This window comes from Paenibacillus ehimensis NBRC 15659, from assembly GCF_004000785.1.
In the GTDB taxonomy this organism is placed as follows: Bacteria; Bacillota; Bacilli; order Paenibacillales; family NBRC-103111; genus Paenibacillus_G; species Paenibacillus_G ehimensis.
Map to the genome: position 1 here is coordinate 1 of NZ_BILX01000061.1, position 40,810 is coordinate 40,810.

General features: G+C 53.4%; 44 protein-coding genes, 6 tRNA genes and 1 pseudogene. 9 read left to right on the top strand and 42 right to left on the bottom strand.

Annotated features, from left to right (window positions below; all coding sequences use genetic code 11):
• From PEH01S_RS25700 to PEH01S_RS25710, 3 genes and pseudogenes are all read right to left on the bottom strand, one after another.
• Window positions 1-690: pseudogene (locus PEH01S_RS25700) on the bottom strand (hypothetical protein); the annotation flags it as partial.
• 15 nt (window positions 691-705) lie between these two features.
• Entirely contained in the window at window positions 706-1,680 is a 975-nt protein-coding gene (locus PEH01S_RS25705) for an AAA family ATPase (protein ID WP_127488858.1), read from the bottom strand.
• Between the two features lie 91 nt (window positions 1,681-1,771).
• The gene (locus tag PEH01S_RS25710) at window positions 1,772-3,199 is read right to left on the bottom strand and encodes a polysaccharide deacetylase (protein WP_127488860.1); all 1,428 of its coding nucleotides are present in this window, start codon (window positions 3,197-3,199) and stop codon (window positions 1,772-1,774) included.
• A gap of 196 nt (window positions 3,200-3,395) precedes the next feature.
• On the opposite strand from PEH01S_RS25710, the gene PEH01S_RS25715 reads away from it, so the two are divergent.
• On the top strand, window positions 3,396-4,388 hold the full coding sequence (locus PEH01S_RS25715; RefSeq protein WP_246063065.1) for an ABC transporter substrate-binding protein: 993 nt from the start codon (window positions 3,396-3,398) through the stop codon (window positions 4,386-4,388).
• 10 nt (window positions 4,389-4,398) lie between these two features.
• On the opposite strand, the gene PEH01S_RS25720 is transcribed toward PEH01S_RS25715, so the two are convergent.
• The 6 genes from PEH01S_RS25720 to PEH01S_RS25750 form a co-directional block, all read right to left on the bottom strand.
• Window positions 4,399-5,484 carry a lactonase family protein gene (locus PEH01S_RS25720; RefSeq protein ID WP_025852973.1) on the bottom strand — a complete coding sequence of 362 codons (1,086 nt, stop codon included), beginning with the start codon at window positions 5,482-5,484 and terminating at the stop codon, window positions 4,399-4,401.
• A 166-nt stretch (window positions 5,485-5,650) separates the two neighbouring features.
• On the bottom strand, window positions 5,651-6,139 hold the full coding sequence (gene bcp, locus PEH01S_RS25725) for a thioredoxin-dependent thiol peroxidase (protein WP_025852971.1): 489 nt from the start codon (window positions 6,137-6,139) through the stop codon (window positions 5,651-5,653).
• A gap of 183 nt (window positions 6,140-6,322) precedes the next feature.
• Window positions 6,323-6,991 carry a hypothetical protein gene (locus tag PEH01S_RS25730; protein ID WP_127488864.1) on the bottom strand — a complete coding sequence of 223 codons (669 nt, stop codon included), beginning with the start codon at window positions 6,989-6,991 and terminating at the stop codon, window positions 6,323-6,325.
• A 702-nt stretch (window positions 6,992-7,693) separates the two neighbouring features.
• Window positions 7,694-8,479 carry an ABC transporter permease gene (locus tag PEH01S_RS25740; protein ID WP_025852968.1) on the bottom strand — a complete coding sequence of 262 codons (786 nt, stop codon included), beginning with the start codon at window positions 8,477-8,479 and terminating at the stop codon, window positions 7,694-7,696.
• Window positions 8,480-8,485: 6 nt separating this feature from the next.
• A complete protein-coding gene (locus PEH01S_RS25745) occupies window positions 8,486-9,280 on the bottom strand; it encodes an ABC transporter permease (RefSeq protein ID WP_127488866.1) in 795 nt (264 codons plus the stop codon).
• Window positions 9,273-10,325: an ABC transporter ATP-binding protein gene (locus PEH01S_RS25750; protein ID WP_025852965.1), complete on the bottom strand. Its 1,053-nt coding sequence runs from the start codon at window positions 10,323-10,325 to the stop codon at window positions 9,273-9,275. The genes PEH01S_RS25745 and PEH01S_RS25750 overlap by 8 nt, the downstream gene beginning before the upstream one ends.
• 191 nt (window positions 10,326-10,516) lie before the next feature.
• Here PEH01S_RS25750 and PEH01S_RS25755 point away from each other — a divergent pair, with 191 nt between their 5' ends.
• From PEH01S_RS25755 to PEH01S_RS25770, 4 genes are all read left to right on the top strand, one after another.
• A complete protein-coding gene (locus PEH01S_RS25755; RefSeq protein ID WP_127488869.1) occupies window positions 10,517-11,554 on the top strand; it encodes an LCP family protein in 1,038 nt (345 codons plus the stop codon).
• A 69-nt stretch (window positions 11,555-11,623) separates the two neighbouring features.
• Window positions 11,624-12,433, top strand: a complete 810-nt coding sequence (locus tag PEH01S_RS25760) for a PhzF family phenazine biosynthesis protein (protein ID WP_127488873.1) — start codon at window positions 11,624-11,626, stop codon at window positions 12,431-12,433.
• Between the two features lie 84 nt (window positions 12,434-12,517).
• Window positions 12,518-13,873: a glutamate-1-semialdehyde 2,1-aminomutase gene (locus PEH01S_RS25765; RefSeq protein ID WP_127488875.1), complete on the top strand. Its 1,356-nt coding sequence runs from the start codon at window positions 12,518-12,520 to the stop codon at window positions 13,871-13,873.
• 504 nt (window positions 13,874-14,377) lie between these two features.
• A complete protein-coding gene (locus tag PEH01S_RS25770; protein ID WP_246063066.1) occupies window positions 14,378-18,928 on the top strand; it encodes a glutamate synthase-related protein in 4,551 nt (1,516 codons plus the stop codon).
• A 123-nt stretch (window positions 18,929-19,051) separates the two neighbouring features.
• On the opposite strand, the gene PEH01S_RS25775 is transcribed toward PEH01S_RS25770, so the two are convergent.
• The 21 genes from PEH01S_RS25775 to PEH01S_RS25875 all read right to left on the bottom strand — a co-directional run bounded on the left by PEH01S_RS25775 (window position 19,052) and on the right by PEH01S_RS25875 (window position 34,855).
• Window positions 19,052-19,714 (bottom strand): bifunctional 2-keto-4-hydroxyglutarate aldolase/2-keto-3-deoxy-6-phosphogluconate aldolase, encoded by a 663-nt coding sequence (locus PEH01S_RS25775; RefSeq protein WP_025852959.1) that lies wholly within the window; start codon window positions 19,712-19,714, stop codon window positions 19,052-19,054.
• A gap of 64 nt (window positions 19,715-19,778) precedes the next feature.
• On the bottom strand, window positions 19,779-20,762 hold the full coding sequence (locus tag PEH01S_RS25780) for a sugar kinase (RefSeq protein ID WP_127488879.1): 984 nt from the start codon (window positions 20,760-20,762) through the stop codon (window positions 19,779-19,781).
• Window positions 20,763-21,518, bottom strand: a complete 756-nt coding sequence (gene kduD / locus PEH01S_RS25785; protein WP_127488881.1) for a 2-dehydro-3-deoxy-D-gluconate 5-dehydrogenase KduD — start codon at window positions 21,516-21,518, stop codon at window positions 20,763-20,765. It lies immediately after the preceding gene.
• A gap of 230 nt (window positions 21,519-21,748) precedes the next feature.
• Window positions 21,749-22,210, bottom strand: a complete 462-nt coding sequence (locus PEH01S_RS25790) for a GreA/GreB family elongation factor (protein ID WP_127488883.1) — start codon at window positions 22,208-22,210, stop codon at window positions 21,749-21,751.
• A gap of 961 nt (window positions 22,211-23,171) precedes the next feature.
• Entirely contained in the window at window positions 23,172-23,639 is a 468-nt protein-coding gene (locus tag PEH01S_RS25795) for a phBC6A51 family helix-turn-helix protein (RefSeq protein ID WP_127488885.1), read from the bottom strand.
• Window positions 23,640-23,642: 3 nt separating this feature from the next.
• Window positions 23,643-24,215, bottom strand: coding sequence for a hypothetical protein (locus tag PEH01S_RS25800; protein ID WP_127488887.1), 573 nt, complete (start codon window positions 24,213-24,215; stop codon window positions 23,643-23,645).
• A gap of 16 nt (window positions 24,216-24,231) precedes the next feature.
• Window positions 24,232-24,576, bottom strand: a complete 345-nt coding sequence (locus PEH01S_RS25805; protein WP_127488890.1) for a DUF2577 family protein — start codon at window positions 24,574-24,576, stop codon at window positions 24,232-24,234.
• The gene (locus PEH01S_RS25810) at window positions 24,577-26,703 is read right to left on the bottom strand and encodes a phage tail tape measure protein (protein WP_127488892.1); all 2,127 of its coding nucleotides are present in this window, start codon (window positions 26,701-26,703) and stop codon (window positions 24,577-24,579) included. It lies immediately after the preceding gene.
• Complete coding sequence (locus PEH01S_RS25815) at window positions 26,696-26,998, bottom strand: hypothetical protein (protein WP_127488895.1); 303 nt, start codon at window positions 26,996-26,998, stop codon at window positions 26,696-26,698. The genes PEH01S_RS25810 and PEH01S_RS25815 overlap by 8 nt, the downstream gene beginning before the upstream one ends.
• 51 nt (window positions 26,999-27,049) lie before the next feature.
• Window positions 27,050-27,322, bottom strand: a complete 273-nt coding sequence (locus PEH01S_RS25820) for a hypothetical protein (RefSeq protein ID WP_127488897.1) — start codon at window positions 27,320-27,322, stop codon at window positions 27,050-27,052.
• Complete coding sequence (locus tag PEH01S_RS25825) at window positions 27,319-27,981, bottom strand: hypothetical protein (protein ID WP_127488899.1); 663 nt, start codon at window positions 27,979-27,981, stop codon at window positions 27,319-27,321. Before PEH01S_RS25825 ends, PEH01S_RS25820 begins: the two co-directional genes overlap by 4 nt.
• Window positions 27,982-27,996: 15 nt before the next feature.
• Entirely contained in the window at window positions 27,997-28,479 is a 483-nt protein-coding gene (locus tag PEH01S_RS25830; RefSeq protein WP_127488901.1) for a hypothetical protein, read from the bottom strand.
• Window positions 28,480-28,508: 29 nt separating this feature from the next.
• The gene (locus tag PEH01S_RS25835; protein ID WP_127488903.1) at window positions 28,509-28,805 is read right to left on the bottom strand and encodes a hypothetical protein; all 297 of its coding nucleotides are present in this window, start codon (window positions 28,803-28,805) and stop codon (window positions 28,509-28,511) included.
• 12 nt (window positions 28,806-28,817) lie between these two features.
• Complete coding sequence (locus PEH01S_RS25840; RefSeq protein ID WP_127488905.1) at window positions 28,818-29,702, bottom strand: hypothetical protein; 885 nt, start codon at window positions 29,700-29,702, stop codon at window positions 28,818-28,820.
• 20 nt (window positions 29,703-29,722) lie between these two features.
• Window positions 29,723-30,085, bottom strand: a complete 363-nt coding sequence (locus PEH01S_RS25845; protein ID WP_246063067.1) for a cold-shock protein — start codon at window positions 30,083-30,085, stop codon at window positions 29,723-29,725.
• On the bottom strand, window positions 30,082-30,270 hold the full coding sequence (locus PEH01S_RS25850) for a hypothetical protein (RefSeq protein ID WP_127488907.1): 189 nt from the start codon (window positions 30,268-30,270) through the stop codon (window positions 30,082-30,084). The genes PEH01S_RS25845 and PEH01S_RS25850 overlap by 4 nt, the downstream gene beginning before the upstream one ends.
• Entirely contained in the window at window positions 30,248-30,646 is a 399-nt protein-coding gene (locus PEH01S_RS25855) for a hypothetical protein (protein WP_127488909.1), read from the bottom strand. Before PEH01S_RS25855 ends, PEH01S_RS25850 begins: the two co-directional genes overlap by 23 nt.
• 246 nt (window positions 30,647-30,892) lie before the next feature.
• A complete protein-coding gene (locus PEH01S_RS25860; RefSeq protein WP_127488911.1) occupies window positions 30,893-31,141 on the bottom strand; it encodes a helix-turn-helix domain-containing protein in 249 nt (82 codons plus the stop codon).
• 92 nt (window positions 31,142-31,233) lie between these two features.
• A complete protein-coding gene (locus tag PEH01S_RS25865) occupies window positions 31,234-32,061 on the bottom strand; it encodes a hypothetical protein (protein WP_127488913.1) in 828 nt (275 codons plus the stop codon).
• A gap of 19 nt (window positions 32,062-32,080) precedes the next feature.
• Window positions 32,081-33,283 (bottom strand): hypothetical protein, encoded by a 1,203-nt coding sequence (locus PEH01S_RS25870; RefSeq protein ID WP_127488915.1) that lies wholly within the window; start codon window positions 33,281-33,283, stop codon window positions 32,081-32,083.
• A 1,104-nt stretch (window positions 33,284-34,387) separates the two neighbouring features.
• On the bottom strand, window positions 34,388-34,855 hold the full coding sequence (locus PEH01S_RS25875) for a hypothetical protein (RefSeq protein ID WP_127488917.1): 468 nt from the start codon (window positions 34,853-34,855) through the stop codon (window positions 34,388-34,390).
• A 163-nt stretch (window positions 34,856-35,018) separates the two neighbouring features.
• Here PEH01S_RS25875 and PEH01S_RS25880 point away from each other — a divergent pair, with 163 nt between their 5' ends.
• Window positions 35,019-35,369 carry a helix-turn-helix domain-containing protein gene (locus PEH01S_RS25880; protein WP_127488919.1) on the top strand — a complete coding sequence of 117 codons (351 nt, stop codon included), beginning with the start codon at window positions 35,019-35,021 and terminating at the stop codon, window positions 35,367-35,369.
• A 462-nt stretch (window positions 35,370-35,831) separates the two neighbouring features.
• Here the strand turns inward: PEH01S_RS25880 and PEH01S_RS25885 are convergent, their stop codons facing one another.
• The 4 genes from PEH01S_RS25885 to PEH01S_RS25900 form a co-directional block, all read right to left on the bottom strand.
• The gene (locus tag PEH01S_RS25885) at window positions 35,832-36,071 is read right to left on the bottom strand and encodes a hypothetical protein (protein WP_127488921.1); all 240 of its coding nucleotides are present in this window, start codon (window positions 36,069-36,071) and stop codon (window positions 35,832-35,834) included.
• 251 nt (window positions 36,072-36,322) lie between these two features.
• Window positions 36,323-36,703, bottom strand: coding sequence for a hypothetical protein (locus PEH01S_RS25890; RefSeq protein WP_127488923.1), 381 nt, complete (start codon window positions 36,701-36,703; stop codon window positions 36,323-36,325).
• A complete protein-coding gene (locus PEH01S_RS25895; RefSeq protein ID WP_127488925.1) occupies window positions 36,697-36,888 on the bottom strand; it encodes a hypothetical protein in 192 nt (63 codons plus the stop codon). The genes PEH01S_RS25890 and PEH01S_RS25895 overlap by 7 nt, the downstream gene beginning before the upstream one ends.
• 129 nt (window positions 36,889-37,017) lie before the next feature.
• On the bottom strand, window positions 37,018-37,248 hold the full coding sequence (locus PEH01S_RS25900) for a hypothetical protein (protein ID WP_127488927.1): 231 nt from the start codon (window positions 37,246-37,248) through the stop codon (window positions 37,018-37,020).
• 167 nt (window positions 37,249-37,415) lie between these two features.
• On the opposite strand from PEH01S_RS25900, the gene PEH01S_RS25905 reads away from it, so the two are divergent.
• On the top strand, window positions 37,416-37,664 hold the full coding sequence (locus tag PEH01S_RS25905; RefSeq protein ID WP_127488929.1) for a helix-turn-helix domain-containing protein: 249 nt from the start codon (window positions 37,416-37,418) through the stop codon (window positions 37,662-37,664).
• Between the two features lie 57 nt (window positions 37,665-37,721).
• Here the strand turns inward: PEH01S_RS25905 and PEH01S_RS25910 are convergent, their stop codons facing one another.
• On the bottom strand, window positions 37,722-37,922 hold the full coding sequence (locus PEH01S_RS25910) for a hypothetical protein (RefSeq protein ID WP_127488932.1): 201 nt from the start codon (window positions 37,920-37,922) through the stop codon (window positions 37,722-37,724).
• Window positions 37,923-38,138: 216 nt separating this feature from the next.
• Between PEH01S_RS25910 and PEH01S_RS25915 the strand changes: the two genes are divergently transcribed.
• Both PEH01S_RS25915 and PEH01S_RS34790 read left to right on the top strand, forming a co-directional pair.
• Window positions 38,139-38,663 (top strand): DUF2321 domain-containing protein, encoded by a 525-nt coding sequence (locus tag PEH01S_RS25915; RefSeq protein ID WP_127488934.1) that lies wholly within the window; start codon window positions 38,139-38,141, stop codon window positions 38,661-38,663.
• Between the two features lie 41 nt (window positions 38,664-38,704).
• Window positions 38,705-38,875, top strand: a complete 171-nt coding sequence (locus PEH01S_RS34790; RefSeq protein ID WP_164828045.1) for a hypothetical protein — start codon at window positions 38,705-38,707, stop codon at window positions 38,873-38,875.
• Between the two features lie 139 nt (window positions 38,876-39,014).
• On the opposite strand, the gene PEH01S_RS25920 is transcribed toward PEH01S_RS34790, so the two are convergent.
• The 7 genes from PEH01S_RS25920 to PEH01S_RS25950 all read right to left on the bottom strand — a co-directional run bounded on the left by PEH01S_RS25920 (window position 39,015) and on the right by PEH01S_RS25950 (window position 40,789).
• A complete protein-coding gene (locus tag PEH01S_RS25920; protein WP_127488936.1) occupies window positions 39,015-40,067 on the bottom strand; it encodes a tyrosine-type recombinase/integrase in 1,053 nt (350 codons plus the stop codon).
• A gap of 167 nt (window positions 40,068-40,234) precedes the next feature.
• Window positions 40,235-40,308 (bottom strand) — tRNA-Arg (locus PEH01S_RS25925).
• A gap of 7 nt (window positions 40,309-40,315) precedes the next feature.
• Window positions 40,316-40,389, bottom strand: a tRNA-Gly gene (locus PEH01S_RS25930).
• 14 nt (window positions 40,390-40,403) lie between these two features.
• Window positions 40,404-40,480: transfer RNA gene (locus PEH01S_RS25935), tRNA-Pro, on the bottom strand.
• A gap of 7 nt (window positions 40,481-40,487) precedes the next feature.
• Window positions 40,488-40,567, bottom strand: a tRNA-Leu gene (locus PEH01S_RS25940).
• 10 nt (window positions 40,568-40,577) lie between these two features.
• Window positions 40,578-40,652, bottom strand: a tRNA-Gly gene (locus PEH01S_RS25945).
• Window positions 40,653-40,714: 62 nt separating this feature from the next.
• Window positions 40,715-40,789: transfer RNA gene (locus PEH01S_RS25950), tRNA-Gly, on the bottom strand.
• Window positions 40,790-40,810 lie beyond the last annotated feature (21 nt).

A 40,810-nucleotide genomic window follows, 5' to 3' on the forward strand; every position in this document is an offset into this window, starting at 1 on the left:
CCGGCGAAGCGGACCCCCCGGCGCGTAAGGCCGCGTGCCGCTAACCTGCGGCACGGCGTCCGAACCCGGCGGCCGCCGGGAAGCCGCGCGCGTCCCTTCCGGGCCCGCGCCCGGCAGCGGCACCGCCATGGCCGAACCTCCGGGCAGCGCCCACAGCTGCCCGCCGCCTGGGCTTTCGCGCTTCGCCCGCACAAGCCCGAAGGCGTCCACGGCGCTCACGATCAGCGCCTCCTGCCGGTACACGCCGCGGGCAAGCCCCTGCATCGTGCAATGTATGACAGCGTCGCGCCAGTGGCCGGCCGCAGCCGCTCCCCGCCGGACGATCCGCTCGCCGGTGCCCTCGTGCACCCAGCGCTCCTCCACCCGCAGTCGCCCTCCGAACAGCGGCAGCCAAGCCGCCGACAAGCGGTAAGCCATCGTAACCGGTTCTCCGCTATAGACGAACCGGTCTACGCCCGGATCGCTTCGGGGAAGCCACGCAGAAGCGGACGATAAGGCCTCCATTCCGGCAAGCATTCTTTCTACCCGCAGCACGCGTCCGGCCGCAGCGCGAAATACCCCGAGATAAACAACGAAAAAAGCCCAGACATAAACTAAAAACCAGGCCGTCCGGCCGCCCCAGCCGAACGCCCACCATCCGAGAAGCGCCCCGCATCCCCCAAGCCATCCGACCGTTATTAAGCTCCGCATGCTTGCCGCCTTTCTTCAGCCTGCGGCATGCCGACGGACCGGCAGCGGCGCGCCCGCAACGACCGAAGCGACAAGCGCTTCCGCCTGACGGCCGGACAGCAGCGCAGACGGCGCTAACGTCAATCGGTGCGCCAGTACGGGAACGGCAAGCTCTTTCACGTCGTCCGGGATGACATAGCTGCGGCCCTTCAGGAACGCTTGTGCCTGGGAGGCGCGCATCAAGGCGACCGAAGCCCGCGGACTGGCGCCGAGCGAGACGTCGGGATGCGTGCGGGTTGCCGTCGTCAACTGGACGATGTATTGCTTGATCGTATCGTCGACATGAACGGCGCGGGCTTCTTTTTGAAGGGAAACGAATTCCTCCTGCAGGACGACCGTACGAATTTGAGCGAGCGGAAACGGCTCTTCCATCCGGTTCAGCATCTCCACCTCGTCAAGCGGGTCGGGATAACCGAGACGAAGCTTTACCATAAACCGGTCAAGCTGGGCTTCGGGCAGCGAGAACGTGCCTTCGAAGTCGACGGGATTTTGCGTCGCCAGAATAAAAAACGGCTCCGGCAGCGGATAAGTCGTTCCATCGACCGTCACCCGCTTCTCCTCCATCGCCTCCAGCATGGCGGCCTGCGTCCGCGGCGATGCGCGGTTCAGCTCGTCGGCCAATACGATGTGGGCAAGCAGGGGCCCGGGACGGAATTCGAATTCGCCGCTGCGCTGATTGTACACCGAAACCCCGGTCAGATCGGACGGCAGCAAATCCGGAGTGCACTGAATCCGCTTGAAGCTGCTGTCGATTGTTCTCGCCAGCGCGCGTACCAGCATCGTTTTGCCTACGCCGGGGACGTCCTCCAGCAGCACGTGCCCGCCGCAAAGCAGCGCTACAAGCAGCTTCTCGATGACCTCCCGTTTGCCTACGATGACCTTCTCCACCTGATATACGATCCGCTCTAGCACCGCCTGCGGCGAATCGGTCAGATTTACAGATTTCGTCATCCTGAAAACCTCCTGACCTGAATCATGTGATGCAAGTTTTCCAATCTTGCATTCTAGCATTCAGTATGTCCGGTTTTCATAGCTTTTAGACTTAAGCGAGAGGCTTTCTCATATGCATCCAACCGGTCCGGTACCCGCCGTAGACCGCCGCCTGCACCTCCGCTGTCCCCCGTTCCTGCGGAATCGCGCCGGACAGCATCCGGTCGCCAAGCAGCTCCAGCGTTTGACGGAGCGGCACATACAGCGTCCCGTTCGCAAGCTCCATCTCAGGAAACGGGTAAATGCGCGCCTTTGCTTCGGCAGCCCACTCGGCGGCAGGACGCCGTACCCTCAGCTCCTGCCGGGCCAAGTCATATACGGCCGTAATCGCTCCATAGCGGACGACAACCGTACGGCGCTCGGCGTTCCACTCTACGGTTCCGCCCATCTCCGTGATCAATCGCCTCAGAGGCACCATGCAGCTCCCGGCCCGAAAGCGAAATTGCTCCTTCGTTAAAGCAAGCGTACGGTCGCCCAAAAGCACATTCAAACGGTCCGGCCCTCCTTTTGAACCGGCTTCCGTATAAGCGATGGCCGCGAGCGAAACAGGCTGCGTCTGCGGAGCGTTATCCTTAGCCGGAACAACCTGCGCAGACCAAAGTCTTCTATGTTCTTGCGCAGCGGCAAGCAGGTGGTCGAACGATTCGCGATTTACCGTTCTGGTCCATTTCGGTTTGCCGCCGGAAAATTGAACGGGCTTCACCTCCGGGGTTAACGAAGCAAAAGCGTAGCCTTTCTCTTTAAATAGCTTGATGATCCGGGGAAGCGCTTTTACCGTTTCGTCATGCCCTGAACCGTCGTGCATCAGCACAATGACCTCTTTCCCGAACGGCCCTTTTTCCACCGTACGGACAATCCGGTCCGCCGTCATCCCGGGGCGCCTCGCATCTTCGCTGTCGATGGACCAATCGTAAATCTCGTAACCCGCCTGCCCCAAATAATAGAAATAAAAAGCGTCAAAATTGCCGGACGTCCCACCCGGAGCACGGATAAAACGCGGCCTGACGCCCGTCGTCTCCAGCAATATATTTTCCGTCTTCTGAACCTGCTCCCAAAATGCGCGAAAGTCGGAATACAGCTCCCGGTAGACGTGATTATACGTATGGTTGCCGAGGGCGTGGCCTTCCTCGACGATCCGCTTTGCGATGTTCGGGCGCTCCTGCACCTGCTCGCCCAGCACGAAGAACGTGGCCCGGACGCCCTCCTCCCGCAAAATGTCCAGCACCTTCGGGGTCAGCTTGCTCGGCCCGTCGTCGAAGGTCAGGTACACCGTCGGCTTCTCCGCCGGGGTATAGTTGTTTTCGATTGCGATACGTTTGCCCGATTTCAGCTGCGCAAATAAAGCTTCCTCTCCTTCATGACCGGGCGCCGCCCCTGCCGTGTGCGTCAAGACCGTAAGCCACAGGATCGTGAGGCAAAGCATCGATGTCCAAACGGTGCTTATCATGCGGAACGAATTAGCTTGCGGCCTGCACTTCATGAGAGATCCCTCCGTATAGTTCTATGAAATTGGTATTGATAGAATATATGGATGGTTTTTCTCTTTTATGCCGGAGCGCTGCCCTGAAAAGATTCGCGGGACGACCATGAAGAAAGCATTGACAAGGGGAATGGAACGAGGTAGAATTTTTCACGATAATGATAATCATTTTCATCTAAAGAGAGGGGTATCATCTTTGTTTACATCCTTGCGTTCAAAATGGAAATCCGCTGCCGCGCTCTTGGCCTGCGCAACCGCCTTGGGTGCGGCGCTGAGCGGCTGCGGCGCGGCTAAAACCCCAGCCCCGACGAATGATACGACCCAGAAGCAGCCGGCTTCGGCAGCCGTATCGGAACTAACGATCAATCACGCGATGGGCTCATCCAAAGTTCCGGCTCAACCAAAGCGGATCGTCGTCCTGACCAACGAAGGAACGGAAGCCGTGCTTGCTCTTGGCTTTAAACCGGTGGGGGCGGTCAAATCTTGGTCCGGCACCCCGTGGTACGACCACTTGAAGAAAGATATGGAAGGCGTCGAAGTCGTCGGAGACGAGAACCAGCCGAACCTCGAGGCGATTGCCAAGCTGAAGCCCGACCTGATTCTCGGCAACAAGCTGCGTCAGGAAAAAGTTTACTCGCAGCTTGCCGCCATCGCGCCGACGGTGTTCTCGGAGCGCCTGCAATCCGACTGGCAGAAAAACTTCCGGGTATATGCCGAAGCCGTTAACAAAAAAGCCGAAGGCGAGCAGCTTTTGCAGCAATATGACAAACGCATCGCCGACATGAAGGCCAAAGCGGGAGACAAGCTCAATACGAAGGTATCTCTTGTTCGCTTTATTCCCGGAAAAGCCCGGCTTTATATGAAGGATACGTTTGCAGGGCTGGCGCTCAGCAAAATCGGCTTCCAACGTCCGGCCGCACAGGAGAAGGATGAGTTTGCGGTCGAAATCAACAAGGAACGCCTCCCGGATATGGACGGAGACATTTTGTTCTACTACGTGTGGGATAACGATAAAAAAGAAGCGAGCGCCGTCGAGAAAGACTGGACCGGCGACCCGCTTTGGAAAAATTTAAACGTCGTGAAGAACAACAAAGTGATTAAAGTGAGCGACGATATTTGGAACTCCTCCGGCGGGATCATTGCCGCCAATAAGATGCTGGACGAAGTGGACCAATATCTGCTGAAATAACTCTGCCGCCTTACTCGAAAAATTGGATGCACACCGGTTTCGGTATGCGGAGCTCATGACCTGTGGGCTCCAGCCGGCCGGTGTTTTCATTTACAGCTAGCGTGACAATGGAGTCCGAATATTGGTTGGCGGCCAGCACGAATTTCCCGTCCGGCGTAACGGCAAAATTTCTCGGCCACGCCCCGCCGGTCGGCTCGTGCTGGATCAGCGTCAGCTTGCCGCTGTTCCGGTCGATGCGGTAGACGGCTATGCTGTCATGCCCGCGGTTGGAGCCGTACAAGTAATCCCCCGACTTCCCGATGTGGATGTCGGCGCAGTAGCTCTCCCCTGCAAATCCTTCCGGCAGCGCGGACACCGTCTGGATTTCCCGAAGCGTTCCGTCCTCTTGTCCGTAAGCGAACGCCGTAATCGTAGAATCCAGCTCGTTAATTACATACGCATAAGGAAGATCAGGGTGAAACGCCATATGTCGCGGGCCTGCCCCGGCATGCACCTTGACTTCGCCATGTAGAACAAGCGCCGGCTTTTCTCCGTTTTCTTGCATGTTGTAGATCATGATTTTGTCCGTTCCGAGATCTGCGACATAAATGCGGGAATCTTTCAGAACGGTACAATGCGCATGAGCCGCTTCCTGCCTGTCGCTGCGTACACTCTGTCCCTCATGCCGCTTACGGTCTGCCAACGGACCGATGGTGCCGTCTTCCTCGATCGGATACAAGCTCACGCTGCCGCTTGTATAATTGGCTACGACGAGCCGCTTTCCTTCACGGTCCGTTACCAAATGGCACGGCGAAGCGCCGAAGGAAGGCTGTTTGCCGATATAGCGCAAAGCCCCGGTTTCCTTTTCCACGGTATAAGAAGCCACTTCCCCGCCTTCCTTGCCTGCCTCGTCCTGCAGCTCGCTTACCGCAAACAGCCTGCCGCGCTCGGTATCTACCGTCAAGAAGGAAGGCATCTCGACCTCCGCATAAGCGCCGATGGCAGACAGCTTCCCGGTTGACTTATCCATGCTCAGCACATATAAAGAATCGTCTCCGCCGCCATTATAAGTTCCTACATAAACGATCCGACTGGACTGTTTTTCATACCGCTGCATTCACGACCGCTCCCCTACTGGAAATTTATTGCTAGGGTTAGTTTTTCGCCATCTCTCGCATTCATTCCTGCTTCGACGTTTTACCTTTGTTGACAAAAACCTGCTCAACTTGATGGCGAAGAAAAAAAGCCGGGCTGCGTTTCTCCCGGCTTTAGATGAGTGGCTACTATAAGGTCCCTACTCCGGCCTGTGCGGCCTTGACGGCTTCCAGCACCTGCTCGACATGGCCCTTGATCCGGACGCCGCGCCATTCCCGGACAAGCTTGCCTTGCGGATCGACGATAAATGTCGAGCGTACGACACCCATATATTCGCGTCCGTACATCTTTTTCATCTGCCAAACGCCGAACAACTCGCATACCGTGTGATCGGGATCGGAGAGCAGCAAAAACGGCAGCTCGTACTTGGCGGCGAACTTGGCATGGGACTTCAGGTCGTCCGGGCTAATCCCGATGACTTCGGTGTTCAAGGTCTCGAATTGTCCGTTGTAATCGCGGAATTGACAGGACTCCTCCGTACATGTCGGCGTCATATCCTTGGGGTAGAAATAAAGAACGACATATTTGCCCCGAAACTGCGAAAGCGTTACGGATTCCCCGCTTCCGGCAGTCAGAGTGAAATCCGGAACGGGTTGTCCGGGTTGAAGCTGCGGCATCGTATTCATCTCCTCGCATCCGTTGTTAATATGTTCTATGTACATGCAATTATACGAAACTCATCCGTCGCAAAACAACCTGACCTCCTCCTTTCCAGAAATTCTCTGGCTAGCCGGTCATTTTTAATTGTCGGGAAATGAAGAAACCGCCCTCGTTAAGGGCGGCTTGGCTATAGAAGTTTCTTACTTCTTATTGATGAATGCTTTCAGGGACTCGTTCAACTCATCCTTCAGGCCAGCAATGACTTGATCTTCGCTAAGGCCTTTTTCTTTGGCGATATCGGCAATCGTTTTGCCATTGTTAAAATAGGTGCTCAACTCATCTTCAGAGATACCAAGGACTTTAGCTACGGACTCTTCATCGACTTGAGCTTTCAGCTTAAGCTTTTTGGCGTATGTGCCTTGCAGTTTGTCTTTATAGCCACCTTTGCTGACAGCGGCGGTAACCGTATCTGTAGCTTCTTGTTTCAATTGTTTCGCTTCATCTGCAGTGATGACCTTTTGGCTAAGGGCATTGTCCACTCTTTCCATCATTGGATTGAGCAATCTGCTAAGCAATTCCGCATGATTGACCCCACGGAGATTGGCCACTTCTGCGATCGTTTTGCCTTTTTGGAGTTCGTCCTTCAAATCTTCCACACTCATATCAACAATACCAGATGCTTGAACGACAATAGCATTCAAACCAAGATTTACACGTTTGTGCAGAGGGATGGAAGCATCCGGAACGACCGTGTATGTAATATCGTCATCCGCAAACGCCTTAGGAGCCGTTGCCAATCCGCCGATTCCGCCAAACAATACAGCTGCTGCTACCGTACCTGCCATAACTTTCCCAGTCCATTTTTTCATGATTCTCTCCACCCTATCCTTTTTTTTATATTTCGAACATACGCTTGAACATTTGTTTTGAACAAACGTTTTGAACATATGTTCAATTCCCTATGATTGGTATTCTACCACTGGATAAACCTCCCTGTCAACTCGCTCAAAATCATCAAGTATGTCTATTTTTTGAACGAACCAGTTCGTGGTAAGGGATTTATTGCTAGTATAGGAGCGAAATATGAACTCAACGTTACGCCAAGCTTAAAGGAAAATGAAAGAAAGCTTAAAAAAACCTTAAAATAAAGAGGCTTAATTTTTCGAAATTTTGGCCAACATGGGGACCGGCCCAGTCCACTAGACGTTTCTCACAATACTATGGAGTAAATCCAATTCGAAAGGAGCCGCTTTGCATGTACGATTACGATTGCTATCCTCAATGCCCGACCAAAACAGTATATGATCCTCCTATCCGGATATACCGGGATTATTACCACCCCCAAATCGTGCAGGTCATCCACCCGGTTGAAATCGTCAACCGCCATCATTGCGTCCCTTGTCCCCAGCATATTTACTCATATTCCGAGAGAGACGAATGGCCCAAGAGCAAAGGGTATAAAAGATAACGTTCTTCCCGATACGTCCGGATACGCCAAAGAGGAGCTTGCCTATCGGCAGCTCCTCCGAGGTCGTTATGCTGTTTATTTTAAGTACATATGCCTCAGCCCTCTACGAGCCCGCTCCGCGGTACCGTTTCACCCCGTAATTCCATACCGTCAGCCCGAAGGTCAGGAAGACGATTCCGACCAGCGGAGTAAGCAAGGCGAACGTTCCCCAATTCTCCCGGTCGAGAAAATAGGCGGCCGGATAAAAACCGACGAAGCCGAACGGCAGCACCCATGTCAGCATGATGTTCAGAAGACGGTTATAGATGGTCATCGGGTACCGCCCGTAGTTTTGCAGGTTCCAGAGCAGCGGCAAAATGCCGGTGGGCGAATCCGAGAAAAACGATAGCGATGTAAAGAAAATGTACACGCCCCCGTAAATCATGATCGAACCAAGTACCAGCACAAGCAGAATGAGCGGATCGTACCACATCAGCCCGAGATCAAGCTGTGTCCAGGAGTAGATCATGATGATCAAGCCGACCAGTGCGCTGAATAGCGAGGACGGGTCCATATTTTCCAGCATCAGCTGCACCAGATTATGCGCCGGACGGGTCAAGATCCGGTCCATTTCGCCTTTGACGATGTATCGCTCGGTGAATCCCCAGAGATTAAAAAACGTAATAAACAAGCCGTAAGGCACCATAAAATAGCCATAAATGAACAAAATCTGCTGCTCGTTCCATTCGCCGATCGCCGCGGTATGCTGGAACACGACAAGGATGAAAAACAAATTCAGTCCGTTAAACAACAGATCGGACAGCACCTCGATCCAGAAGTCGGAACGGTAGGTGAGCCGCGTTTTCATGTAATTTTTCAAATAATCGACAAACAAACCTGCATAAAACATGCGCCATCACCCTCCCTGAACGAACAGCCGTGTCCGCGCGCTCCGCCAAAGTACATAAAGCGGTACAATCAACAGCACGAACCAGATGATCTGCACGGCAAATACGTTGTAAACGGCGCTGCCGGCGACTTTGCCGGTAAAGACGGAGCCAGGCAGATACGTGATCGCCGGAAACGGCAGCAGATTCATCAGCTCTTGTGCCCAGCCCGGGAAGAACGACATCGGCACGACCAATCCGGAGAACAAATCGACGGTTACCCGTTTCATCCGCATCATGCCTTCGTTGTTTTCAAGGAAAAAAGCGAACAGTCCGGTAATAATATTGATTTGCGTATTGATCAGGAAGCTGAAGAACAGCATGGCGAGAAAAATAAGCCAGGTCAACGCGTCGGTCGGCAGCTGCACCGGGAACAAGAACGAAACGATTACTATGCCCGGCACGGAAAACAGCAGGAACCGGAACAGGCCTTCGCCGAGACCCTGCATCATTTTGACGACGATGTAATTGTACGGGCGGATGAACTGGATCGCCACACTGCCGTCTTTGATTTCATTTGCGATTTCCCGGTCCAGATTGTTGAAATAAAAAGCCCGCGCCATCCACGATACGGCCACATAGGTCGTCATCTGCGTTACGGTCATCCCGCCGAGCAGCTCTTTCGTCCCGTAAATCGCCTTCCAAAGAAAATAATAGGCTCCAATATTAAGAGCATAAATAATAATTCCGCTGTAATAATTAACACGGTAAGCGAGCATCATCAGGAAGCGGATGCGGATAATGTCAAGATAAGCGCTAACCATGCAGCGTCACTTCCTGTCCTTCGCGCAGCTCCTTTTTCGCTTCCGCCGATCCGGATTTGTAAATTTCCCGTACGATGTCGTCCGTGTTCGTCTCGAGGATTTTAATGTCCTCGATCGTCAGCATGCCAACGACCCGGCTGAGCACCTCGGAGACGCTTGCCGCCTGCTGCGGGATCCATACTTTGGCCGTCAGCTCATTGTCAAGCGACCAGTCTACTTGAAGTCCGCCCGTCAGCTCCCGCAAACGAAGCAGCGATACCGGCTCCGAGAATCGGAGAATGACTTCTTTGCCTTTGCCCCAACGTTCCTTCAGCTCCTCAAGTCCTCCGTCGTAGATGATCCGGCCGTCGTCGAGCATAATGACCCGGGAGCACAGCGCTTCGATATCCTGCAGATCGTGGGTTGTCAGCAGAATCGTCGTGCCGTACCGTTTGTTCATGGACTTTAGAAACTCTCGTATTTCCGTCTTAACCATAATATCCAGACCGATCGTAGGCTCGTCCAGAAACAAAATTGCCGGATTGTGAATGAGCGACGCCGCCAGCTCGCAGCGCATCCGCTGGCCCAGACTCAGCTTGCGCACAGGCCGGTTCAACAGCTCGCCAAGCTGCAGCCGTTCCACCAGCTCATCCATGCGGCTGCGGTAATCCGCATCCGGGACACGGTACACTTTTTTGAGCAGCTGAAACGATTCGATCACGCCGATATCCCACCAAAGCTGGCTGCGCTGGCCGAACACGACGCCGATATTCCGGACGAATTTCTCCCTCTCCTTATAAGGAACGAAGCCGCCGACGCGAATATCGCCGGAGGTCGGGACGAGAATGCCGGTCAGCATTTTGATCGTGGTCGACTTTCCCGCCCCGTTCTCGCCGATGTAGCCGCAAATTTCGCCCTGCGGAATTTGGAAGCTGATATCTTTTACCGCGGCGACCTGATTGTACTCTCTCCGGAACAGGTCGCGTACGGCGCCTTTCAAGCCTTCCCGGTTTTTCTGAACTTTAAATTCTTTTCTCAGCCGATGCACGTCGATGGCGAGATTCATAGGTGTAGGTCCTCCTGTCAAAATATGCCGAAGCTTGCAGGCGCGGATTGAAACCTTTTATAATAATGAAATAGTTTCCTGTCCTAACGTATGCATGTTCCTGCGGCATTGTCAAAACCTATATCCGTTATGATACACCAACCTTACGATCAGGAAAAGCGAACGCACCCAGAGGAGGGAACCGAATTCCCATGGCCCGAACGATAAAATGGTTTTTCATTTCGCTGCTGCTGCTCTTGCTTGCAGGAATCGGCTATTTTACATATTCTTTCGTTCAATTTGCCAACAACATTCAGAGTCATCCCGATACGACCAAATTCGGCGGGCTTACCCCGAAGCAGCTCAGCATGTCGGACAACTACACCCCGCCCAAATGGGAGGGCAATCAGCGGGTGAACGTGCTCATTCTCGGCGGCGATTCCCGGGGACTTAAGAAGAACGAAGTTCCGCGCTCCGATTCCATTATGGTCGCCTCTATCGATCCGGTGACGAAGAAAGCGTACTTGTTTTCGATTCTGCGCGACACCTATGTCAAAATTCCAGGACATGGCGAGGATCGCATCAATACGGCACTTGCCATCGGCGGGCCTAATCTGGCCATGCGCACGGTTAGCGACCTGCTCGGCATTCCGGTTCAATATTTTTTCTATACCGATTTCAAAGGCTTCATCGCGCTCACCGACGCCATCGGCGGCATCGATCTCGAAGTGGAGAAGGATATGAAATACCGCGATTCGGAGGATGGTCACGAATACGATATCAACCTAAAAAAAGGCATGCAGCATCTCGACGGCAAAATGGCGCTGCAGTATGTCCGGTTCCGTCACGATGCCATGAGCGATTTTTCCCGCACCGAGCGGCAGCGCAAATTTTTGCAAGCCGTCGCGCAAAAAATGCAGACGACCGGTTCCCTGATCCGGCTGCCGAAAATATTAAACAGTATCGATCCTTATCTCGAAACGAACATGACGACGACCGACATGCTCAAGCTCGGAACCCTCGCCTTCGAAGCGAAAACCGAGGGCATGGTCAGCCAGCAGATTCCGCCTTCCGAGCTGCTGATCGAAAAACGGGTCGGCGGCGCCGAAGTCCTCAGCGTCAACCGAACCAAGCTTCAGGATTACATCAAGGCACTATTCGAAGGCCGGGACCCGCTGGCCCCTGCCGGCAAGCCTGCGGAAGCCGGCAATAAAAGCACGACCGGCGCCGCTCCGGCCAAAAAACAATAGCAGCTATGAACCATACGCAAGCGGGAGGCCTGAGGCATCCCGCTTTTGACCTGAAAGGAGAACTGTTCTATGATCGAAATTCATGTTATTGACGCCTTTGCGAACAAGCCGTTTCGCGGCAACCCTGCGGCGGTTTGCCTGCTGGAGCGCTTTCCTTCGGACCAATGGCTTCAGCAGGTTGCCATGGAAATGAACTTGTCGGAAACGGCCTTTCTCTCTCCCCAAGAGGACGGGAGCTTCCGGCTCCGCTGGTTTACACCCACGGTCGAGGTCGATTTGTGCGGCCACGCCACACTCGCCAGTGCGCATTACTTGTGGGAAACCGGGAGAGTCGATCGCAAACAGGCTTTAACCTTTCATACGCTGAGCGGGCAGCTGACGGCCTCCGCTAGCGAGGACGGCTGGATTCGGCTTGATTTTCCCGTGGAGCAGATTACCGAAACGGAGGCGCCGGACCGGCTGGCCGATGCCTTGGGCGGAGCTGTGCCCCGTTTTGTCGGAACCAACCAGCTGGATTTGCTGGTCGAACTGGACTTGGAGGAAGCCGTGCGGGAGCTAAAGCCCAATTTCGCCATCATGGCGGAGCTCGGTGTCCGCGGCGTGCTGGTTACGGCCCGTTCGCAGGATGAACGGTACGACTTCGCCTCCCGCTGCTTCTTCCCGGCGCTGGGAATTGACGAAGATCCGGTTACCGGATCGGCCCATTGCGCACTGGCGCCTTACTGGCGGGACAAGCTGGGAAAAGACCAAATGACGGCCCTTCAATCGTCCGCAAGAACAGGCGTTCTCAGGCTTACACTGGCCGGTGACCGTCTGCACATTCGGGGTCAAGCGGTCACGGTGCTTAAAGGCTCGCTGCTCCACCTTCCCGCACAATGACGCACCGATGCGAAGAAAAATTCACTGCCGGAACGCAATCCTTTATAATGGAGATATACATATATGGAAAGGACTTGAATCATAATGAGCAATCCATTTGCGTCCAACGCATCCGAAGCCACTCCTCGCACACGTTCCGCAGCGCTATATGCGGAAGCGCTCGAGCATATCGTCGGCGGGGTCAACAGCCCTTCCCGCTCCTTCAAAGCCGTGGGCGGCGGAGCGCCCGTATTCATGAAACGGGGACAAGGAGCGTATTTCTGGGACGAAGACGGCAACCGCTACATCGACTATTTGGCCGCCTACGGTCCGATCATTCTCGGCCACGCGCATCCTCATGTGACATCCGCCATTGTTCGTGCGGCGGAAAACGGAACCTTGTATGGTACGCCGACCGAACTCGAAATCCGCTTCGCCCGGATGCTGAAAGAAGCGATTCCGTCGCTCGATAAGGTCCGCTTCGTCAACTCCGGCACCGAAGCCGTCATGACGACGATCCGGGTAGCCCGCGCCTATACCGGCCGGAATAAAATCATTAAGTTCGCGGGCTGCTACCACGGCCATTCGGACCTCGTGCTCGTCGCCGCGGGCTCCGGCCCGTCCACCCTCGGCATACCGGACAGCGCCGGTATTCCGGTCAGCATCGCGCATGAGGTCATTACCGTGCCGTTCAACGACCTCGCTGCATTGGACGCCGCGCTGGAGCGCTGGGGCAGCGACGTGGCCGCCGTCATGGTCGAGCCCATTGTCGGCAACTTCGGCATGGTTATGCCGAAGCCCGGCTTCCTGGAAGGACTGTGCTCCGCCGCCCGACGGAACGGCTCCCTTGTCATCTACGACGAGGTGATCACCGCGTTCCGCTTCCATTACGGCGCTGCCTCAACCTTTGCCGGACTGCCAGAGGGCACGGATTACGCAGCCATCGAGCCTGATCTTACCGCCCTTGGGAAAATCATCGGCGGCGGACTGCCGATCGGCGCATACGGCGGCCGCGCCGAGATCATGGCGCAGGTGGCGCCGCTCGGTCCGGCCTACCAAGCCGGTACCATGGCCGGGAACCCGGCATCGATTTCCGCCGGGATCGCGTGCTTGGAGACGCTGCGGGAGCCCGGCACCTACGAGCGGCTGGACCGGCTCGGCGCCATGCTGGAAACGGGCCTTGCCGAAGGGGCTCGCAAGCACGGTATCCCCCTGACCGTGAACCGTATCCGCGGCGCGCTGTCGACACACTTTTGCGACCATCCGGTGACAAACTACGACGAGGCGCAAAATACGGACGGCGAGCAGTTTGCAGCCTTTTTCCGCTCCATGCTGGAGGACGGCATCTGCCTGGCTCCGTCCAAATATGAAGCTTGGTTCTTGACCACAGCCCATACGGACGAAGACGTCGCTTATACGATTGAAGCGGCAGACCGTGCGCTCTCCCGCCTGAACGTTTAACCAAGCAGATCGGCAATAAATTCCATTTATCACCCAAATCACGAACTATTATCGAATACCGGTAATAGTTCGTTCGTTTTTTATAAACCCGCATCATTCCGCTCCGAAATTGCCTGTATTCACCAGTTATGCAAAATAGACAGCGCTTACAATCAACATTTCCCTTCAATGTTCTATTGTCTCACATGAAATTTCGTGCTATTCTATAAATACTTTTAAGCTAAATAAACTCGGCTAAATGTAAGGTTTTTGGCATGTTACCTATGAAGCTGCGCGATTGGACGGTTGGGACGGAGACCCTTGTATCACCCTCTTCCGCACAGCTTCTGCTGAATCGAGAAACCGAAAATCAAGTCAATTATGCAGAATAAATGTATTTTTATTCATTGCACTCATTCATTGACTCTTTCCGCTTTCTTGCTTCACATGAACAAAGCCTTCTTTACAGGGTGAACCCGCAACTAATTTTAATGGGAGGTGACGGTCAGCCTGCTGACCACGAGAATGAATCAAGTTATGCGCAATGAAGGCCGCTTCCAGAATTTATTGGCCACCGAACATGATAGCTGCGGTATCATCTGTATTATTGAAAAGGACGGATTTCCGTCCCGCGACAACATTCAAAAGACGATCGACGCCCTTGTCAAAATGGAACATCGTTCGGGTTTCATCAACGGGGAAGGCGACGGCTGCGGCATCCTGACCGACATTCCGCGCGCCCTGTGGGAGAAAAAGCTGACCGAAGCCGGTCTCGACGGCAAGCTTGCTTACGACGAGCGCTTCTCCGTCGCGCACATTTTCGTGCCGCGCAAGCTGGACATCTCCGCTCCCGATACGCAAAAAGGCATCCGCGAGCTGTTCTCCCAGTTTCAAGTCAGCATTCTCTTGGAGCAGGAAAACCAAGTGGACAGCAGCGTGCTCGGTCCGAACGGACGCAACGACGAACCGACCTTCTGGCAAATCGCAGGTCTATGCGACAAGCAGGAAGTGAAAGTCTCCGATCATCTGTTTGAGCTTCATGTGGCGATCGAAGCCAAATACAACGTACACGTCGCCACCCTCAGCAACGTCACGGCCGCTTACAAAGTGATGGGCGCCGCCAGCATTTTGCCGAAATACTTCAATGACACCCGCGACCCGCTGTTCGCAGCGCAGGTTACTATCGGACACAACCGATACTCCACGAACACTCAATCCAGCTTTTTCCGCGTACAGCCGTTCTCGCTGCTTGGCCATAACGGCGAGATCAATACGGTGAAAAAGATGCGGATCGAAGCCGACATGGTCGGCGTGCCCCTCGTTGACGGCGGCAGCGACTCCCAAGACATGAACCGTACCATTGAAACGTTCATTCACCGTTTCGGCCTCAGCTTGTTCGAAGCGATGGAAGTCGTTTTCCCTCCGATTCTTAACGAAATGAAGCTTTTCCGTCCGGAACTGCAGGATATGTACGTTTACTTCCGCCAAGCTTGGGGTCACTACGCGCAAGGACCGGCAGGGATCGTTTCCCGTTACGGCAACGAGTGCATTTTCAGCGTCGACGCGCTTGGTTTGCGTCCGGTATGGATGGTGGAAAGCGAAACGTCCCTCTATTTCTCCTCGGAGCAAGGGGTCATCACGGTCGGCGAAATGGTCGCAGATCCGAAACCGATCGCACCGGGCGAAAAAGTAGGCGTTGTCTTGACACCTGGCGAGCATGTTCAGGTGATTCCTTATCATCTGGTACAATCCACCGTGCTGGAGCGCGTGCAAAGCCGTCTTGGCCTGGAAGGGCTGCGCAAGCACTTGAACAATGAAATTCCGGCCGTCGAAGCGGCGCCTTCTGCCGACGTCACGCCGACGGATGCGCTCTACAGCGCCTTCGGATGGGACCGCGACGGCATCCAAATGATCGAAACGACCGCCGAAACCGGCGCGGAGCCGATTCGCTCGCTCGGTCACGACAGCCCGCATGCCGCGTTGAACTGGGAGCGCCAGAATATCCCGGACTTCATTAAAGAAAGCGTTGCGGTTGTCACCAACCCGGCGATCGACCGTGACCGCGAGATGGAGCACTTCTCCACGCGCGTTGTCGTAGGGCCTCGCCCGGCCGTGTACAGCCAGCCCGATGACCGGCTGCGGGTAGAGCTGCTGTATCCTGTCGTGCTTGAGGGCAGCAACGGCATCGACTCTTTGGCCGAATTGAAACAACCGAGCTACGAGCAGCTCGTCGCCATGTTCGGTGCACAAAACGGCGATGCCGTCGCCACGTTATCGACGACGTTCGCCCGCGGCACGTCGCTGAAGGATGCCCTGGAGCAGCTTGCAGCGGATGCCGTGCAAGCGGTGCGCAAAGGCGCTATGCTGCTTGTGCTGGACGACAGCGAAGCGCATCAGAACGACAGGCTGTGGATGGACCCGCATCTGGCCGTATCCAAAGTCGATATTGCCCTTCGCGAAGTGAAGCTCGGCTACGGTGACAACCTGCGCCGTCAAACGACGCTCGTCCTGCGCAGCGCGGCTATCCGCAATCTGCACGATATGGCCGTTGCCTGCGGCTTGGGCGCAGACGTGCTTTCCCCATACATTTTGTTCGCTACGGCAGCGGCGAAGGACGGCGCACCGGCGGCACGCAAAGTGTTTACCGCTTTGATGAAAGGCTTGGAGAAAGTCATCTCCACGATCGGTACACATGAGCTTCGCGGTTACACCCGCTTCTTCTCGTCGATCGGCCTGAAGCCGGAGCTCGCCGAAGTGCTGGATATTGTAAACTACTTGGGCAGCGATAAGGCCGGAACCGGCTTTGCCGAGCTTGAAGCCGATGCCGAAGCCCGTTACAACGACTTTGCCAATCCGAAAGCAAAGGCAGCCCGTAACTTCCGTTTCTTCCAGCGGATGTGGAAAGCGCTCGGCGATGCGGCTTCCGGAGCGGCTCCGTACGAAGACTATCGCGACAAGCTGCGCGAAGAAGAAAAGAAAAACGCCATTTCCATCCGTCACGTTGCGGATTTCAATTATGAGAAAGCGCACGCCGAAGGCCGTAAACCGCTCGACCCTTCCCAAGTCGAGATTGGAATTGGCGGCCACGATCTGCCGATGCTCATCTCTTCCATGTCCTTCGGCTCGCAGAACGAGACCGCATTCCGCGCTTACGCAGAAGCCGGCGAACGCCTGAACATGGTGACCATGAACGGCGAAGGCGGCGAGATCAAAGACATGCTCGGCCGCTATAAACGGACTCGCGGCGCCCAAGTCGCATCCGGACGTTTCGGTGTCAACGTCGAGCTGGCAAACGCCGTAGCCTTCTTGGAAATCAAGATCGGTCAAGGTGCGAAACCGGGTGAAGGCGGACATCTTCCGGGTTCGAAGGTAACGGCAAAAATCGCCGCCGCACGGAACGCGACCATCGGCTCCGACCTGATTTCGCCATCCAACAACCATGACATTTATTCGATCGAGGACTTGGCGCAAATCATTTCCGAGCTGAAGGAAGCGAGCGGACGCAAAGCGAAAATTATCGTCAAAGTTCCGGTCGTCCCTGGGATCGGCACGATTGCAGTCGGTGTCGCGAAAGCAGGCGCGGATGTGATCACGTTATCCGGTTTTGACGGCGGTACGGGCGCAGCCCGGATTCACTCCATTACGCACGTCGGTCTGCCAACCGAAATCGGTACGAAGCTCGCGCATATCGCCCTGATTGAAGCCGGATTGCGTGATAAAGTGGAACTGTGGTCCGACGGCGGCATGAAATCCGGTGCCGATGTTGTCAAAATGGTCATGCTCGGTGCGAACCGCGTAGGTTTCGGCTCCATCGCGATGCAGTCTATCGGCTGTACGACGTGCCGCGGCTGTCATTTGGATACATGTCATGTCGGCATCGCAACGCAAATCGACTCTATGGAAGAAGCGGAAGAAAAAGGCCTTCGCCGCTTCGTGCCTCGCGTCTACGATACCGCTGTTGAATCGCTTGTCCGCTTGTTCGGCGGGATGGGCCGCGAAGTACGGGACATCGTTGCTCAGCTCGGCTTTGCGAACCTGCAGGACCTCGTCGGCCGTTCCGACCTGCTGCAGCAAGTAAGCCATCTTGAGAAAATCGATCTGTCCGACCTGCTCCGTCCGGCTCCGCTGTCCTTGGCAGCCGCAAAGGAAGCTCTGGAGGAAGTCGCAGCCGCGGTATCTTCGGATATTCGCATCGCGGCAGGCGCAGAAGGTCAGCAATTTTTCCCGGATGCCGTTTCATTCAATGCGCCGGTAGAACGCACTTGGTCGAAAGTCGATGCGGAATCCCGTATCCTTGGCAGCCGCTATGCAAGCCACCGCGTAAGAGACCGTTACGACGGCAGCTACGATGCGCTGCCTCCGGTAAGCATCACGATGACCGAAGGCTCCGTACCGGGTAACGGACTGGCAGCCTTTAACGCCCGCGGCGTAAATATCACGGTTCACGGTGGTGCGGAAGACGGAGTCGGCAAAATGTCGCTCGGCGGTAAAGTTGCGATCCTGAAAGCACCAAGCAAGCATAAGCAATTCATCAACGGCTCCGTAGGTAAGTCGTTCGGCTACGGCGCTCAAAAAGGCTTGTTCCTGATTCAAGGCAATGCCGATACCCGTGCCTGCATCCGGTTCTCCGGCGCAGATGTCGTATTCGGCGGCGAGATTACGTCACCGATTCAAGACGAACTCGGCGGTATCGCAGCCCGTGCGAACTTGAAGGGCTTCGCCTTTGAATACATGACCAACGGCCGCGCCGTCGTGCTCGGCGATCCGGGTCCTTGGATTTGCGCAGGGATGACCGGCGGTGTCATTTACCAACGCCTCGTACCGGAAATGGGTCTGGATCAAGCCGCCATCGAACGCCGGGTAGCCAAAGGCGCCAAGGTTAAAATCGAACCGGTTGGCGTACAAAGCATGAAAGACTTGAACGAACTGCTCGGCGCTTACCATGAAGAGCTCGTGAAGTCCGGACAACCGGAAGCTGCAGCGAAGGTAGAGCATCTGCTGAACAACCTGCAAACGAGCTTCGTTCGGATCGCGCCGGTCGGTCTGCAAGCCGATCAATCGGTAGCTACCGAGTAATCAGCGAGCACAACAATTCAAGTAAGAACAAACCATTGCTTCATCAAAGAAAAAAGCAGCGTAATCCAAACGAATCTTTGGGATACGCTGCTTTTTTTGTTGTTGCTATAGCTCATTTACAGCTTAGCCTTTAGCCGCCCGGTAAGCTTCGATATATTGCGCGGCTTTTTGGGCTACCAGACTATAATTGCCCGTTTTGACAGCTTCCGTCGTCAGATCGGAGCCGATCCCGACGGCCACTGCGCCGGCCTTGATCCAATCGGCGAGATTGTCCAGGGAAACTCCGCCGGTCGGCATAACGTTAGCTTGCGGAAGCGGACCCTTGATCGCTTTGATCGTCGATGGCGAGTACAGATTGCCCGGGAACAGCTTCACGATGTCCACACCGAGCTCCAGTGCCCGTTGAATCTCTTGAATCGTCATCACGCCCGGCATCACAGGCACGCGGTACCGGTTGCACAAAGTAACCGTATCTGGATTTAAAGCCGGACCAACCACAAATTCCGCTCCGCTGAGAATACCTGCCCGCGCCGTTTCCGGGTCCAATACCGTCCCTACGCCGATGATCGCATACTTGGACGGATCCTGCGTAGAGCTTGAATATTTCTTCGCAAGCTTCTCGATAGCTTGCAATGCGAACGGCACCGTCATGGTCACTTCGATAACTTTGATACCGCCTGCAATTGCCTGTTCCGCCATTTCAACGACTTCTTCCGGCGTTTCTCCCCGTAGAACGGCTACCACACCTTCATTGGCCAGCTGCTGCAAAAGCTTAATTTTTTTCATGCTCACTCATCCGTTCCTAATCTAAAGTTAGTAATGCATACATTTGTCGCATCTTATCCCTTGGTTACCTCTCGACATGCTTTACGTTATTAAGAAAAGCTTCCACTTGCTCCCAAGTCGGAATGCCCTCCCAATCTCCCTCCATCTGTACCACCATACAGCCGATCAGGTTACCGAGGCGAACTGCTTCTTCCAAATGATAGCCCTTGAGCAGACCAACGAAAAAACCTGCGCAAAAACCGTCTCCTGCCCCTACCGTATCCACCACTTGCTCCGCTTTGAAATAGGGCACCGAGCTAACTCTTCCTTGCTCGACGATATACGTAACGTCTTCGCCGCCTTTGACGATCGATACGGCTTTAAGCTCGCTAAGCCGGGTTACAATTTCGTCAAAGCTGTCCGTTTGGTACAGCAGCTTTAATTCGTCCAGCCCGGGCAGGAAATAATCTGCATCCTGGGCCAACTCCAGCAGCACCTCACGGGCTTCTTCCAAAGACCATAGCTTCAGCCTTAGATTCGGGTCAAAGCAGACCTTCACCCCATGCTTACGTGCCAACTTCATTGCTTCTCGGACCGTTTCGCGGCAGGACAGGCTGAGGGCTGTCGTAATGCCCGTCACATGCAAATATTGGGCCTGCTTAATATATTGTTCATCCAAATGCTCCGGCTTCAACGTACTGGCTGCCGAGCCTTTGCGATAATAATAAACCGACGTTTTCCCGGATACCACTTCACGAAGCATCAAACCGGTCGGCGCTTCCGTTGTCAGCTCCACACGGGAGACGTCCACGCCCTCACCGCGGATTTTTTTCATGATCATGCGGCCTAGCGGATCTTTCCCAAGGCGGCTGAACCAGCCTGCTCTATGACCCAGACGGGACACCCCGATCGCCACATTGCTTTCCGCACCGCCGAACAGCCCTTGAAAGCTTGATGAATACTCGATTCCTTTGCTTCCTTCCGGCATCATCAGTGCCATTGATTCTCCGAATGTAATGATTTCCGGCTGAAACATCTGCAGCTGCTCCGCTCGTCCGTTCTGCGTCATTTATCTCGCCATCCATCCCCCGTCCACGCAAAGCACGTGGCCGCTCATATAGTCTGAAGCCCGTGATGCGAGGAAAATGATCGGTCCTTGCATATCTTCCGAAGTTCCCCATCGTCCGGCCGGAATCCGCACCAAAATTTGCGAGCTGCGCTCTTCATCCGCACGAAGCGCTGCCGTATTGTCGGTAGCCATGTATCCCGGGGCGATTGCGTTAACTTGAATGCCTTTGCCGGCCCACTCGTTCGCAAGCGCTTTAGTTACTCCGGCAATCGCATGCTTGGAAGCGGTATAGCCCGGCACATTAATCCCGCCTTGAAAGCTTAACATCGATGCAATATTTATAATTTTACCCGACCCTTGCTTAATCATCTCACGTCCCACAAGCTGCGACAGGAAAAAAACAGAGTTTAAGTTCAGGTTCAGCACGTCATGCCAATCTTGCGCCGCGTGATCGGCAGCCGGCGTACGCCGAATAATGCCGGCATTGTTAACCAAAATATCAATTTTGCCGAAAACGGACAGTGCCTTGTCTACCACGCTCTTCAATACGCTTTCATCCATCAGATCCGCTATGATGGTGTGTGCCTTGCGGCCCATCGCTTGGATTTGCTGCTCAACCTCACGCGAACGGTCGTTGCTCGTTACGATTACGACGTCTGCGCCTGCCTTGGCTAAGCCTAAAGAGATACCCGCGCCAAGACCTACGGCTCCCCCGGTTACTAAAGCCACTTTTCCGGTCAAATCAAACAAATTCATCTCTACACCCCATTTAAACGTTTTAAGCGTATCCGAGCTTACGTTTCAATCGGATTGCTCATTGCTTTTATTATAAGTCATATGGCTGCAAACTGCTATAGCCGGGTCCAAAATGTAACCGGAACGCTAAATTTTGTAGACAATTTGTATAGCAAAGACTTGATAAAAAAGAACAGCCCCTTAGATCGAAAAGAGCTGTTCTTCTACACCGTGATGCTATTTCAAGGGCTCTAGCCTGTTTTTGTAAATTCTCCGGAGTAAGCGTACTTCACTTCTTCAATCGATACGTCAAAGCTGCCAGCAGGAATTTCAATGGTTTGTACCTCGCCAGACGCAGCTAAGAGGAGTTGGCGCCCCATAGGGGACAAGAAAGAAACATAATTTTTCTCAGGCGCGGTCAAGGTTGGGAATACAATCGTAAACGCTTCTTCCGAGCCGTCATCCTTATACTTCACTTTGACACTGCTTCCGATCAGCACTTTGGAATATAAGGAATGCATGAACTGCACTTCATCTTGCGCCAATATACGTTCCAACACTGCCGTATATTGTTCGATGAACTTTTCGAGACTCGCTCGTTCCTTTCCTTGCTGCGGGCAAAAGTCGTCAAGAAACGCACTGCTCTGCTCGTCAAAATAGAGCAATTGATTAATTAACTGGGTACGGGCGCCACGTCCGAAACTAGGGTTCATAGTAGATATCCCCCCCTATATACGTTCTTATCCTTCGTGAGCTCAGCCTTTGCACTGCCATAGGACTCATATGCATGCCTCCTTAATAAAATAAGCCCCTCGAAAGGAGCTTTAATCCATTGTATCAGAAGTCTTCCATAATTGCCACGATATTAACACGCTGCAAAAGGGCAGGCCAACGTCTATAGCGCAAATCCCAGCAAGAATACATAAGAAAAAAGGCCTGTTTCCAGACCTTGTTCGTTTCAAATATGACGTCCCAGGAGGGATTCGAACCCCCGACCGACGGCTTAGAAGTTTGCGGCAGTATCCGTAATTGCCCGTAACCCTTGCGTATCCTGATACGGTCATTCAGACGGCGACCAACGTTCTCATGTACTCTTGCGGTTACTATTATATTAGCGCATATTTTAATAGGAAGCAACCCTCAAGAATAAAACTGACTTGCGAACTATATGGTGGCTTGTTGAAGGGTATTTAGAGGGGGCCTTGGGGGGATCATTCTTCATGAATAAATATTCAAAAGCATCCTGCAACGGCCTATTAGAACGTGTGTCATGCTATACTTCGCCAACCCGCGTCGTTACGCCATTCCCTGCGCTCGGCCGATTTCGATCGTTTATTCATTCGTATACAGACGCCGGGAACCCGCGTCGTTACGCCATTTCGTCTTAATCGTAACTCGTACGTTATGCAGCGAATATACGCGCAGCCGGCCGCCAACCCCGAGAATTTAGCGTGCCCTTCCGCCCGGAGCCGCCAGCCCGTAAATGAGCGTTATTCACAACGCCACACAGCGGTACATAGCGTTCTTTCCGTCCGGATATGTCCACGTAGGGAAGACGTTTATTCACGGAATAAAGCCGCGCCCTGCCTACCGTTTGCCGCCGACGGCAATTCCGTTCGCATTTCGGACAAAAAAGGGACGCCCGCAAAACGAGCGCCCACGAATTCACTATCGCTAACCTGCTTCGTTACCGTTAATCATCGCGTCAAGCTCCGCGATATCCTTACGTACCTCCTCATCTGTTTTCCGGCGGCTTTCGATACGTTCGCGGCGGTCGTCGATTACCTCTACGTTCGTTAAAAGGCCCCAACGCCGCATATAGAGGTCCAGCGCCTTAACCGACGGCAGCCCGTTATTGCCGCCGCGGATCGCTTTCATGATAGCGACGTTAACCTCCGACCGCATCGACTCTAATTGTTTATCGGTCAAATAGTTCACGTATTCAATAAACTGCTCTTGCGCTTTCCATTCATATAGCGTCGAGCGAGCTATGCCGACTTCCTCCGCGATTTCCTGCATCGTTTTCTTGCGGCCGTCCTCGCTAAGCAATTCCGCCCAATCGTTTTGGACGATAAGCTGCGCGGCTCTCCGTTGTTGTGGCGTTAGTTGCTCCTCTAGCGTTCTCCTTCGTACTGTCGCCATTCGTTATACCTCCTGTTTGATCGCTTCATAGTGCGCTAAGGCCTCGTCGTATGCCGCTTGGAACGCAGCCGGGTCGTTTTTCAACCGCTCAACCTCTGCGCGTGTAAGTGACGCCTCGCTCTCGTAGCCATCCCACATGTCGTGCTGAACGTCATGCCGCGCCAACTCAAGCGCAAAATGGAATCGCCTCAAAAGGCCCGGAATATGTGCGTTTTCTTCCTCGCCGGCGTCAATAATGGCGTTAACGTCATCCATGACGCGAATGATCGCGTACACACCGCCGCCGACAAGGCTGCACCATAGTCCGGTCGACCTGCACAGTAACTCCGCGTCCCTCCGGTAGTGCTCAAATTTGGACGTATCGACTCGGTGTAGCGTCCCGCCCGCCAGCAGCGACGCATACTTTATTGCGATGGGAATAAAGCTCCGCACCCGCTCGGCTAATACGATCGATAGCGGGACCGGGACAAAATTCGGCGGCGCTTCCGGCGGTTTCCCTTGCTCGATGCGGAGCTCGCGTAATCTCTCCTTTAAATCTGTAATATCAGCACGTATCATCTCTAATGTATCGGCCATTTATATTCCCTCCGCTCTATAACGTAATCGCCCGGTCTAGAACGACGTATGCCTGACCGTTATTCATTGACGCCACTATGACGCGGTCTCCAACTTCAAGCGGTGACTTGACGTGCATTTCCGTCCAGACGTTGCCGCCGTCGCTTGATACCGTTACCTTACGTGTTGTCAGGTGTTCTGCCACAACGAGGTCGGACGCGTCAAGGTCAAATTTCATACCGTTTATGCGTAAGCTAAGGGCCGGAGGTGCGGCCGTTACCGTTGCGATTTCAAAACGGTCAAAATCGTTGTGGCCGAGCTGCTTAATAATCTGCGCAAGCTTCGCAGGTGGCCCTCCCTCTAGCGGTTCTTTGTTTAGCATTTAACGTAACGCCTCCAATTCCCGCACCATTAGGCGCATCATTTCCTGAACGTCAGCGGCTGCGTTACCCGTACCGTTGTAGTTGAAAGTCACGTTCACCGTATTGGGTTGGGTGGACGACCGGCCGCTGCGGTACTCGTTCGCCTCGGTCCGTGTCTGCACGCGCTCATCTTTGTGAAGGCGCGCAACGTAACCGTCGTATGGAACACGGTCGAGGCCGCCGCTATGTCCCGGCACATTCGTTAAGGCGTCCGCATCAAGGCCGCCGATCTGGACGTTACCGAACGGCTTAAACGGGTCGATACCGGCCGGTTTTTCAGCGCCGCCGCTCATTAAAGGCCCCGCGCTCTGGCCGCCTGTGACCCGGTTCATGATACTATTCGGGTCCTTAACGATCTTCTCGTAATTCTTACGCTCAACTTTAATAGACGCGCCCTGTGAAGCGATTACGCCCGCGCCGGCCCCCGCAACTACGCCGTAGATGCCGAACCGCGATCCGGCCGCCCCGCCCGCAATGGCCGCGTAAAGTGGGTGGTCTGCGAGCGCATTTTGCAAACCCTCGATAACGCCGTTCGCCAGCGCCTTACCCAACGATAGCGCGGTAGATACAAGCGGCTGACTGGCGGCTTCAACGCCGGCCGCTAACGTGCTGACTAGCGTTTCCGTCACGCTTTTTATCTGCGCGCCGCCTTCGCCTTTTAGCCATCCGCTGAAGCTCGATAGGATATCGTCAATTACGAATCTTATTTTTCCCTCGGCCGTCAGGTTTTGAAACGCCGGATTATTTATGAAACGATCTTTAACGTACTCCTTCGCTTTACTGACCATGCGTTCGACAGCAGCCGTAATCTTTGGTGTGTACTTCTCTACGAAACCTACGGCAGCAAGTGCGATTTTCTTGATAATCGGCAACACCGGCGTTAAAGCACTGATTTGCAAAGTTTCGACTGCGCCTTTAAACTGCTCGACCGCTCCGGCTGCATTATCCATTTTCTTCTTCGCAACCTCAAGTGCCGTGACTTCCGACATTTCCTTTCGGAACTTCTTCACACCGTCCGCTCCCGCTTTATAGAGGGTACTGGCCGCCTTTACGCCGTCTGTTCCGAAGATATCGAGAAACGTCGCCGTTCGCTGCTGCTCTGACATATTCTTGAAGGTTTCTTGCAACACTTCGGAGATGCCAGCCAAGTCCTTGATCTTTCCATTTTTGAAGAACTTATTCGCCTTACCTACGCCAATGCCGAGCTTATTAAATAATTCCGTTGCCTTCTCCGTCTGCGGCTGTAGGTACATTAACATCGATTTGAAACTTGTACCAGCGTCCGACCCGTTCTTCAAGCCATCATTTGACATTAGGCCAATCGCAGTGTTTACGTCACGAAACGAAAGGCCGATCATGTCCGCGACCCCACCAACAGATGCCAGCGCGAACCCTAAGCCCCGCACGTCCGTAGCAGCCGTATTCGCTGTTCCTGCGAGAATGTTCGACGCATCACTCGCAGAAAGTCCGTCCTTTTTGAACGCGTTTAACGACGTAGCCATAGTTTCCGCTGCCTCCGCGAGGTCAAGCCCGCCCGCTGTCGCCAAGTTTAACGCCGCCTCAAGTCCGCCCGCCTTAACGGTGGCCGGTTCGATGCCCGCTTTCAGCAACTCTTCGATACCCTGCGCAGCTTGAAGCGCTGAATATTTCGTCTTGGCGCCCATTTCGAGCGCGAGCGCGTTCATCAGCTTCATTTCCTCGGCCGACGCGCCGGTTAGCGCCTGGATCGACGATAACTGCGCCTCGTAATCCATCGCACGTTTGAGGCCACCGAACGCCAGCCCGCCCGCTGCTACGCCGGCCGCCGCCACACCGAGCGCGGAGAATGCAGCCGCTGTTTTGCCGATCCTGCCGACCCAAGTACCCGCGCTACTCGACATCTTGGACAGACGCTGATTGACGTCTTCCACTTGCTTTGACGATTGACCGGCTGAGCGCGCTAACTTGCCTTGACTATCGCTAAGCTTCGTTGTCGCATCCGAATACATGCGCGTGGCCCGTTCGGTGCTCTTCACCTGACGCTCAACCTTTCGCATGGGCGCGGTCAACATGTCAATGAGTGAAATCTTGGCTTTTAGTTCAAACATCAGCCGTCACCTCGGTCATGATCCGCTCCCACTCGCGGCCATTAGTAAAAAGCCGCCGGTCTACGTCTGGGTCGTCAATGCCGGGCAGGTCCGCGAGTACGGCCGACATAAGAACGGCCGCCCTCCGTAAACGTGCGTCGTCGGACGTTGCCAGTTCGGCTATGGCCGCCCGGTTGCGTTCCGTCCGACGTTTAAAGTCTTCCGGATTGTATTCGCCAGCACGGGCGGCTTCGGCCAGTTCGACGGTTAACGCCATAAAGGCGCGGGCAATACGGTCAATTCTCTGTTTGTCCATTTGCGTCCCCCTTACGAAATGAAAAAAAGAGGCCACGCGGGCCCCTTCGTCTTAAATCATTCTGCGCGGGAACCCACGGTAGGGTCCGCTCGCCTCGATCTTTATCTGCGTAAACGGAGGGACCCATTCGTCGAATATCTCTCCGGGCAGAAGTACCATGTCGTTAAAGAAGTAGTAGTCGGCCCCGCCCGGCGAGGTCCCTAACGAAAACTTCATCTCGCCGCTACCATCATTTGAAATACAAATCTGACTCCCAGGCTCTGAGAACTTTATCGTCTGGCTCCCTGTTCCACTAAAACCTCCGTAAGAGATGATATCCCTCATTGGTCTGACTCCTCTGTAATCTCCTTACCATGCTCGCAGCTTCCGCGCCAAATAGTCCCCTGCCTTACTGCTCTGTCTACTTCATTCGGGGAAATTCCGTAAATCTGCGGTCCGGACCGATCCGTAAACGAGACCTCCGCAAAGTAAGGGCTGTCGGTTTGGCTAAATAGGCTTGGGTTTGTCTGACGCACGGCCTCGTAATAATAAGCGGCCGCCTGCTTGCGGAAATGGTGATAACCGATTAGCGTTTGCAGATACGCGTACTTGGCGTCAGCGATAGCCTTCAGTTTGTCAGCGTGGTTTTCTTCGAAAAATTGGACCGCTTCTTCCCGGCCGGTAACGACCGCCTGGCGGGCGAGTTCGCTAAGTTTCGACTGGCCGAGTTCAAAAGCCCGCCTCTTACGGTGCTCGGCCCCGCTAAGCTCAAGCGTCAGTTCGGCGACTCTCTTTCGCAGGTCTGTTTCTCGTCGCGTATTGGCCGGCGTAGGATTCTCGATCGCGGCGTCAGTAGCGGCGTCCAATTCCGCTTTAGCCCGCGCAAGTTCCGTCTGGATCTCGTTCGTACGTGCTTCAACACGCTCGGCGCTCTCGGTAACGCCACTTAGCGCTTCCTTATACGCCGCAATTGCTGCGGCCACTTTTTCGGGCAAATTTGTCATAAATAGCGTAGTCTCCTATCGGATTATTTTCGTGGGATTAAGTAGGACGCCGGCCCATAAGCGTAGCCGCCCGCTAATTGACCGCGCTTGCTCTAACGCGTCAACTGCGTCATCGAGCGCAGCGATTTCGTGCGGCGTCGCATCCTCATCCCGTTTAAAGGCGGCCAACTCGCACAAGTCAAACCGCCTCATCACTCGGCGGGTCGTCTGGCACAATGACGGGTAAAGCGCGGCCGTTACGTCCAATAATTCGTAGCCGATCGCGTCCGCAACCGTTTCGTCAAGCAGGACATGCAATTGAATAACGCCCTCCTGCCGGGCCGCTTCACGTAACGCTCTCTGAAGCGCGACATGGCCGCAATAGTTACCGTCAAGGCGGCGTTCCCCGTGCGAGAGGTACACGCCGCGGGCTCTAACGGCCTCATGGTCAGCGAGAAGCCACGAAAAAGCCGCCCGCTGCTCATCCGCCGCACTTGCTACGTACAGGGAATAACGCACTTATCAAAACCTCCCCTTCATTCCCGGATTCATTCGTAGCGGCTTCCCAACACGTCACGACGACGGAAGGACGCGAGGAGCCGCGCCTTATGAACGCAATAGGCCGCCGCGTCCTCCTTTCGCTTGCTGCCGTAGGCCCGCAGGTAAAGGCGGGCCAGCGCGTCAAGGTCAACGGGTTCTTTCGCGATATCGATACGTACGGTCTGGCCGCTGCCGTCGACGTACGACCAACTCGTAACGCCTAAGTCCATGCCGGCCGCAGCCGCAACAACCGCGTCGTCCTTTTCGATAATCGTGTTACCTCTATCGTCTTGGTTCACTCTCATACGGAGGACCCCCTATTCCCGGTCAAAGGGTGACGGTGGAATGATATACGGGTTGGTTTTGCCGACCGTACGCGCCGAGCCCGGTCCGCTGGGGCTGACGTACGGACTGGCCGGACGGTCCTGCATCGTCAGTACGTACTCAACCGCGGATTCCGTTTCCGTTTTCTGACCGGGCGCGACGTTGGCCGCCTCGGGGTTCTCCTCGAAATAACGGTCCGGATCGTTAAGCAGCGCGGCCACTTTCGGGCCCATCGCTTCCTTGGCGTGCTCAACAACTATAAGGCCGCAGAGACCTTTCGATAACATTGCGTCGGCCACGCCTAATAGTCTCTGAGCTTCGCGCGCCTCCTCCGTCAATTGAGCGCTGCGTACCGTATCAAATGCCCGCGTCAACTCCACGCGATATTTTCCGGCTTCCGGACCGGCCGACGAGAGGATCGGCGCGACGAGTTCCGAAAACTCCGACCGTACACGCTCCGCAAAAGCTGGCTCGTCGATCTCCGTAATAAATTGGCGGAGTGCGTCCGCGCCTTTCTTCGCCTCCGAAAGCAGAATCTCGGTTTTCAGGTCCGCTAATCTGCGCTCGAACCGCTCAGCCTTAACGGGGTCAGCGGCCGGGACCGCGCCGTGGACGATGTCCTCCGCGAGCTTCTTCGCCTTGGCGGCGTTGTCGCGATACTGGCGGGTTTCGTTACGCATCATGTGCATTAATTCGCGCGTTTGGCGTTCTTCGAGTAGTTTTCGCATGGTTTCGTAGGCGTCGCCTCTGAAGGCGCGTTCGATTCGCGCTCTTTCGTCCTTAAACGGCTCGTGAAAAACGCGGTACTTGTATGTGATTCCGGATTCAACCTCGCGGGCTGCTTCGATGTGCTTTTTTAAGTCCGCTAGTTTACTCATTTAGATATCCCCTTTTTGGATTAATTTTGTAGTTCTTCGATATTCACAGCGGCCGGCTTGCCGTTCTTGCCGTTAATGATTTCGTACGATACGCGCTCGCCCCAGGTTAACCGGTCGATGCCGGACCGTCGCAGCTCGGAAATGTGAACGAAGATATCGGCCCCGCCGCTGTCTGGTTGAATGAAACCGAAGCCGCGCTCGCTATACCACCGCATGACCGTGCCGTACTTCCTTCCCGCGCTTCCCACGCTCGGCGCTTTCGGCTTTTTCCGTTCCGTACGTTCCATGCGCGGTGATACTCCAAGCGACGGCCCCAGCCATTCGATATCTTGGCCCGTTCCAGGCCCGCCTTCCCATGTCTTCGACTCCACAAATTCGTTCATTCCGTACCCCTCCGTTTTGGTTTCATCTCTTTTTTCGCAAGCATCGGCGCAATAAACCGAATCCGTGCGTCCGATACGTCACCGCCGAATGTGATAATAAACTCCTTGCCGATATTGGTATCAAGCATGTGCGCGAGCTTCTTATGGCCGTGGTCGATCGTTTCAATCCGGTTCACTTTGTACATAATCGCCTCCAAATTGAACAGCCGTCTTATCCGTTATCACATACGCGGTCGGCCACCTGCCCGCCTTAATCGCGTTATCCAACACGAAATAGACAACGCTGCGAATCTTTGCTTTTGTGACCCCGTGATTTTTCGTAGGAGAGTAGGCCCTACAAAACATAGTCCCAAGCCGCTCAATCAACGCCCAATATTTCGCCGGCTCCATTTTCGCGATATGCTCGGGCTTATTGGCGGTCGCGATGACAAAGTCGATTATCGTATCGAGGTACGCGTCGCTTTCTGGACTATCGATCAAATAAACATCGAACTTCAGCGGCCGCTTGCCTTCCGCATACTGGACGAAGGTAGAGCCGTCTTCGTAGTAAACCGTAACCATTCCGTATCGTTCCTTACGTTGGCCTAGCAGTCTTGCCGTGGATTTTTCCTGCGTGTTGCCCAGGGATTAACGGCCCCCGTCGCCGTTATCGTTTTTGTTTCGCGACCACGAGTCGCAGATACCGACAATCGTCTGGCGGATCGCGCCATAGCTTACAATGCGGGTCCGACTCGGTTACCAACGCCTCCATAAGCGCACACGTGGCGTCCGGCCGGAAAAATTCGCAATATGTCTTAGCTCGTTCTTTCAAGATGTCCCGCCGCCCCTTCCGCCTACCGAAAATTCGTCATAAAGCCGAAGGATTTCCGCTAATTTGACGGGCGTTAAATGAAGTTCCGAAACAAGGTGTCCGCGGATCGTCGGCGTCAAAGCCCGCTCGTTCTTCTCAATCCGGCAAAGGTGAGACTTGGAAACATGGAGCAAGGCCGCCATCTCCTCGAGCGTCAAACGGTAAACCTTTCGAATCTTGCGCAGCACGTCGCTGTCGATCATCATGTCAGAGCCCCCTTTCAAGCAACATTTGTTGCTGAATCCCTAAATAAAACAAAAAATCCGGCCAAACCCTGACCGGGCTGCCGAATCTTCTTCTAACTACAATATAAAATTATTCCACGAACTGACGACGCTTTTGTCCACTCCGTTCCAGTGCGGAGCCGCCCCTGCTCGTCGAAGATATGCGCAACGTCCGTTAAATTATACCGGACCACTTTTCCCGGCTTCTCTCGTTCCCTCTGTACGCTAAGACGATCGAAATACGCCACTTCCCGACTTGTCCGGCCGCGCCGCGTTCTCTTCCGGTAGTCCCTTCCGTCGGTCGCGACCCCATGAGCAGCCCCAAGCGGAGCCTCCCACGCTGTACTCCGGACTGCGGCGTATGTCTGCCGATAGTGATCGTACTCCTTAACGGGCAGATACGTTCCGTTTGCCTTCAGCCGCGCAGCCGCCGACTTCTGATTATGCCGGCATTTTTCGCTGCAAAACTTGGACGGGCGCTTTGATCTCGGTAGGTAGACGGTATGGCAGCCCCACGCGGAGCATACCCGGCGTTTATCGCCCGCCGGCAGAACAGGCCGTTTGCCGACCGTCTCTTCGAGGTACACCCGTTCCAGCGCTTCCCACTCGCGGCGGGTTCTCGCGGCAATCGCCTCCCGGTTACTGGCGCGCTCTATATTCTCACGGACGTAATCGATCCGGTCGGCCATCGTTTCGACCGCCTTCCAAAAACGGCTAAGTTCGACGCGCTTCGCCTTACCTTCGGGACAGTCGCGACGGTCGGCGGTAACAAGATCGCGGCGGCCAATCTGCGCCATATGCGACTCGATCGCGGCAGCGTATTCGTCCATAAGCTCGTGGATACTGTAGAAATCGGCTTTAACCGTCCTATTTGCGAGGGATTCGAGAGCCGCAAGCGTCACCAGGCACGCACCTCCTCCGTTATATTTCATAATTGGCCCATGCGCGAAGTAGCGAGCGCATCCGGCTCGACGGCAGATACAGTTTTATTGGCTGCCCGTTTCGGATACGTGACCGCCAAATCCACTGCAATAGATCGGAGACAGCCAGCGCTTCCTCGTCGACTTGAATACCGTTTTCTTGGAAGAACGTCTTCTCCTGCGGATTCATGTACCGATTGTAAATGTAAGCGAGAGCCCACCTGTCTGCATATTCGTTTGTAGCCCGTGCATTTACCGCAAGAAAACTATCTGCAAATCCTTTCCCCTTAAGTTGGTGGCGATAGTCCTTCAACGTTGTCCAAATAATTTCCCCCGCCGAAGCTTCACAATGGCTTCGTAAGTATGTATAAAGGTTGCGCTTAAGTTCGCCTATGACATCGCCGTTCGCCCGGTCAAGCCAACCCGAGCTTAGCACATTCTTACGGCGCCCAATGTCGTTGAGCTTTCCGTCATATACTTCGATAAGTGCGTACAATTCCTCTCGGTTTTCGGCACGAACATCATAATCGCACAACTCGTAATAGTCCCTCGTCTTTCGCACCGATCGATACTCGTACGCAATGCCGTGAAGATCGAAGTAGTATCGTTGAAGTTGTCCGTTAAATAGATACGTCATTGAATAGACCTCTTCAAACACCGCGAAAACTCTCGGCGGAAAAGTCCATACTAGAAAGTTATCACGGTAAATGAACAGGTTGCCCGCCTTCGCTAGTCGCTTGATATCAGAGAATCGCGCGTCATTGTATTCGTCAAATAACCATATAACGCGGTTTTCCTCGATTTTGATATACTGCGACATCAAGAGCGATCGAATATCTTGCGGCCCGATATTAACGCGCTCCACGACGTCCATTGCCTCGTCCAGAATCAACGTATACCCCGCGTCGGTAAGCAGTTCGACCAACTCGTCGTCAGCATCGCGAAACAGGCTATGAGTCGCACAAATATCCGCGCCCTGAACGATTAACTGTTTGAGATCGTACATTTTCCGCCCCTTTACATTATCGTTGTCAGGTGAAATAAATTGCCGTTTCATTACGGCGGACCTTACGCGTTCAATTTCGTCGAGAAACGGAGTAATGAAGATGAATTTTCGGTCAGTTGGCGCTTCATTCATGTGCGCGATTGCCCACGACGTTTTACCACTACCCATCACAGAGTCTATCACCGTCACCTTAACCATTATCCGGTCCCCTCCCGTTTTCGTTCGCTACGACAACGCCACTCCGTTAAAAACGTATACTTTCGCTTTAAGGAAAAACGCCGGAAAGCCGCGCCACTACTGGGTATTTTTTCGATTTCTGCACGCTTGGGGTGCAAAAATTCGTTTCGACGCGATTGCTCTTTATCGCGGTGACTGCAAGCGAAGCGCAGCAGATACTACGTTTGTTCCCGTTGAGTGTTAACACTCTGCGCGAACCTATAAGAGCCTGCCGCGTCACTTCGTTCCTTGCCCCACCCGTCCTAAAACCGCGGACGGATGGAATGACTATTACTTTGACGCCAAGCTCTTACTGTTTAAGACCGGCGTTAAATGTATAGTTGTTCTAGGACGGCCGCGGTTTTGGGCCGGACTAGGGCGGGAAGGGACCCGCCATAATCCAGTATGTTCGCGCGGATGTGGACATCCAACGGGAACAAGCGTTAGTACCATTCCTACGGGCCTGTTCCGCCTGCCTGGTTTAGCCTCACGCCCACGTTCGAGCGCGACAGCCGGACGATCGCCGCCGCGGTTAAAACGCCGGGCCCGTACATTGACGCCATCCAACGCTCGATGGACGCGCTGGCTGCGGACCTGGGCGCGATCCGCCGTAAATTCCGGAAGACGAACGTACGCGGCCTTTTTCGTCGAGCCATCCGTTAAACATGCGTTGGAATAGGTCGGGCCGGCGTCGCCATATCGTTATCGCTTTTTGGGCGGTATCGTGTGACGTACGTGAGCGAGTGGCGACTATATTGCGCGGCCTTAACCCTTCGGCAGATTTCTGCCTAGGGGTTTTCCTTCGCTTGCCTCGACCTCCTTCGGCTCCCCTTATGCCTGCCTCGCGCACTTTCCGCTCAGCCTCCGCAAATATCCCTTCGCCATCGGCCCGTAGTATTTCCGCAGCTACACGCTGGCCGACCGTCAGGTTATCACCCTCCGTTTTGTCCGTAAAAATTCGGGCGATAATGTCGGCTTCCGTAAGGCCTTCGTGGTAGTTGACGTTCCCGGACTAAGGCGGGAAGGACCCGCCACAATCCGGCACGACGCCGTTACAGGATCGCCAGCGTAACCAGTGCTTACGGATTAGCAATGGTTAAAATAATAGTAACCTTCGCCTAAGTCGTACATATCCGAGGCATTCCCCGTAATAGTTAAGAAGAATGAAATCCCGTAGTAATCTAGTGCCCGCCTCGAAAATTCGAATTCCCCGACCGTGGCGGAAATGATAGACCGAATTGACTCGTCGTCCTCCTTTTCGATTAGGTCCGCAAAAAGTCGCTCACTTACGCCTGTAGCAAGAGACAGAAAGCGTTGGTCCAGGGAACAGCCAAACTTCCCCGTCAACTTGTGCTCCGTAACAATTTTTACCACATTACGAAGGAATTCCGATTCGTGCAAAATGCTGAACTCCGTCCTGCTGTCTTCGAAATCTTCCTCTGTAACTTCCCCGCCGTCCGCCGCCACCCATTTGCGGTACTGTTCGAACTTTCTGCGGTCAAGTTCCGCCTCCCACATTTGTTCCTTCAATTGCTTACCGTCAACTTTGTTCATTTTTATCGCTCCTTTGGTTTGGGTTTTTGATCTATGTAAAGCGGACGAATCCGCGACCGTGTTTTCATAATAACGTGTATCCGTAATTTCGTCAACCCTTATTTGCGTAAATTCGCTAATTGTGTATAATGAGGTTAATAAAACCTTCATGGAGGCTGACCTAATGAAATCACAGTACTTCACAAAAATTGGCGAGGAAGCAGTCAAGAGCAAATGGACGGCCGAGGACGAAGAAGAATATCAGAATGAGCCGCTTGTCGTTGAGCTTTACATCAACCAAGCCCTAAAGAGACGTGGACTAAACCAAAAACAACTTGCAGAGATGACCGGCATCCGCCCAGCCGCAATCAGTCAACTATGCCGGGGTTTTGTCGATCGCCTTAACCTCGATCACATTGGCCGGATAGGTACCGCGCTGAGAGTCGAAAGTATCGAAGAGATTGTAAGGCTCGTAAAAGTAAGTGAAGCCGACGCTACAACGATGAAGCCGAGAGGGCACCGTGACGAAGATTAAGTCGCGGTATTTTTTTGAAATTCACGAAACCACAAACGTATGTTCCCGTATTACTGAACATAAAGACGGACACGGTGCCTAAAACGCGGAGTCCATCCCGCCCGTATCCGTCGGACTTGTATCGAATAACGCGGCCGTTAACGTTGGCGCCGGGACATTGCGGCTGCAACCGCGAATATCCTTTCATTATGGCCGCAGATGTAAGCGTAGGAATGAGCGCCCGAGCCCGCCAAAGCCCGGACGCCTAAAGCCACCGGTGATCGCCAAATCAGCCGGCGTTGTGACGAACGTGCCAGCGTCCGCCGCTTCCCGCCTATATCGCCAAATATCTGCGGAACAAAAATGCCATACTACGCGGTAAGTCGCCAACCTTCCGCGGGCCCGACGTTGCCAGCCGCCGGGCGAACCGTCGCTAACCGGTCCCGTCTCCTCCATAACGGAATCATCGACGTATATGGGTGTTCATACAGCGAGCGCCGCGACCAACGCTTCGAGTTCGGTTTCGGCCGCTTGCAACCGGGCATAATCGCGAAGCTTGATCGGAATCTCGAAATGGCCGCGCTTGGGATCGTATTCTAATTCGCCCTTCGCGTCTCTAGTGAACCGAGTGACGATTACACATTCTTCTTCCACGTCGACGATTAAGGCCAGGTCATCGAGGAGTAAGATCGCATCCATACCGTCAACTTTAATTTTGCGCATACTGGTTAACACCTCCCTTCAGTCGTTGTTGCTAAAATGGGTAGGCTTGTCAGTTTTTGCACCAAAAACCGAACGTGTGTTCGTATTCTGTTCCTATTGTAACCCGGACTGTTTCCGAAAGCAACCAAATTTTGAAAGGATTATGTAAGGGGGAGCTTGCGCTTTTTCCCTCGTAGCGGAGACCCGCGACAAAGGCGCTCGTCGGCGCCGTTGTTTCGTCCGCTTCCGCTGCGGACTCGTCAGGCGGAGGATTATCGCAAATTGCGACCGAACTCGTCATACGGCGGGTCAGCCGGGGCGTCGTCGTCCTCTTCGTTCAAAAGGAGATACGCGTCGGCATCCTCGTCGAAGTACTCCGTAAGCAGTTCGAAGGCCGACATTCGGCTCAGTCGTTCATAGAGTTCGGTAATAAGTGTCTCGGCCGACGCTTCTCGGTTCGTTCGGACATGAGCGATAACCGTAGCCTGGCCGTCCTGAGCGTGCAGGCCGTTTGTGAACGGTACGACCGGTACAATCATCGCAATGCCGCCGTGTTCAAACGCAGCGTTCCGGCCATCCGGTAAGAGAAAGCCGGCGTAAAACGGCTCCTGCGAACGCATGTGGTTCATGCGAATAGTTATCGGCGTTAACATAATAAGCCGCCCTCCTTCGTGGCTTGAATTCGCCGGTACATTGCGTCGCGATATTGGTACAGCCGCGTCAAACGGGTAGCTGGCGGTTGCCGATCCGTACGACCACGTATGTAATCGAAGCGGCGCGCGCCGTGCTCGTTCGACTTTCGCGTGTAATAGCTGATGCGGGTTATTAACGGTTTCATGACGGCCCCTCCCCTACCCGATAAGTTGGCGGACCGTCTCCGCGATCAATAGGCCGAGTAGCTTCGCGATCGTCCGAGCGGATACCCGGCGGCGGCGCGGCTCAGGAGCGTAAAAACGAGCTCCGTACGTCATATGGCGACAGCTCCTTCCGTTAGAACGAAGCCGAACGCGTCAGCAGCAGCCCGGTCGATTTGGGCGGCGCCGAGGACAGCGCGCGGGTGAACGCCAGTAGCGCGGATAAAGGCGGCCGGTTGGATTACCGCGTTTTGGCGTGAATGGCCGACGAGGGTAACGAGGAAATTTTGCGTGAACGGGTGGCGAACATAGCGGATTTGGTACGATTGTAAGTGCGTATCCATGAATGAAGCCTCCTTAAATCATTTTCTAGTATTCGGTTATAACGATATTACGTTATTTATATTCATAACTATATAACGATATTTAGGTATTGTCAATTCCTATTTTGCGTTATTTCCGAATTTATTTTAAAATAGTATTAACAGTTTCGTAGAGGCGGGGTATTGGTATGAGAAGCCGAGTACATATCGTGACAAAAATTGATAAGATACTCGAACAACGTGGAATGACGCAAGGAAAGCTTGCGGAACTAACAAAATTACGCCCGAGTACGATTAGTGAAATAATTCGCGGCACCAGAAGTGTAATTAATAAGGAGCATCTAGCGAAAATTGCGGAAGTACTCGATATAACCGAGATTAATGAACTCATCGAAATTCAATACGAAACAAAAAAAGACGGCGGCCGATCGGAATAAGGGAATGTATCCCTTAGCCGAAAAGCTACCGTCTTTTTAATCATCAGATTTCAAAGCCTATTTGTCTTTGGTAAATATTTGTGGATATACAACAGTATGAGCGTACATCTCTTTAATTTCCTCAAATGTCTGCTCTTTGGTTCTTCCACCGTAACCTATATTTGCTATACTAACAAATATTTTAGCCAGTGTTTTTCGCACTTCATTTTCCGGCATTTCTTTAATGATCTTAACTATTTCATCCGTGCTTCTTGACAAAACCCACACACCCCCTCAAACTAGAAATATTCGCCATTTAGGGAGGAATTTCCTGCTTTTATGTCGAAATATTAACAAGAAGTGATTCGAATGAACTATGGATTGATGCACTTTGCAAAGGAAGGACTCGGGGTTATCTCCTTCTATTTAATTGAATATTTTTGCCGACTAAATGAGAGGTACGAACTTTCCCGTTCGTAGTTTGGAGGAGAAAAGATGGATAGGGGCTATTGGGATAATTATTGGCTTGGAAGTGGACATTTAACTCCATCAAACGAGTATGACATTGCTGAAATTTGTTTAAATGGACATGTTTCAAATGATTCAACTAAGGTCAATCCGTCTGAGTGCAAACCTTTTTGTGATGAATGCGGAGAAAAAACAATCACAAAATGCCAGAACTGCAGTAACGATATTAGAGGATACAAAATAAACACTAATTATAACTATAGCTATAAAGCGCCTGCATATTGTATTAATTGTGGTCTTCCTTTTCCTTGGATTGCGAAAAAATTAGAAGCCGCGCTTGAACTAGCTGACTTAACAGACGATTTTGACGATAAAGACAAAGAAATACTCTCAAAAAATTTAAATGACTTAGTACGGGATACGCCTAGAACTCAAGTTGCGGCAATACAATTTAAAAAATTAGTTTATAGGTTAGAACCTCACTTTATCGAGGGATTTAAAAGTATTCTGTATAATGTTTTAAGTGATCCGGTTAACAAAATGATTTGGTAAGCTAATTTAGAGGAGGGGCTATACTTTGAGGAGGAACGCCAGTGGACGAAATTAAAGAAATGCTCCAAGCGATAATACAACGCCAGGACGCCATTCACGATAAACTTGACGCTCTTAGCGCGCGACTAGAAAAATGCAATGCGACGTTTACTGAGTCGTTTAAACAAGCGATCGATACCACGACTGAAATTTCGCGGAAAATTAGCGTGTAATCAGCGCCTTTTGATACCGTGTAATAGGGACGGTCGTCCGCGCGGCCAGAACGCCTAAAAGCACGTGAAAATGACGGTAAAAACAACAACGCCACCCGAACGGTTAATTCCGCTTGAGTGGCGTTTTCGTATGGTGGCGTTATCGCCGTTTTATGATTTTGCTCATCCCCAGGCGTGATAACGGCGTATATTGTGCATGCTGAATGCGCACACTTTCATCATCCATCTGAATGTATTTCCGCGTTGTCGCGATATCTGCATGACCAACGATTCGTTGTAGCGTGAATATGTCTCCGCCGTTCAAAAGGTACATCTTACAAAAATAGTGCCTAAAAGTGTGTGGACTTACACGTACTTGATCCTCAATGCCAGCTTTCGCACCATACTGTTGCAGACGTTTCCGGAAATGATCGGCTTTTAGCGGTTCTCCATAATTGCTGACAAATATATGGTGTGTATCAAAATATGCTTTGTTTTCATTCACAAGGTCAAAAACGTGACGCATTACTTCAGAAGATATCGGTACAATACGCGGCTTCCGATTCTTATTCATAGCAGCCGGCAGGTGGACGCAGCGGCCCTTGACATCAATATGTTCGGTCGTCAGACGTAGTGCTTCGTTAATTCGAAGTCCTGTATCCGCCAGTAACATCATTAGAACTTTGTCGCGGTAACCAGCGTAAGAACGGGTGTCAGGCATGGAAAGAAGCAGGCGCAGTTGTTCGTCTGTAAACGCGCCTATCTCATCATCATCTTTTTTGGGCGGTTTTAGATTCAGAATCGGATTTATATCGATCATTTGCTCCTTAGCCCAAAAATTAAACATTGTCTTCAATGTCCTTAAACGGATCGCTACCGTCGTAGGCGATAATGTTTCGCCCTCTAGTCTTCTATTGTCCACCCCGTCATACTTTGTCCGACCGTTGGACATATAAATTAGATACTCGCGCAATACCGTCTGGGTTATTTCTCCCAAAGTGATGTTATCGTATGATTCCGATAGCCAATCACGGAAGTAACGCCAATGCGACTGGTAATCCGCTAATGTTCTTTCCCGCATCCCCTCCGCTTTCTTAACGCTGAAAAACAATTCAAACGCTGTATCGAGCGGATAATGAGACTTTGACTTCATAGGCGCCCGGTTATTTCCACGTATGACCGGTTTACCCGCGCGCGGATCATGTGCTCCCATACGAAAAAACCTCCTGCGATTTAATCCGCAAGAGGTTTCATTTTACGTCAACGGCGTCCGGTCGACTGGGTTCGACGTTCTCCTGACGCAAAGTAAAGAGACCGTTGCCCTATCGTAATCCTGACCGTTCATTCAACGCCCGACATACGGGCAATTACGTGCTATGACGTCCCAGGAGGGATTCGAACCCCCGACCGACGGCTTAGAAGGCCGTTGCTCTATCCAGCTGAGCTACTGGAACTTACACATGGAGCGGGTGATGGGAATCGAACCCACGCTACCAGCTTGGAAGGCTGGAGTTCTACCATTGAACTACACCCGCACTAAAACGTTATATGGTCGGGACGACACGATTTGAACATGCGACCCCCTGGTCCCAAACCAGGTGCTCTACCAAGCTGAGCTACGTCCCGATGTAAATGCCGGTAGAGGGACTCGAACCCCCACGGTTTCCCTCACGATTTTGAGTCGCGCGCGTCTGCCAATTCCGCCATACCGGCTTATCATAAATGGAGCGGAAGACGGGATTCGAACCCGCGACCCTCGCCTTGGCAAGGCGATGCTCTACCCCTGAGCCACTTCCGCAAGCTATTTCTAGATTAAAACGAAAAAGAACAATTGTCAATCCGCATAAGCAAAAGTTGCGATGGAGCGGAAGACGGGATTCGAACCCGCGACCCTCGCCTTGGCAAGGCGATGCTCTACCCCTGAGCCACTTCCGCTCAATTTATTTTGTAAGAAGA

What these genes read in the sequence shown, in the direction of transcription:
- PEH01S_RS25705 (WP_127488858.1), bottom strand. Translation starts at nt 1,680, where the DNA reads ATGACGAAATCTGTAAATCTGACCGATTCGCCGCAGGCGGTGCTAGAG.
- PEH01S_RS25710 (WP_127488860.1), bottom strand. Translation starts at nt 3,199, where the DNA reads ATGAAGTGCAGGCCGCAAGCTAATTCGTTCCGCATGATAAGCACCGTT.
- PEH01S_RS25720 (WP_025852973.1), bottom strand. Translation starts at nt 5,484, where the DNA reads ATGCAGCGGTATGAAAAACAGTCCAGTCGGATCGTTTATGTAGGAACT.
- bcp (WP_025852971.1), bottom strand. Translation starts at nt 6,139, where the DNA reads ATGCCGCAGCTTCAACCCGGACAACCCGTTCCGGATTTCACTCTGACT.
- PEH01S_RS25730 (WP_127488864.1), bottom strand. Translation starts at nt 6,991, where the DNA reads ATGAAAAAATGGACTGGGAAAGTTATGGCAGGTACGGTAGCAGCAGCT.
- PEH01S_RS25740 (WP_025852968.1), bottom strand. Translation starts at nt 8,479, where the DNA reads ATGTTTTATGCAGGTTTGTTTGTCGATTATTTGAAAAATTACATGAAA.
- PEH01S_RS25745 (WP_127488866.1), bottom strand. Translation starts at nt 9,280, where the DNA reads ATGGTTAGCGCTTATCTTGACATTATCCGCATCCGCTTCCTGATGATG.
- PEH01S_RS25750 (WP_025852965.1), bottom strand. Translation starts at nt 10,325, where the DNA reads ATGAATCTCGCCATCGACGTGCATCGGCTGAGAAAAGAATTTAAAGTT.
- PEH01S_RS25755 (WP_127488869.1), top strand. Translation starts at nt 10,517, where the DNA reads ATGGCCCGAACGATAAAATGGTTTTTCATTTCGCTGCTGCTGCTCTTG.
- PEH01S_RS25760 (WP_127488873.1), top strand. Translation starts at nt 11,624, where the DNA reads ATGATCGAAATTCATGTTATTGACGCCTTTGCGAACAAGCCGTTTCGC.
- PEH01S_RS25765 (WP_127488875.1), top strand. Translation starts at nt 12,518, where the DNA reads ATGAGCAATCCATTTGCGTCCAACGCATCCGAAGCCACTCCTCGCACA.
- PEH01S_RS25770 (WP_246063066.1), top strand. Translation starts at nt 14,378, where the DNA reads ATGAATCAAGTTATGCGCAATGAAGGCCGCTTCCAGAATTTATTGGCC.
- PEH01S_RS25775 (WP_025852959.1), bottom strand. Translation starts at nt 19,714, where the DNA reads ATGAAAAAAATTAAGCTTTTGCAGCAGCTGGCCAATGAAGGTGTGGTA.
- PEH01S_RS25780 (WP_127488879.1), bottom strand. Translation starts at nt 20,762, where the DNA reads ATGACGCAGAACGGACGAGCGGAGCAGCTGCAGATGTTTCAGCCGGAA.
- kduD (WP_127488881.1), bottom strand. Translation starts at nt 21,518, where the DNA reads ATGAATTTGTTTGATTTGACCGGAAAAGTGGCTTTAGTAACCGGGGGA.
- PEH01S_RS25790 (WP_127488883.1), bottom strand. Translation starts at nt 22,210, where the DNA reads ATGAACCCTAGTTTCGGACGTGGCGCCCGTACCCAGTTAATTAATCAA.
- PEH01S_RS25795 (WP_127488885.1), bottom strand. Translation starts at nt 23,639, where the DNA reads ATGGCGACAGTACGAAGGAGAACGCTAGAGGAGCAACTAACGCCACAA.
- PEH01S_RS25800 (WP_127488887.1), bottom strand. Translation starts at nt 24,215, where the DNA reads ATGGCCGATACATTAGAGATGATACGTGCTGATATTACAGATTTAAAG.
- PEH01S_RS25805 (WP_127488890.1), bottom strand. Translation starts at nt 24,576, where the DNA reads ATGCTAAACAAAGAACCGCTAGAGGGAGGGCCACCTGCGAAGCTTGCG.
- PEH01S_RS25810 (WP_127488892.1), bottom strand. Translation starts at nt 26,703, where the DNA reads ATGTTTGAACTAAAAGCCAAGATTTCACTCATTGACATGTTGACCGCG.
- PEH01S_RS25815 (WP_127488895.1), bottom strand. Translation starts at nt 26,998, where the DNA reads ATGGACAAACAGAGAATTGACCGTATTGCCCGCGCCTTTATGGCGTTA.
- PEH01S_RS25820 (WP_127488897.1), bottom strand. Translation starts at nt 27,322, where the DNA reads ATGAGGGATATCATCTCTTACGGAGGTTTTAGTGGAACAGGGAGCCAG.
- PEH01S_RS25825 (WP_127488899.1), bottom strand. Translation starts at nt 27,981, where the DNA reads ATGACAAATTTGCCCGAAAAAGTGGCCGCAGCAATTGCGGCGTATAAG.
- PEH01S_RS25835 (WP_127488903.1), bottom strand. Translation starts at nt 28,805, where the DNA reads ATGAGAGTGAACCAAGACGATAGAGGTAACACGATTATCGAAAAGGAC.
- PEH01S_RS25840 (WP_127488905.1), bottom strand. Translation starts at nt 29,702, where the DNA reads ATGAGTAAACTAGCGGACTTAAAAAAGCACATCGAAGCAGCCCGCGAG.
- PEH01S_RS25845 (WP_246063067.1), bottom strand. Translation starts at nt 30,085, where the DNA reads ATGAACGAATTTGTGGAGTCGAAGACATGGGAAGGCGGGCCTGGAACG.
- PEH01S_RS25850 (WP_127488907.1), bottom strand. Translation starts at nt 30,270, where the DNA reads ATGTACAAAGTGAACCGGATTGAAACGATCGACCACGGCCATAAGAAG.
- PEH01S_RS25855 (WP_127488909.1), bottom strand. Translation starts at nt 30,646, where the DNA reads ATGGTTACGGTTTACTACGAAGACGGCTCTACCTTCGTCCAGTATGCG.
- PEH01S_RS25860 (WP_127488911.1), bottom strand. Translation starts at nt 31,141, where the DNA reads ATGATGATCGACAGCGACGTGCTGCGCAAGATTCGAAAGGTTTACCGT.
- PEH01S_RS25870 (WP_127488915.1), bottom strand. Translation starts at nt 33,283, where the DNA reads ATGGTTAAGGTGACGGTGATAGACTCTGTGATGGGTAGTGGTAAAACG.
- PEH01S_RS25875 (WP_127488917.1), bottom strand. Translation starts at nt 34,855, where the DNA reads ATGAACAAAGTTGACGGTAAGCAATTGAAGGAACAAATGTGGGAGGCG.
- PEH01S_RS25880 (WP_127488919.1), top strand. Translation starts at nt 35,019, where the DNA reads ATGAAATCACAGTACTTCACAAAAATTGGCGAGGAAGCAGTCAAGAGC.
- PEH01S_RS25885 (WP_127488921.1), bottom strand. Translation starts at nt 36,071, where the DNA reads ATGCGCAAAATTAAAGTTGACGGTATGGATGCGATCTTACTCCTCGAT.
- PEH01S_RS25890 (WP_127488923.1), bottom strand. Translation starts at nt 36,703, where the DNA reads ATGTTAACGCCGATAACTATTCGCATGAACCACATGCGTTCGCAGGAG.
- PEH01S_RS25895 (WP_127488925.1), bottom strand. Translation starts at nt 36,888, where the DNA reads ATGAAACCGTTAATAACCCGCATCAGCTATTACACGCGAAAGTCGAAC.
- PEH01S_RS25900 (WP_127488927.1), bottom strand. Translation starts at nt 37,248, where the DNA reads ATGGATACGCACTTACAATCGTACCAAATCCGCTATGTTCGCCACCCG.
- PEH01S_RS25905 (WP_127488929.1), top strand. Translation starts at nt 37,416, where the DNA reads ATGAGAAGCCGAGTACATATCGTGACAAAAATTGATAAGATACTCGAA.
- PEH01S_RS25915 (WP_127488934.1), top strand. Translation starts at nt 38,139, where the DNA reads ATGGATAGGGGCTATTGGGATAATTATTGGCTTGGAAGTGGACATTTA.
- PEH01S_RS25920 (WP_127488936.1), bottom strand. Translation starts at nt 40,067, where the DNA reads ATGGGAGCACATGATCCGCGCGCGGGTAAACCGGTCATACGTGGAAAT.